At 64.2% G+C, this 57,671-nt stretch carries 50 protein-coding genes, 1 tRNA gene and 1 pseudogene (1 of these 52 running past the window's edge); 33 read left to right on the top strand and 19 right to left on the bottom strand.

The features are described 5' to 3' along the window. On the top strand, positions 1–358 hold the end of the coding sequence (locus tag QAZ47_RS08790; RefSeq protein ID WP_278232964.1) for a flavin monoamine oxidase family protein. Its footprint begins 941 nt before the window's first position; only the last 358 of its 1,299 coding nucleotides appear in the window; its start codon lies beyond the left edge, outside the window; its stop codon occupies positions 356–358. Here QAZ47_RS08790 and QAZ47_RS08795 read toward each other — a convergent pair. From QAZ47_RS08795 to QAZ47_RS08805, 3 genes are read right to left on the bottom strand one after another with little or no spacing between them, the layout of a single operon-like run. Further along, on the bottom strand, positions 322–1,398 hold the full coding sequence (locus tag QAZ47_RS08795) for an ABC transporter ATP-binding protein (protein WP_278233782.1): 1,077 nt from the start codon (positions 1,396–1,398) through the stop codon (positions 322–324). The genes QAZ47_RS08790 and QAZ47_RS08795 overlap by 37 nt on opposite strands. A 37-nt stretch (positions 1,399–1,435) precedes the next feature. After that, entirely contained in the window at positions 1,436–2,257 is an 822-nt protein-coding gene (locus QAZ47_RS08800) for an ABC transporter permease (protein WP_278232965.1), read from the bottom strand. Next, positions 2,254–3,171: an ABC transporter permease gene (locus QAZ47_RS08805; RefSeq protein WP_278232966.1), complete on the bottom strand. Its 918-nt coding sequence runs from the start codon at positions 3,169–3,171 to the stop codon at positions 2,254–2,256. Before QAZ47_RS08805 ends, QAZ47_RS08800 begins: the two co-directional genes overlap by 4 nt. Positions 3,172–3,462: 291 nt before the next feature. On the opposite strand from QAZ47_RS08805, the gene QAZ47_RS08810 reads away from it, so the two are divergent. After that, on the top strand, positions 3,463–4,881 hold the full coding sequence (locus QAZ47_RS08810; RefSeq protein ID WP_278232967.1) for an aminotransferase: 1,419 nt from the start codon (positions 3,463–3,465) through the stop codon (positions 4,879–4,881). 233 nt (positions 4,882–5,114) lie between these two features. Here the strand turns inward: QAZ47_RS08810 and QAZ47_RS08815 are convergent, their stop codons facing one another. Beyond that, entirely contained in the window at positions 5,115–6,317 is a 1,203-nt protein-coding gene (locus QAZ47_RS08815) for an aromatic ring-hydroxylating dioxygenase subunit alpha (protein WP_278232968.1), read from the bottom strand. Positions 6,318–6,790: 473 nt separating this feature from the next. On the opposite strand from QAZ47_RS08815, the gene QAZ47_RS08820 reads away from it, so the two are divergent. Then, positions 6,791–7,201: a hypothetical protein gene (locus tag QAZ47_RS08820; protein WP_278206335.1), complete on the top strand. Its 411-nt coding sequence runs from the start codon at positions 6,791–6,793 to the stop codon at positions 7,199–7,201. 236 nt (positions 7,202–7,437) lie between these two features. Here the strand turns inward: QAZ47_RS08820 and QAZ47_RS08825 are convergent, their stop codons facing one another. Further along, positions 7,438–9,537 (bottom strand): hybrid sensor histidine kinase/response regulator, encoded by a 2,100-nt coding sequence (locus QAZ47_RS08825; protein ID WP_278232969.1) that lies wholly within the window; start codon positions 9,535–9,537, stop codon positions 7,438–7,440. A 146-nt stretch (positions 9,538–9,683) separates the two neighbouring features. Then, entirely contained in the window at positions 9,684–10,412 is a 729-nt protein-coding gene (locus QAZ47_RS08830; protein WP_278232970.1) for a response regulator transcription factor, read from the bottom strand. A gap of 94 nt (positions 10,413–10,506) precedes the next feature. Between QAZ47_RS08830 and QAZ47_RS08835 the strand changes: the two genes are divergently transcribed. After that, positions 10,507–11,193, top strand: coding sequence for a response regulator transcription factor (locus tag QAZ47_RS08835; protein ID WP_278206338.1), 687 nt, complete (start codon positions 10,507–10,509; stop codon positions 11,191–11,193). Between the two features lie 86 nt (positions 11,194–11,279). Here QAZ47_RS08835 and QAZ47_RS08840 read toward each other — a convergent pair whose 3' ends face one another. Then, the gene (locus QAZ47_RS08840; protein ID WP_278206339.1) at positions 11,280–11,444 is read right to left on the bottom strand and encodes a hypothetical protein; all 165 of its coding nucleotides are present in this window, start codon (positions 11,442–11,444) and stop codon (positions 11,280–11,282) included. Between the two features lie 34 nt (positions 11,445–11,478). Then, positions 11,479–11,811: a hypothetical protein gene (locus tag QAZ47_RS08845; protein ID WP_278206340.1), complete on the bottom strand. Its 333-nt coding sequence runs from the start codon at positions 11,809–11,811 to the stop codon at positions 11,479–11,481. A 337-nt stretch (positions 11,812–12,148) separates the two neighbouring features. Here QAZ47_RS08845 and QAZ47_RS08850 point away from each other — a divergent pair, with 337 nt between their 5' ends. Then, positions 12,149–12,601, top strand: coding sequence for a L,D-transpeptidase (locus QAZ47_RS08850; protein WP_278073572.1), 453 nt, complete (start codon positions 12,149–12,151; stop codon positions 12,599–12,601). A gap of 162 nt (positions 12,602–12,763) precedes the next feature. On the opposite strand, the gene QAZ47_RS08855 is transcribed toward QAZ47_RS08850, so the two are convergent. Then, positions 12,764–15,847 carry an efflux RND transporter permease subunit gene (locus QAZ47_RS08855; RefSeq protein ID WP_278232971.1) on the bottom strand — a complete coding sequence of 1,028 codons (3,084 nt, stop codon included), beginning with the start codon at positions 15,845–15,847 and terminating at the stop codon, positions 12,764–12,766. Then, positions 15,844–17,145, bottom strand: a complete 1,302-nt coding sequence (locus QAZ47_RS08860) for an efflux RND transporter periplasmic adaptor subunit (protein WP_278232972.1) — start codon at positions 17,143–17,145, stop codon at positions 15,844–15,846. Before QAZ47_RS08860 ends, QAZ47_RS08855 begins: the two co-directional genes overlap by 4 nt. 148 nt (positions 17,146–17,293) lie before the next feature. On the opposite strand from QAZ47_RS08860, the gene QAZ47_RS08865 reads away from it, so the two are divergent. The 3 genes from QAZ47_RS08865 to QAZ47_RS08875 all read left to right on the top strand — a co-directional run bounded on the left by QAZ47_RS08865 (position 17,294) and on the right by QAZ47_RS08875 (position 20,624). Beyond that, complete coding sequence (locus QAZ47_RS08865) at positions 17,294–17,827, top strand: TetR family transcriptional regulator (RefSeq protein ID WP_278206344.1); 534 nt, start codon at positions 17,294–17,296, stop codon at positions 17,825–17,827. Positions 17,828–17,918: 91 nt separating this feature from the next. Continuing rightward, a complete protein-coding gene (locus QAZ47_RS08870; RefSeq protein ID WP_278232973.1) occupies positions 17,919–19,520 on the top strand; it encodes an inorganic phosphate transporter in 1,602 nt (533 codons plus the stop codon). A 75-nt stretch (positions 19,521–19,595) separates the two neighbouring features. Then, positions 19,596–20,624 carry a CorA family divalent cation transporter gene (locus QAZ47_RS08875; protein ID WP_278232974.1) on the top strand — a complete coding sequence of 343 codons (1,029 nt, stop codon included), beginning with the start codon at positions 19,596–19,598 and terminating at the stop codon, positions 20,622–20,624. A gap of 143 nt (positions 20,625–20,767) precedes the next feature. Here QAZ47_RS08875 and QAZ47_RS08880 read toward each other — a convergent pair whose 3' ends face one another. Both QAZ47_RS08880 and QAZ47_RS08885 read right to left on the bottom strand, forming a co-directional pair. Further along, a complete protein-coding gene (locus tag QAZ47_RS08880; protein WP_278232975.1) occupies positions 20,768–21,928 on the bottom strand; it encodes a patatin-like phospholipase family protein in 1,161 nt (386 codons plus the stop codon). After that, the gene (locus QAZ47_RS08885; protein WP_278233783.1) at positions 21,921–22,709 is read right to left on the bottom strand and encodes an acetoacetate decarboxylase; all 789 of its coding nucleotides are present in this window, start codon (positions 22,707–22,709) and stop codon (positions 21,921–21,923) included. Before QAZ47_RS08885 ends, QAZ47_RS08880 begins: the two co-directional genes overlap by 8 nt. Positions 22,710–22,932: 223 nt before the next feature. Here QAZ47_RS08885 and QAZ47_RS08890 point away from each other — a divergent pair, with 223 nt between their 5' ends. Continuing rightward, on the top strand, positions 22,933–23,721 hold the full coding sequence (locus tag QAZ47_RS08890; RefSeq protein WP_278232976.1) for a 3-hydroxybutyrate dehydrogenase: 789 nt from the start codon (positions 22,933–22,935) through the stop codon (positions 23,719–23,721). Between the two features lie 108 nt (positions 23,722–23,829). Here QAZ47_RS08890 and QAZ47_RS08895 read toward each other — a convergent pair whose 3' ends face one another. Next, positions 23,830–25,068: an ROK family transcriptional regulator gene (locus QAZ47_RS08895; RefSeq protein WP_278232977.1), complete on the bottom strand. Its 1,239-nt coding sequence runs from the start codon at positions 25,066–25,068 to the stop codon at positions 23,830–23,832. Between the two features lie 92 nt (positions 25,069–25,160). Here QAZ47_RS08895 and QAZ47_RS08900 point away from each other — a divergent pair, with 92 nt between their 5' ends. The 19 genes from QAZ47_RS08900 (at position 25,161) to QAZ47_RS08990 (ending at position 44,138) form a co-directional block, all read left to right on the top strand. Then, entirely contained in the window at positions 25,161–26,426 is a 1,266-nt protein-coding gene (locus QAZ47_RS08900; protein WP_278232978.1) for an ABC transporter substrate-binding protein, read from the top strand. 55 nt (positions 26,427–26,481) lie between these two features. Continuing rightward, positions 26,482–27,417 carry a sugar ABC transporter permease gene (locus QAZ47_RS08905; RefSeq protein WP_278232979.1) on the top strand — a complete coding sequence of 312 codons (936 nt, stop codon included), beginning with the start codon at positions 26,482–26,484 and terminating at the stop codon, positions 27,415–27,417. Next, the gene (locus tag QAZ47_RS08910) at positions 27,410–28,306 is read left to right on the top strand and encodes a carbohydrate ABC transporter permease (RefSeq protein WP_278232980.1); all 897 of its coding nucleotides are present in this window, start codon (positions 27,410–27,412) and stop codon (positions 28,304–28,306) included. Before QAZ47_RS08905 ends, QAZ47_RS08910 begins: the two co-directional genes overlap by 8 nt. Next, positions 28,303–29,424, top strand: coding sequence for an ABC transporter ATP-binding protein (locus QAZ47_RS08915; RefSeq protein WP_278232981.1), 1,122 nt, complete (start codon positions 28,303–28,305; stop codon positions 29,422–29,424). The genes QAZ47_RS08910 and QAZ47_RS08915 overlap by 4 nt, the downstream gene beginning before the upstream one ends. A gap of 11 nt (positions 29,425–29,435) precedes the next feature. Continuing rightward, positions 29,436–30,203 carry an SDR family NAD(P)-dependent oxidoreductase gene (locus tag QAZ47_RS08920; RefSeq protein ID WP_278232982.1) on the top strand — a complete coding sequence of 256 codons (768 nt, stop codon included), beginning with the start codon at positions 29,436–29,438 and terminating at the stop codon, positions 30,201–30,203. A gap of 40 nt (positions 30,204–30,243) precedes the next feature. Continuing rightward, a complete protein-coding gene (locus QAZ47_RS08925; protein WP_278232983.1) occupies positions 30,244–31,245 on the top strand; it encodes a sugar phosphate isomerase/epimerase family protein in 1,002 nt (333 codons plus the stop codon). Beyond that, positions 31,242–32,054 (top strand): SDR family oxidoreductase, encoded by an 813-nt coding sequence (locus tag QAZ47_RS08930; protein WP_278232984.1) that lies wholly within the window; start codon positions 31,242–31,244, stop codon positions 32,052–32,054. The genes QAZ47_RS08925 and QAZ47_RS08930 overlap by 4 nt, the downstream gene beginning before the upstream one ends. Before the next feature lie 11 nt (positions 32,055–32,065). Continuing rightward, a complete protein-coding gene (locus QAZ47_RS08935) occupies positions 32,066–32,842 on the top strand; it encodes an SDR family oxidoreductase (RefSeq protein ID WP_278233784.1) in 777 nt (258 codons plus the stop codon). A gap of 139 nt (positions 32,843–32,981) precedes the next feature. Beyond that, entirely contained in the window at positions 32,982–33,800 is an 819-nt protein-coding gene (locus QAZ47_RS08940) for a chromate resistance protein ChrB domain-containing protein (protein WP_278206356.1), read from the top strand. Beyond that, positions 33,797–35,185: a chromate efflux transporter gene (chrA, locus tag QAZ47_RS08945; RefSeq protein WP_278232985.1), complete on the top strand. Its 1,389-nt coding sequence runs from the start codon at positions 33,797–33,799 to the stop codon at positions 35,183–35,185. The genes QAZ47_RS08940 and chrA overlap by 4 nt, the downstream gene beginning before the upstream one ends. A gap of 103 nt (positions 35,186–35,288) precedes the next feature. Beyond that, entirely contained in the window at positions 35,289–36,173 is an 885-nt protein-coding gene (locus QAZ47_RS08950; protein ID WP_278232986.1) for a dihydrodipicolinate synthase family protein, read from the top strand. A 22-nt stretch (positions 36,174–36,195) separates the two neighbouring features. Then, positions 36,196–36,855 (top strand): GntR family transcriptional regulator, encoded by a 660-nt coding sequence (locus tag QAZ47_RS08955; protein WP_278232987.1) that lies wholly within the window; start codon positions 36,196–36,198, stop codon positions 36,853–36,855. A gap of 58 nt (positions 36,856–36,913) precedes the next feature. Then, complete coding sequence (locus tag QAZ47_RS08960) at positions 36,914–38,251, top strand: sugar ABC transporter substrate-binding protein (RefSeq protein ID WP_278232988.1); 1,338 nt, start codon at positions 36,914–36,916, stop codon at positions 38,249–38,251. Then, entirely contained in the window at positions 38,251–39,189 is a 939-nt protein-coding gene (locus QAZ47_RS08965; RefSeq protein WP_278232989.1) for a sugar ABC transporter permease, read from the top strand. The genes QAZ47_RS08960 and QAZ47_RS08965 overlap by 1 nt, the downstream gene beginning before the upstream one ends. Continuing rightward, on the top strand, positions 39,190–40,011 hold the full coding sequence (locus QAZ47_RS08970) for a carbohydrate ABC transporter permease (protein WP_278232990.1): 822 nt from the start codon (positions 39,190–39,192) through the stop codon (positions 40,009–40,011). It abuts the gene before it with no gap. Between the two features lie 37 nt (positions 40,012–40,048). Next, on the top strand, positions 40,049–41,107 hold the full coding sequence (gene ugpC / locus QAZ47_RS08975) for a sn-glycerol-3-phosphate ABC transporter ATP-binding protein UgpC (protein WP_278206364.1): 1,059 nt from the start codon (positions 40,049–40,051) through the stop codon (positions 41,105–41,107). Between the two features lie 502 nt (positions 41,108–41,609). Continuing rightward, positions 41,610–42,134, top strand: a complete 525-nt coding sequence (locus QAZ47_RS08980) for a sigma-70 family RNA polymerase sigma factor (RefSeq protein ID WP_278232991.1) — start codon at positions 41,610–41,612, stop codon at positions 42,132–42,134. Beyond that, positions 42,121–43,047, top strand: coding sequence for an anti-sigma factor (locus QAZ47_RS08985; protein ID WP_278232992.1), 927 nt, complete (start codon positions 42,121–42,123; stop codon positions 43,045–43,047). Before QAZ47_RS08980 ends, QAZ47_RS08985 begins: the two co-directional genes overlap by 14 nt. A 200-nt stretch (positions 43,048–43,247) precedes the next feature. Then, on the top strand, positions 43,248–44,138 hold the full coding sequence (locus tag QAZ47_RS08990) for an adenylate/guanylate cyclase domain-containing protein (RefSeq protein WP_278206369.1): 891 nt from the start codon (positions 43,248–43,250) through the stop codon (positions 44,136–44,138). A gap of 314 nt (positions 44,139–44,452) precedes the next feature. On the opposite strand, the gene QAZ47_RS08995 is transcribed toward QAZ47_RS08990, so the two are convergent. Both QAZ47_RS08995 and QAZ47_RS09000 read right to left on the bottom strand, forming a co-directional pair. Then, positions 44,453–45,556 (bottom strand): ROK family transcriptional regulator, encoded by a 1,104-nt coding sequence (locus QAZ47_RS08995; protein WP_278206371.1) that lies wholly within the window; start codon positions 45,554–45,556, stop codon positions 44,453–44,455. Positions 45,557–45,603: 47 nt separating this feature from the next. Then, entirely contained in the window at positions 45,604–46,254 is a 651-nt protein-coding gene (locus QAZ47_RS09000; protein WP_278206372.1) for an SGNH/GDSL hydrolase family protein, read from the bottom strand. Positions 46,255–46,821: 567 nt separating this feature from the next. Here QAZ47_RS09000 and QAZ47_RS09005 point away from each other — a divergent pair. The 5 genes and pseudogenes from QAZ47_RS09005 (at position 46,822) to QAZ47_RS09025 (ending at position 51,996) form a co-directional block, all read left to right on the top strand. Then, positions 46,822–47,722, top strand: a pseudogene (locus QAZ47_RS09005) (substrate-binding domain-containing protein). Between the two features lie 81 nt (positions 47,723–47,803). Continuing rightward, positions 47,804–49,333 (top strand): sugar ABC transporter ATP-binding protein, encoded by a 1,530-nt coding sequence (locus tag QAZ47_RS09010; protein ID WP_278232993.1) that lies wholly within the window; start codon positions 47,804–47,806, stop codon positions 49,331–49,333. Continuing rightward, the gene (locus QAZ47_RS09015) at positions 49,330–50,292 is read left to right on the top strand and encodes an ABC transporter permease (protein WP_278206376.1); all 963 of its coding nucleotides are present in this window, start codon (positions 49,330–49,332) and stop codon (positions 50,290–50,292) included. Before QAZ47_RS09010 ends, QAZ47_RS09015 begins: the two co-directional genes overlap by 4 nt. After that, the gene (locus QAZ47_RS09020; protein WP_278232994.1) at positions 50,293–51,246 is read left to right on the top strand and encodes an ABC transporter permease; all 954 of its coding nucleotides are present in this window, start codon (positions 50,293–50,295) and stop codon (positions 51,244–51,246) included. A 69-nt stretch (positions 51,247–51,315) separates the two neighbouring features. Continuing rightward, complete coding sequence (locus QAZ47_RS09025; protein WP_278206380.1) at positions 51,316–51,996, top strand: SGNH/GDSL hydrolase family protein; 681 nt, start codon at positions 51,316–51,318, stop codon at positions 51,994–51,996. A gap of 670 nt (positions 51,997–52,666) precedes the next feature. Here the strand turns inward: QAZ47_RS09025 and QAZ47_RS09030 are convergent. The 4 genes from QAZ47_RS09030 to QAZ47_RS09045 form a co-directional block, all read right to left on the bottom strand. After that, on the bottom strand, positions 52,667–53,839 hold the full coding sequence (locus QAZ47_RS09030; protein ID WP_278232995.1) for a cytochrome D1 domain-containing protein: 1,173 nt from the start codon (positions 53,837–53,839) through the stop codon (positions 52,667–52,669). Positions 53,840–53,859: 20 nt separating this feature from the next. After that, positions 53,860–55,320, bottom strand: coding sequence for a multicopper oxidase family protein (locus tag QAZ47_RS09035; RefSeq protein ID WP_278232996.1), 1,461 nt, complete (start codon positions 55,318–55,320; stop codon positions 53,860–53,862). Between the two features lie 830 nt (positions 55,321–56,150). Continuing rightward, a tRNA-Arg gene (locus QAZ47_RS09040) sits at positions 56,151–56,227 on the bottom strand. Between the two features lie 130 nt (positions 56,228–56,357). Then, positions 56,358–57,521: a M20 aminoacylase family protein gene (locus QAZ47_RS09045; protein ID WP_278232997.1), complete on the bottom strand. Its 1,164-nt coding sequence runs from the start codon at positions 57,519–57,521 to the stop codon at positions 56,358–56,360. Positions 57,522–57,671 lie beyond the last annotated feature (150 nt).

The following is a 57,671-nucleotide window of genomic DNA, read 5'->3' on the forward strand; positions in this document are numbered from 1 at the left end:
CTTCATCGGCGGGCCTCTCGCGCTGCGCTGGCACCGGCTCGGCGATGCGGCGTTGCGCGCGGAATTGACGGCAAGGCTCGAGCAAGCACTCGGCCCGGAAGCTGCCGACATTGTCGATTTCAGCTCACGCGACTGGACGCATGATCGCTGGAGCGGCGGCGCCTACAGCGATCTGATCGTCGACGTGACGGCGAGGAACGCCGAGCGCGCCATCCTTGCCGGCGCGCCGCCGGTCTATTTCTCGGCTTCGGAACTCTCGCCGTCTTTTCCAGGCTATGTCGAAGGCGCGATCGTGGCAGGGCGTATCGCCGCCAGGAAAATTCAGTCGGCCATCGCCACCAGCGCTTCGGGATCGTAGGCGAGGCGGATCGGCGCGCCGACCGGGATGTCGTCGGCGCCAAAATCATTGGTCTCGGTCACCGACAGCGGCTTTTCCAATCCCGGTATCTCGACGATCAGATGCGTGATCTCGCCGAAATAATGGCGCTCGACGACCTTGCCGGCGACCTCGAACTTCGCCGTCGCATCGTCCCACAAAACGCGCAGGCGCTCCGGCCGGATGCCGAGCGTCGCCGCGCCGCCGCCATTGCGGACGAAAGCCTTCGGCTTGTCGGTCTTGACTCGGCCGAAACCCAGCGTGTCGAGCACCAGTGAAGCGCCGTTCTCCTCAATGATCTGAGCTTTCACGAAATTCATGCCGCCGAGGAAGTCGGCGACCTGCCGATTGACCGGGCGCTGGTAGATTTCCTTCGGCGAGGCGACCTGCGCGATGCGGCCGCCGAACATCACGGCGATACGGTCCGACATGGCAAGCGCCTCATACTGATCGTGGGTGACCAGCACGAAGGTGATGCCGACCGCCTGCTGCAGCCGGCGCAGCTCGACCTGCATCTGCTCGCGCAGCTTCTTGTCGAGCGCCGAGAGCGGCTCGTCGAGGAGCAGCACCTTGGGCCGCATAACCAGCGCGCGGGCAAGCGCCACGCGCTGGCGCTGGCCGCCGGAAAGCTCGGTGGCGCGACGCTTGCCGAGCCCGGTCAGCGAGACCTGCGCCAGCGCCTCCTCGACGCGGCGTTTTTCCTCACCCACTTCGAGCCTCAGCCGCTTCAGGCCATAGGCGACGTTCTGCTCGACATTGAGGTGCGGGAAGATCGCGTAGCTCTGGAAGACCATGTTGGTCGGACGCCGATTGGCGGGGATGCCGTCCATCGGCTGGCCGTCGACGGCGATCGAGCCGCTGGTCGGCGTATCGAATCCTGCGATCATGCGCAAAAGCGTGGTCTTGCCGCAGCCGGAAGGGCCGAGCAGCGAGAAGAATTCGCCTTCCCTGATCGCCAGCGATGCATTGTCCAGCGCCTTGAACGATCCATAGCTGCGCGTGACGTCGCGGATCTCGATCATGGTGCGATCCGGCATCGTGCGTTCGGATTGGACCCGCTCAAGCATAGAGGCCTCCCTCGTTCTGGGTGCGCCTGGCGGCGCGGCGGCGCAGGATTTCGGCGATCGTCATCAGCACGAAGGACGCCAAGAGCAGCAAGGTGCCGAGCGCCAGCACGCCGGGCAACTTGGCCGCGAAACGCAGCTGACCCCAGATGTAGATCGGCAGCGTCGCCTCGGTGCCGGTGAGGAAGAAGGCGATGATGAACTCGTCGAGCGAGATGGTGAAGCAGACGAGCAGGCTGGAGATGATCGCCGGCGCGACCATCGGCAGCGTCACCCGCCGGAAGGTACCGAAGGCGCTCTCGCCGAGATCGGCGGAGGCCTCCTCGAGACTGCGGTCGAAGCCTTCGAAGCCTGAGGTCAGCACCGTCATCGAATAAGGAATACAGACCAGCACATGGCCGAGCACGACGGTGAACAGCGACAGGCTGAGGCCGAGCTGCAGCATGACCAAAAGCATCGAGATGGCGACGATCACCTCGGGCAGCACCAGCGGCGCCATGATCAGCCCGTTGATGGTGCGGCGGCCGGGATAGCGGTAGCGGGTGATCGAGCGGGCGGCGAGGATGCCGAGCACCGTCGACAAGATCGAGGCCGAGACGCCGACAGCCAGGCTGTTCCAGGTGGCATCGATCAGCGCCGGCGTGCGCGGCAGGTCCTCGTACCAATGAAGCGTGACGCCCGAGAGCGGGAATTTCGGCGTCGCCGCGGTGTTGATCGAGAAGATCGGCAGGAAGATCACCGGCAGGTAGAGGAAGAGGATGTAGAGGGCGGCGTAGCTCGACAGCCAGCCCGGCAGGAAACGTTTGATCGCCGTCATCGCGCCAGCCTCTGCAGGGCGCGGATGACCAGCACCGTGGCGCCGGCCATCAGCGAGACGATGACCATGGTGGTGACGGAGAGGGCAGCACCCAGCGGCCAGTTCGACGCCTTGCCGAACTGCGCCTGGATGGCGTTGGCGATCATCACGCCGTCCTTGCCGCCGACCAGCTTCGGCGTGACGTAGTCGCCGACGGTCGGGATCATGACGATAAGCGCGGCCGAGATGACGCCGGGCGCCGACAGCGGCAGCGTCACGCGCAGGAAGGAGCGCAGCGGCCCGTCGCCGAGGTCGGTCGCCGCTTCGACCAGCGTACGGTCGACCTTTTCCAGCGACACGAAGATCGGCAGGATGGCGAAGGTCGCCCAGGCGTGGGTGAGCGTGATGATGACGGCGCTGGAATTGTAGAGCAGCGCCGTCGACGGCTCGTCGATGATGCCGAGGCCCATCAGGCCGGAATTGAGCACGCCGTTATAGCCGAGGATCACCTTCCACGACATGACGCGCAAAAGGTAGCTCGTCCAGAACGGGATGGTGATGAGGAAGAGCCAGAGGCTCTTGTGGCGGCCGCCGTGGAAGGAAATGAAATAGGCGATCGGATAGGCCAGGGCCACGGTGAGCAGGCTGACCGTCAGCGAGATGTAGAGCGAGCGCCAAAGCAGGTCGCGGTAGATCGGCTCGGTCAGCGCGATCCGGTAGTTCTCCAGCGTGAAGGTGTGGTCGATGGTGAGGTAGTCCTGCGTCCAGAAGGAATGGGCGATCACGACCAGGATCGGCAGGACGAGGAGGATGAGCGCATAGAGGAAAGTCGGGCTGATCAGCGCGAAGCCTTGAGCGGCTTCCGATTGCAGAAGGGGATTTCGTCTGGCGCCCGCTTCGCGCAGCGGGGGCGACCCTTCCGCGGCCACCGTCATTGCAGCGCTCCGGGCGTGATTTCAGTTGCTGGCTCGGACTGTCCCTCCATGCGGCCTTCCCATTGATCGGCGCCGACGCCTGTTCCCGATTTTTATGCCCCGAGCAATCGCTCGCTGGCTTGCCGGCTTTCTTTCATCATGAGCGCATCCGCCGATTGAAATCAAGCGCTATTTCTGCAATATTGATTGAACGGACATTCAAAATGAAGTGAAAAAAAGCCGAAGTTCCATGGTTTCCCGCTTCGTTCCGTGTCCAAGAAGCATTCCGCAACCCGACGACGCGAGGCTAACATGGCGGCTCAAAGCAAGACCAAGGCAAGCGAGCTCATCGAGCCCGGCGATGACGACGCGGTCGAACTCGCCAAACGCCATCTCGTCCAGCCCTGGCCATATGCCGGCTCGGTAGGCGCCGAGGCGCGGGCGCTGATCGGCGAGGGCGACGGCATCTACATCACCGACGCCTCCGGCAAGCGGCTGATCGACGGTCCGGCCGGCATGTGGTGCATCAATGTCGGCCATCGCCGGGAGGAGCTGGCAAGGGTGATGTACGACCAGGCGATGACGCTCTCCTACAACACGCCCTGGTACACGATGAATGCGCCCTCGGCCGAGCTTGCCCGGCGCATCGCGGATGCCGCTCCGGGCGATCTCAGCCATATCTTCTTCACCACCGGCGGCTCGTCGGCGGTGGAGACGGCGTTGCGCTTCATGCAGTTCTACAACAATGTGCGCGGCCGACCGGAAAAGAAGCTCATCCTCAGCCGCGGCGGCGCCTATCACGGCTCGACCTATCTGTCGGCCTCCCTCAACGGCCGCCCGCGCGACCGCGATTGGATGGACGGCGCCGACGAGCTGGTGATCAAGCTTTCGTCGCCCGATCCGTTCCGGCGGCCAAAGGAGATGAGCATCGCCGCCTTCACCGACTTCCTGGTCGACCAGTTCCGCGACACCGTCGCGCGCGTCGGCGCCGATCGCATCGGCGCCTTTGTCGGCGAGCCGGTACAGGCCTCGGGCGGCGTCATCGTGCCGCCGGACGGCTATCTCAAGCGTATCCGCGAGATCTGCCGCGCAAACGACATCCTTTATGTCTCGGATGAGGTGGTGACAGGTTTCGGCCGGCTCGGCCATGTCTTTGCCTCGGGCGACGTCTTCGGCATCGACCCGGACATGATTACCTTCGCCAAGGGCGTGACATCAGGCTATTTCCCGCTCGGCGGCGTCATCATCTCCGAGCGGCTCTTGGAACAGCTGCGCCGCTCCAATCATCCCGACGCGCTGTTCGGCCATGGCCTGACCTACACCAGCCATCCGATCGGCTGCGCCGTGGCGCTGAAGAACCTCGACCTGCTGGAAGAGGGCGTGCTTCAGCATGCGCGCGAGATCGCGCCCTACTTCCAGGCGCGCCTGAAGACGCTGGAGGAGCTGGCGCTGGTCGGCGAGGTGCGCGGCGTCGGCCTGATGGCCTGCGTCGAATGCGTCGCCGATCGCGAGAGCAAGGACCCGCTGCAGCTCGACAAGAATGTCGGCAAACGCATCGACGCGCATTGCCACGAGCTCGGCCTCTTGGTGCGGCCGCTCATCAACATGTGCGTGATGTCGCCGCCGCTGATCATCAGCCGTGAGCAGGTTGACGACATGGTCGCGATCCTGCGCGAGGGGATTTCGCGCACGATGGATGATCTCAGGAAGGAAGGGGTGTGGCGGGGGTGATAGCTCCCTTCTCCCCGTCACTATACGGGGAGAAGGTGCCGGCAGGCGGATGAGGGGCGGCGCTAACGTTTAGCGATTGGCAGTACCCGCCCGCCGCACTCATCTGTCTGAAACGATAACCTCGCAAGCCTGGCGCTGCCCCTCACCTGCCTGCCGGCATCCTCTCCCCGTATAGTGACGGGGAGAGGGGCGCTCTCATCGATGGTTTCGCCAATCGCCAGCGTCGAAAATCCTCATCCCCTCGACCGCAGCGCGTCATTCAGTCCCCACATGTCCTTTTCCTCGGGCGCCGTCTCCAGGTTCAGCACCGGAACTTGCCTGCGCAGATGGTCGTGGTGGGTGCGCACGCCATATTCGAGGTCTGAGAGATAAAAACCCTCGAAGGCTTCCGACAGCATGGATTCGTTCGACCACACCGAAAGCTGCACGTCCTCGTTCATCGTGTCGCGGTCGATGCGATAAGCAAGGTAGCGCGCCGCCGCCTGCTCTCGCGTCTCGTCCGGATAGCGATAGACCGCGCCGCGCAGCAGCGTTTCTCCGGTTGAGAGCGGGAACTCCTGATAGAACTGCACCGATTCCGGCATGATCGACAGCGCATTGTTGGGGAAGATGCCGTAATAGATCCAGGCCTTGCGCAGGTGCTCCGGCAGATGCGTCGGCTCGGGCGCTATTTTGACGTATTGGCCGACGCTCCAGCGCCGCCCGGCATGCGGGTTGTAAGTGGCGAAGGAACGCGACACGCCATTGACGAAAGGCTCGTCGAAATAGGTCGCGCCATAGAGGTCCTGCAGCGCCGGATGCGCCATGGCGACGTGGTAGCCCTCATTGTCGACGTCGCGCACCGACTTCCAGTTGACCGGCGATTTCTGCGTCCAGATTCCCCAGGACGGCACCATGTCGGCAACGCGGTAGTTGGCGATCTCGGCCTCGATCGGCTTCAAGAGCTCGGCCACCGAAGGCTGCGGGCCGCCCTTGCGGAAGCGGATAAAGATGAAGCCCATCCAGATTTCGAGGTCGAGCGGCATCAGGCCGAACTCGGTCTTGTCGAGCTCGGGGAAAGAGCGCGGCCGTGCCGCGCCCCGTAAGGTGCCGTCGAGATTGTAGACCCAGCCGTGGAACGGGCAGACCAGCGCGTTCTTGCAAGTGCCCTGGCTGTCGGCGACGACGCGGCTGCCGCGGTGGCGGCACATATTGTTGAAGGCGCGCACGACGCCATCCTTGCCGCGCACGATCAGCGCGCGCTCGCCGATGACGTCCATGGTCAGATAATCGCCGGGGTTCGGCACGTCGGAAACGTGGCCGGCGATCTGCCAATGATTGCGGAAGACGTATTCCTTCTCGAGCTCGAGAAGGGCATTGGAGTGATAACTCCACCCCGGTAACCCCCGCCGGTCCCAATCGTTGGGGATCGCCACGTCACGGAGATGCGGGTTCATAAAAATGCTCTTCTTTTTGTTGAATACTCATTCAATAAAAGCATATTTTTCATTGAAATGCAATGGTTTGTGAGAATATGGAAATTCCGTGGCGGCGGGGTTGGCGCCGCTTGAGCCAGAAAAATCCCGGAAAATCCGAGCCTTAACCAGGGATGTAGAGCAGCGGTTCCGGCCGCGGATTCGGGCGTTGCAAGAGCTTCGTTCCGGCACGTCTGGCGCATCCGATAGTCACAACGATCATGCCAATTCGGCGGCTGTGTGAGGTTGCTTACAGTTTCCGGCGTCCGACAGGCGCATTTGTCCGCAAACCAGTGCGGTGGCCTCAGCCGGCGGCAAGCAGGGAAACAGGAGTGGCGATCCAAATCCCTGTTTCAATCCTGTTACACAGGCAATCGCGGTCGACCATTCGCCTGTTACGTGGCGCGTTTAAGTTCGTTTCATAAGGAAAAGAAAGATAACGAAGGGAGCAACCGATGTTTGCGAAAGTCCAGACCGCTGACACCAATCGACGCGCGCACGGCCCGGAGCGCAATGATCGCCGGCCGAAGCTGGCGTTGCGCCAGCGTGCCAGCGATCATCCGATGGCGATGTTCATGCTGATCGGCGCCTGCGCTTTCATCAGCATGGTGGCCGCTCCGGCAGCCGGTCCGGCCTTCGCTTCGCTCAACCCGCCGGCCAATGTCGTGGAGGGCGCGCCGACGACGCTCAAGACCGCGCGCCTGCCGGAGCCGGCGATCGATTTTGCCTGCAAGGGCCAGAACTGGGGCGCCGAGAACGCCGAATGCCTGCGCGCCATCGCCGAGCAGTCGGGCCAGCACAAGGCCCGCGCGGTGCGCATGATCGCCAACGCCCAGCCGCTCACCAACACGCCGAACGTCTTTTAGAGCGGTTCAGCGTTTCACGGAATCGCCGAACCGCTCTAAGTATTTGTTTTTACGCAATTCCGGACGGAAAACCGTTACACACTTTTCCTGGAATTGCTCTAGAGCTCCCCTGAGCGCTCCCTCCAGCGCTCCAGTCAGGCTCCCGCCGCGAAGTCGGTCGGGAGCCTCTTTTTTTCGGCCCTATCGATATTCGAGTGAGGCCGACCTGAAGGCCACGCCTCTTTTGCGCTATTGGTTCAGATATGGGCGCCGTCATCGACAGCTGTCTCCTCGGCAACGGTCGATAGGATGCCGCGGACGTCGAGTGTCGAGAACGGTTTCTCCAGGATATGCGGACGCTGCTGCGGCGGCTGGGACTCGATTTCCGCCTTGGCGCCGATCATGTCGCCGGTGACGAGCACGAAGCGCTTGGCCAGCACGGGCCGCTCGGCGAGCAATTCACGGTAGATCGATATGCCGCTGGTGCCCGGCATGCGCAGGTCCGAAAAGACGATGTCGGGCGACACGTGCCCGCCCAGCACCTCGCCGGCGGACCTCCAGCTTGCGACGATCCGCGACTTCACCCCCATCAGCTCCAGTATGTCGGAGAGCGAAGCGGCGACGTCGGGCTCGTCGTCGATGATCAGCGCATGGCGCAGCCCGCTGGAGCGCGCCGGGCCTTCGCCGGCTTTCGCGGCATCGCCGGTGATCGCCGGCAGCTGCACGACGAAGCGCGCGCCGTGCGGCTCAACCTCCTCGAACCAGATGTTGCCGTTGTGGCGCTCGACGATCGACTTGGAGATCGACAGACCGATGCCGGTGCCGACGCCGACCGGCTTGGTGGTGAAATAGGATTCGAAGATGCGCGAGCGGATCGCCTCGGGAATGCCTGGACCGTTGTCCTCGACCGAAAAGCCGGGGTTCCCGCGGTCGCTGCGGAAAGTCCGCACCTTGATGCGCCGTTCGCCGGTGACGCCGGCCAGCGCGTGCTGGCTGTTGATGAGGAAATTGGCCGCGACCTGTGTGACATGGTCGGCGTCGGCCATGGCGAGCAGCGGACCATTGGCAAAATCGGTATCGATGATGATGCCGCTGGAGCGCGCGCCGTAGGCGGTGACCTCAAGCGCCGCACGCATCACCTGGTTGAGGTCGGTTTCGGCCTGCTCGGTCGGATGCAGGCGCACCATCGACAGGAAGCTCTTGACGATGCGGCCGCAGCGCTCGGCGGCGGCGCGCACCTTCTCGGCGCGCACCTTGGTCTGCGGATCGGCAGCGAATTCATGCAGCAGCGTCGATTGCGCCACCACCACGGCGAGCGGATTGTTGAGCTCGTGCGAGACGCCGGCGAGCAGCGAGCCCATCGCCGCCATCTTCTCGTTCTGATGCAGCTTCTCGCGCTGGCGGTTGATCTCTTCCTCGGCGCGCAGCTTTTCGCGCAGGTCGCGGATCGAGCCGAAGATCAGCCGGCGGTCGGCGACCCGCATCTCCGTCGCGGTCAGCTCGATCGGAAAGATCTCGCCGGCCGCGTTCTGGGTCACGGTCTCCAGCCGCTGGTTGACCATCGGCGCGCCGCGGCCGGCCATGTAGTCGGCACCCGAGGCATAGCCCTTGCGGTAGTAGATCGGCACGATGGTGTCGAGCAGGTCCTTGCCGAGGATGTCGCTGCGTCGGAAGCCGAACATCTTCTCGGCGGCGGGATTGAACTCGATGATCGAGCCCGCCTCGTCGATGACGATGATGGCGTCGAGCGAGGCTTGCAGCATGGTGCGGCGGATGACCTCGCTGGCGTGGGCCTCCGAAGGCGAGTGCTCGATGGCATCACCGATGGCGAGCGCGATGATGTGCAGCGTCGCCTCTTCCTCGTCGGTCCATTCGCGCTCGGCGACGCAGTCGTTGACGGCGAGCGTGCCCCAAAGATGGCCGTGGGCGAAGACGGATACGGAAATGAAGGATTTTATGCTCTGCTTCTCGAAATCGGCCCGCAGGAAACCCTCGAGGTTGCGCGTGTGGCCGGCAAAGACCTTGCCCTGGCGCTCGTCTTCCTGCAGCCGCTCCAGCAGCGGATCCGAGTTGATGATCGACTGCATGATCACCGTGGGCGATGCGAGCTCGCCGCCGAAGGCGGGGTCGATCCAGTAGGCTGAAACGGACTGCGCAAAGCCCTGGCCCGGGAGCTCGCGCAGACGAAAAAGAATGCCGCGTTGGCAATCCATCGAGCGGCACAGCGTCTCCAGTATGCCGTCCATCTCGCGCTGCCAGTCGCCCGCCTCGCGCAAGCGGCGAACGACATGGACGGCCGCCATCGCGGCGCCCTGACGGGAGCCGTGCATGTCCATCCGTGCGGCCTCAACTGTCATCGTCGAACGTCATCCCCGGGCGATATCGGTAAACCATGAAATCCAGCACACAAGCCACGAAAATCGGTCACGGTTTCCGAGGAACATGCGCTGGATGGAATGCTACAGCGTCTATCGCGTATCCGAAAGGATGCGCGGCGCCGGAGTCAGTTGCTGTCGCTGGTCGGCAGCGAGAAGATATAGCCTTCGCCGCGCACCGTGCGCAGGAATTTCGGATTGGCGGGGTCCGCCTCGATCTTTTTCCTGAGACGCATGATGCGGATGTCGACCGCGCGCGACGATTCGGGGTCTTCCACGAAGCCGATCGCTTCCGAGATCGCCGCCCGCGTCAAAAGGCGGTTGGCGCGGGTGAGGAAAACCTCCAGCACATCGAATTCGCTCTTGGCCATCTCGATGACCACGCCGTTGGCGCCGGTGACGAGCCGGCCGTCGAAATCGGCCTGGAAGCCACCGAAATTCATGAAGCGGCGTGTGCCGGTCTCGGCCTTCGCGGCCTGAGGTGCCGCCGGCTGCGGCACGCGGCGAAGCACGCTGCGGACCCTCGCCAGCACCTCGCGCAACTCATAGGGCTTGACGATGTAGTCGTCGGCGCCGAGCTCCAGCCCGACGATGCGGTCGAGCGCGGTGCCGGCCGCGGTGGCATAGATGATGCCGATCTGGGTCTTGGAGCGCAGCCAGCGGCCGAGCGACAGTCCGTCCTCGCCGGGCATGGCGATGTCGAGTATGGCGAGATGGAAGGACTGCGCCTCGATCAGGCTGCGCGCCTCGGCGGCATTCTCGGCCGTGTCGACGTCATAGCCGCTGGCGCCGAGATACTCGGCAACCGCCTCCCTCAGGTCCGGCTCGTCCTCGACGACGATGATGCGCGCCTTCACAATGGTCTCGCTCCCGCTTTCAGCGGAAAGTAGATTGGGTATAAACATGATGTCCAGCGCTCATCTCGAGTTGTCTGTGGCGAGGTGGAGAAAAATGGCAGCACGGTCCGTCGTCGCGCTCGTATCCGTTGCGGAGGTGGTGGCCGGCGACCTTGCCGACCATCTCGACCGGCGCGGGCACGATGTGCGCCAAGCGCGCCAGCCCTGGGAGGCGGAGTCGCTGCTTTCGGCAGGGGGCATCGACGTCGTGGTCGTCGGAGACGATGTGAGCCAGGCGGAGGGGCGCGAGCTGCTCAAGCGCTATGGCGGCGAAGGCGGCTCCGACTTCATCCTGATCTGCCGGCCGGCCGATCTCGTCGACAAGGTGCTGGCGCTGGAGCTCGGCGCCGCAGACGTGGTGGAAAGCCCCCTCAACGTGCGCGAGCTCGCAGCGCGCATCGGCGGCCTGCTGACGCGGCGCGGCCGCAACACCCAGGAACTGATCGTGCTGGAGAACGCCACCGTCGATCTGAGGTCGGCGATGGTGATGCATCGCTCCGGCGCCGAGGATCAGCTGTCGCCGGGGCAGGTGGCGCTGCTGAGACTGTTTCTGGCGAGCCCGCGCAAGGTGCTGACGCGCGACGACATCATCGCCGCCGCGCCCGCCGAGAATGCCGATGCTTTCGACCGCTCGATCGATTCGCGCATCGTGAGGCTGCGCCGCAAGCTCGATACCGAGACCATCACCACGATCAGGGGCGCCGGCTATCGGTTCGATCCGCCGACGCCGCGCACCGACTGAGGCGATAGCCAGCAGGTCTTTTCCTCGCTCTTGCATCGGATTTCCCAAAACCGATCTTCACTTTCGGGCCCGACGATGCTCGATGCTTAACGGACCACGAGGACCGAGGGGCCTGACGGCGCGTCGGCGGCGACGGTGATCTGGGCATGGGCGCGCTCCTTGAGCAGCACCGTTGCAAGCGCAGCAAAGCCAAGCAGCCCTTGTGCATAAAGCAGCGCGGACAGCACCGAGGCGGCAAATTTCGTCTTCATCGCTCAATCCCCAATTCGCTAAGTCGTCGATACTTCAGGAAACTCCCGAAGCGCCCGCGCCGCTGACGGAGCCCCCCGCTGCGGCGCGGGCCTTCGGTCCTCTCGGCAGCAAGTAGCCGGAGGGGCCGCGCATCCTCATCAGCCGAAGGCCGACCCGCCAGAGGGCCCTCAGCCGGTTGATGCGCAGGCTGGAAACAATCCAGACCGTGGCGATGAACAGTGCAGTGTGCAGCGTCGAAATCTCGCCTGAATTCATGGCGCCGAGCGTTGCCACAGGGTTGCCGGCGACCGAGCCGGCGCCACCGAGGATGACGGCCGCGACGCTAATCCTGAGAAGCCAGGGGCGTAGTTTCGATTTCCTGCCCATTTTCGTTTGCTGATGTCTGTTCCCGTTGCGTCAAACTTGCCGCCCTCCTGTATCCGCATCATGCCGCGCGAGCCGCGTTTTGTTGCAGATTGGTTTCGAAACCGGGGAAATGGCTTTCGTATCAAGGTCATATGCGCTTTCGCTTGCCTGTTTTCCCTGTCTTGCCGTTAACCATCCCGCACGCCAGGGGCAGGTTCCTTCGGTCGGAGCCGTTAACTTGCAGAAACAGATTCGAAACAGAAACGAGCGTCAAGCGAAATAGGTTTGAAACAGGTGCCCTCGATAAGACGGCGATCGAAATTGAAGCCGGCCAGACCGGACAGAGAGAGGGATCGTCATGCATACCGCCATTTCAGCCAAGCTCATCAACATCACCGCCGCCGCGCTCACTGGCGCGGCACTGCTTTTCGGCGGCAACGTCGCTCATGCCAACCAGATCGTCGCCCGGGTTTCGCTGTCGCAGCAGACCATGGAAGTGATGGTCGACGGCCGCCCGACCTTCGCCTGGAAAGTCTCGACCGGCGACAGAGCGCATGTCACGCCGACGGGGTCATTCAAGCCGACCCGCCTGCACGAGATGTGGTACTCGAAAAAGTACGACAACGCGCCGATGCCGCATTCGGTGTTCTTCAGCGGCGGCTATGCCGTGCATGCGACCTACGCCATCAACCGCCTCGGCCGGCCTGCCTCGCATGGTTGCGTGCGCCTGCATCCCGATGCCGCGGCCGATTTCTATCAGCTCGTCGAGGCCTTCGGCCCCGCCAACACCAGCATCGTCATCGTCAAGTGACGGGCTGGATCAAGTAGCAGGCGGGTTGCCGCCTTCGGGCTGGTTTGGCGCAATTCCCGGAAGGCTGTTCCACACTTTTTCCGGAATTGCTCTGGCGCCGAAGCCGTGAGGCAACCGCCAAAAAAGAGGCCGGAATTTTTCCGGCCTCTTTCCATATTGGAGTTAAGTTGGGAGCGCCGGCATCAGCTTCGGATCCGGCTTCTCGGCGAGATGCGGCAGATCCTTGCTGGCGATGAAGGTGTAGAACATCGGCACGACGAACAGCGTGAACATGGTGCCGACCAGGATGCCGGTGAAGATGACGAGACCCATCGAGTAGCGGGCCGCGGCGCCGGCGCCGCTGGAGATGATCAGCGGCACGACACCGAGCGCCATCGCCGCCGTCGTCATCAGGATCGGTCGCAGGCGCACCTTGGCCGAGGCGATGATGGCATCGCGCCGCCGCATGCCGTGGATCTCGCGCTGCTGGTTGGCGAATTCCACAAGAAGGATGCCGTGCTTGGTGATGAGGCCGATCAGCGTGATCAGCCCGACCTGCGTGTATATGTTGAGTGTACCCAGCCCGATGTTGAGCGGAACGATCGCGCCGAAGATCGAGAGTGGCACAGCCATCATGATGATCAGTGGATCGCGGAAGCTCTCGAATTGCGCGGCCAGCACCAGATAGATGACGATCACGGCGGCCGCGAAGGCGATCAGGATGGTGTTACCCTGTTCCTTTTCCTGCCGCGACTGCCCGGAATAGTCGACGAAGAAGGTGTCGGGCAGCGTTTCCCTGGCAAGGTCCTCCAGCACCTTCAGCCCGTCGCCGGTGGTCACACCGGGCAGCGGCAGGGCCGTGATCGTCGCTGAATTCAACTGGTTGAATTGCTCGATCGCCGCCGGCGAGGCGTTGGTCGAGATCCTCACCACCGCAGACAGCGGCACCATCTTGCCGTCGACACTGCGCACGAAATATTCGCCTAGCTTGTCCGGATTGTCGCGGAACTCCTGCGGCACCTGCGGGATGATGTCGTAGCTGTTGGAGTCGCGGTCGAACTGCGCCACCTCGGCGCCGCCGACCAAAAGGGTCAGCGTGCTGCCGATATCGGCGATCGGCAGGTTCAACGCCGCCGCGCGCTCACGGTCGATGGTCACGGTCACCTGCGGCGCGTCATAGGCCATCGAGTTCTGCACGACGATGAAGCGACCGGAAGCCTGCGCCTTGTTCTTGATCTTCTCGGCCTCGTCGAAGACCTCGGAGGGATCGCCGGTCGAGCGCACCACCATGGAGATAGGCAAGCCACCGCCGGAGCCCGGCAGCGTCGGCGGCGCGAAAACGAAGGCCTGGACGCCTGCCACCTTGGCGAGCCGGCCGGTAATGTCGGCCTGCAGCTCTTTCGAACTGCGCTTGCGGTCGGCCCAATCCTTGAAGGCGAAGCCGACGAAGGCGCTGTTGGTCTGGCCCCCGAAGGCGACGGCCGAGAACTGCGCCCTGGTCTCCGGAATGTCCTTCACGAGGCCGAGTATCTGGTTGACGTAGGTCTCGGTGTAGTCCGAGGTCGCATAGCGCGGCGCCGTCACCAACGAGAGCAGGAAGCCCTGGTCTTCTTCCGGCGCCAACTCGGTGGAGGTCTTGGTGAACATGAAGCCGGTGAGCGCGACCAGCGCCACGACGATGATCAGCGTCACTGGCCGGTTTCTGAGCGAGGCGGAGACCGCGCGCTCATAGACGCGCTCGACCCGGCCGAATGTGCCGTCGACGATGCGCTGGAAGCGGCCGTGCGCGCCCGCCTTCAGGAGCCGCGCCGACATCATCGGCGTGATGGTCACCGCAATCAGGCCGGACAGCACCACCGAGCCGGCAAGCGTGACCGCGAATTCGCGAAACAGTGCGCCGGTCAGGCCGCCGGTGAAGGCAAGCGGCGCGAACACGGCGGCCAGCGTGATGGTCATGGCGATGATTGCCGAGAAGATTTCGCGCATGCCGTTGAAGGCCGCCTGCATGGGCGACATGTGTTCCTCTTCCATGTGGCGATGGATGTTTTCCACCACCACGATGGCGTCGTCGACGACGAGGCCGATCGCCAGCACCATGGCGAGCAGCGACAAGAGGTTGATCGAGTAGCCGACCGAAAAAAGGATGAAGCAAACGCCGATCAGCGACAGCGGGATGGTGACGATCGGCATCATCACCGAGCGGAACGAGCCAAGGAACAGGAGGATGACCACGATGACGATGGCGACCGCCTCGCCGATGGTCTTGAACACCTCTTCGATCGAGGCGCTGATCTGCTCGGTGGCGTCGTAGACGACCTCGATCGTCATACCTTTCGGCAGCGTCTCCTGGATCTGCGGCACGAGCTTGGTGACCGCCGCCGCGGTCGTCAACGGGTTGGCCGCCGGCGTCGGGAAGATGGCCAGGAAGGTGCCGGGCTTGCCGTTGAAGCTCACCCTGGTGTCGGTGCTTGCGGCGCCGAGTTCGACGCGCGCCACGTCGCGCAGGCGCACGACCTGACCGTCGGTCGAGCGGATCGGGAGCTGCGAGAACGCCTCCGGCGTCTGCAAGGTCGAATGCACGGTGATCGAGGAGACCACATACTCGTTCTGGGTGTTGCCGGGCGCGGACAGGAAGTTGGAGTTGTTGATCGCGGTCAGCACGTCGGCGGCGGTGGCGCTGCGGGCGGCAAGCCTGATCGGATCGATCCAGACGCGCATGGAATATTCCTCGGCGCCGAAGATCTGCACGTCGGCGACGCCTTCCACCGTCGAAATGCGAGGCCGAATGACGCGCTCGATATACTCGGTGAGCTGCTCCTTGGTCATGTTCGGATTCTGCATCGAGATATACATCATCGCGAACTGCTGGCCGGTGCCCTTGACGATCACGGGGTCCTTGGCGGCATCCGGCAGGGTGCCGCGCACGCCCTGAACCTTGGAAAGCACCTCGGTCAGCGCGACGTCGGGATTGGAGCCGAGCTTCATCTGCACGGTCACGGTGCTGGAAGACGGCCGGCTCGACGAGGTCACGTAGTCGATGTTCTCGGTCGAGGCGACGGCACGCGCGATCGGCGCGGAGATGAAGCCCTGGATCAGGTCGGCGCTCGCCCCCGGGTAGGCCGTGGTGATGGTGATCGCCGTCTCGTCCACCTTCGGATATTGGCGGATCGACAGGTTGAAGATGGCCTGGAAACCCAGGAGCAGGATCATGCAGGCCAGCACCGTCGAGAGGACGGGGCGGCGAATGAAGATATCGGAGAAGCTCATTGCTGAACCTCTTTGTTCGCCGATTTGCTGGGATCGATGGTGTTGTCGACGGCAACGGGCATGCCGTTGAAGAGCCGGTTCTGGCCGGCGGTGACGACCTGGTCGCCGGCCTTCAGGCCCTCGACGATCTCGACCATGCCGTTGTTGCGGCGGCCGAGCTTGACGAACACCTGCGACAGAACGAGCGCCGGCTGCTGCCCGGCTTCGGCCGGCTTCTGGGCGTTGTCAGCCGGTTTTGCGGCGTTGTCGGCGGGCTTTGCCGCATCGGAGGCCGGCTTGGAGGCATCGGCTTGCGGCTTGGCGGCATCGCCGGCAGGCTTCTGCGCGCCGGCTTTCTGCTGTTCCGGTTTCGCCGGCGCGCCAGCGCCGCCGTCAGCAGGCTTCGCCGGCACGACGACGAAAACAAAGTCGCCGTACAGGCTTGACGTCACTGCCGTCTGCGGCACCGAGATGACGTTGCTTTCCTCCGGCAGCTCGACGCGGATCTGCACGAACTGGCCAGGCGTCAGCTTGCCCTCCGGATTGGCAACCTCGCCGCGGATCGACACCAGCCGGCTCGCCGGGTCGATCTTGGGATCGATGCCGCGAATGGAGCCGGCAAAGGGCATGTCGGCCACGCTGCCGCCGATCCGCACCGTCTGGCCGATCTTCAGCAATGGGAGCTGCTGCTCGGGCACGGTGAAGTCGACCCGCATCGTGTCCAGATCCTGGAGGGTCACCACCGAGTTGCCTGGGGCCAGATATTGGCCGATGTCGATCCTCGGAATGCCGACCGTTCCGTTGAAGGGGGCGGCCAATTGCTTCTGGTCGAGCACGGCCTGCAGCTTGTTCACCTGCGCGGCCGAAGCGTCCGCCGCCGCGCGCGCGGCATCGAGCGTCGCGTCGGTGCCGACGCCGCGCCGCTGCAATTCGAGCGCGCGGGTCAACGCCGCCTGGTCGGAGGCGGCCTGCGCCTTCTGCGCCACCAGATCGGCCTTCTCGACGGCGTCGTCGAGCTGCAGCAGCACGGCGTCGGCCGCGACCTTCTGGTTGGCGTGGAAGAGGATGTCCTTGACGATGCCGGCCGTCTCGACGGTCAGGTCGACGCCGCGCACGGCGTTGACGGTGCCGATCGCCTCGACGCCGGGCGTCCAGTCCGACGGCTTCACCACGACGGTCGAGACGGTCGCGGCCGGCGGCTTCATGGTGGCGAAAAACTGCTTGATCGCATTGTCGCGAAACAGGTTGAAACCGACGATTCCCACGCACGCCACGACAAGCAGCAGCAGGATTCCGGTGATGATGAAGAAGCGCTTCACGGACAGTCCCCCTCAAGCCGGCAACCGGCAAAACAATCGATGCCGGGACACATATCGATGACGCATCCCGATTTCAAATGGCGGCGCCTTACTGTACCGTCTGGACGGTCTTGTCAATTCTGCACAAGCTAATGTAAGGGAAGGCGTGATGAAGGCTCGCAGGGCAAACTCGCGCGACAGAATATTGGCCGCCGCCGCCGACGTGGCGCGCGAGGCGGGTCCCGGAAGCCTGTCGCTCGACGCCGTTGCCAGCCGCGCCGGTGTCTCCAAGGGCGGCCTGCTCTACAATTTCCCGACCAAGGCCAAGCTGATGCAGGGGCTGGTCGAGAACTACCTCAATGCTTTCGAACAAGCGCTCGAAGAACGCGTGGCCGAGGCCAGCGACGAGAGCGTGCTCGCGGCCTACATACGGCTCTCGGCCGATGATTGCGAGAAGCCAAAGCCTTCGGCTTCCTGGATGTTTTCCGCGATCGCGGAGGATCCGGATTTCCTGACGCCGATAAAGGCGTTCAAGCGGCAGCTTTTCGAAAGGCTGAAAGGCGAAACGGACGACCTCGGCTCGCTGCTGGTCTGTTTCCTCGCCATCGAAGGACTGCGCAGCATGAATCTCTTCGATTCCGATGTGCTTACCGAGGATGAGCACAAGCTTCTGGTGGCGGCGCTCCTGAACATAGCCGGATAGTCACCAGACGGTTAAGAGCGTCACACCAGCTTCATCCTGGGGACATAGCGTTCTTCCCGGTTCTTTGCTGCAATGCAAATGGAGTGGGACAATGGTGGACGTGGTTTCCAGTGAGGCGGGGATTCCGAGACCGGATCATCCGCTGGAGCAATCGAGCAGCGCGAAGTGGTTCCTGCCGGCATTCGGCGTGCTGGTCCTGGTCGGGCTGATCTATGTCGGCTATGCGCTGAGCCAGGATCTGGCGATCGCCAAGACGGTGCCGTGGATCCTGCTCGGCATCGCGCTCCTGATTGCGCTGGGCTTCGAGTTCGTCAACGGCTTCCACGACACCGCCAATGCGGTGGCGACCGTTATCTACACGCGCTCGCTGCCGGCGGAATTCGCCGTCATGTGGTCGGGCGTGTTCAACTTCCTGGGCGTCTTGACCTCGAGCGGCGCCGTGGCCTTCGGCATCCTGTCGCTGTTGCCGGTCGAGTTGATCCTGCAGGTCGGCTCGTCTTCCGGCTTCGCCATGGTGTTCGCGTTGCTGGTCGCGGCCATCCTGTGGAATCTGGGCACCTGGTTCCTCGGTCTGCCGGCGTCCAGCTCGCATACCATGGTCGGCTCGATCATCGGCGTCGGCCTCGCCAACCAGTTCATGGCGCCGGCCGGAAGCGCCACCAGCGGCGTCGAGTGGGGGCAGGCGACCAATGTCGGCATGTCGCTGCTGGTTTCGCCGCTCGTCGGCTTCTTCGCTGCCGCGGCCCTGCTTTATGTGATGAAGTTTCTCGTGCGCAATCCGGCGCTCTATGAGGCGCCGAAAGGCAAGACGCCGCCGCCGTGGTGGATCCGCGCGCTGCTGATCTTCACCTGCACCGGCGTCAGCTTCGCGCATGGCTCGAATGACGGCCAGAAGGGCATGGGCCTGATCATGCTGATCCTGATCGGCGTGGTGCCGACCGCCTATGCGCTCAACCGCACGCCGGACATCAACTATCTCGAGGCGTACAAGTCGGCTTCGGCCTCCGTCGAGCAGGCGCTGGGCAAGTATGCAAAGCCGGGCGTCACCGTCGCCGATGCCAAGGCCGCGGTTCAGGAGGCCGTGCGCTCGAAGACCTGGAACGACCAGACGACTGTCGCGCTGCAGAGCTACATCCACAACACGACGGCCGGGCTGCAGCCTTACGCCACGGTAGACAAGGTGCCGACGGACCTGGTCAGCAACGCCCGCAACGACATCTATCTGATCGGCGAAGCGCTGAAGCTGATCGACAAGAAGAAGCTGCTGCCGATGCAGGATGCCGACCTGAAGGCGGTGACGGACTATCACAAGGCGGTCGACAACGCGACGAAGTTCATCCCGCTCTGGGTCAAGATCGCCGTGGCTCTGGCGCTCGGCCTCGGCACCATGGTCGGCTGGAAGCGCATCGTCGTCACCGTCGGCGAGAAGATCGGCAAGAGCCACCTGACCTACGGCCAGGGCGCCGCCGCCGAACTGGTCGCGATGATCACGATCGGCGCGGCCGACCGTCTCGGCCTGCCGGTGTCGACCACCCACGTCCTGTCGTCCGGCGTTGCCGGCACGATGGCGGCGAACGGCTCCGGCCTGCAGTGGGCGACCGTGCGCAACCTTTTGCTTGCCTGGGTGCTGACGCTGCCCTGCTCGATCGCGCTGTCTTTCGTGCTCTTCGTGCTCTTCCGCCAGGTGTTCTAGCGTTCGAGCGGAAAATCAGAGGCGGCGCCGTTTGCGGCGCCGCCGAAGTTTCGGGCATGTCCACGAGTGGCGGCCATGAATGATGCATCGCATCTGACACTGCTTGCCTGGGACGATAGCCGGCATCACGCGCCCGGGCTGGTCTGGGCCTATCGCGGCGCCGCTGACGAAGCGCCGCAGCCGGTCGCTCCCAAGGACATAGAGGCTGCACTTGCCAAGCCGGACGGCTGGGTGTGGCTGCATGTCGACCTCATCGACCAGCGGACGCATTCCTGGATCAGCCATGCCTGCGCGCTGCCGCAATCGGCGCACGCAATTCTCGAAGGTCATGAGGACAGCATGGCACTGGCGCATGAGAAGGGTGTCGTGCATGGTATCGCCGCCGACCTGCATGGCGAGATCGCACGCCGGTCGACCACCATCGGCAGGCTGCATTTTGCCGTGACGGACCGGCTACTCGTGACCGGCCGCCGCCATTCGCTGGCCGCCGTCGAAGAGGTGCACAAGACGCTGCGGGACGGTTTCAAGCCGGCAACGGCATTCGAGCTGTTCAGCGCGATCGTGCTCGCCTTTTGCAGGAGCGCAACCGAGCGACTGGCCGCGGCGACCAAACAACTGGACGAGGTCGAAGATCATCTCGTCACCGAGCGGCTTGCCGACGAGCGGCGGCGGATCAAGGACGTGCGTCGGCTCACCGTCTCGCTGCACCGGCCGATTTCGGCGCAGGCGGCGCTGTTCCAGGACGAGAACCGTGCCGGCTGGGAGTTGTCGGCGGGCGCGCATGAAATACTGGGTCGCCTGTCCGCCCGCCTCAAAAGGCTCGATCGTGAAGTCGTCATGGTCAACGACCGCGCGAGGCTGCTGCAGGAAGAGGTCGCGGCCGAACTCGCGGACGAATCGAACCGCAGCCTGAAAGCATTGGCGGTGATGAGCGCGCTGCTTCTGCCTGGCACGTTGATCGTCGGTATCTTCGGCATGAACACCGCTGAGCTGCCGCTTACGCATACGCATGGCGGCTTCTTGCTGGCGCTGCTGCTCGCGGCTGGGGCGACGGGCCTGTTCTACTGGCTGCTGTTGCGGGCCGGCGCCGATCTCAAATTCTAGATCTAGGGGCGCGCAGCGGCTTTCCGTCTGGAATTGCGTAAAACAAAACGTTGGAACGGTTCTGTGTTCCTCTCAGAAATTGAACCGCTCCAGGACCTTCGACCTTGAGGGCTTCCGGCCGCGACACGGCCCGATCGCCGCCTTCAGGTCGGGTCTTCGCGGTGCAGGTCGTGGATGGCGACGCCTTCGACATTGGTCGGCGGCATCAGCCACTGCTTGTGGCGCAGCGTGCGCTCCGTGTCCTCAAGGCCCATCTCCCAGTGCTCGCGCATCGAGGTGCCCGAGAACTCATAGTCCTTGGCGTGGCCTTCATAGCCTTTGTGCTGGTAGATCAAGTGGACGATGTTGACCACGCCGGCATCGGAATAATCGGCGATCAGTTCCTTCTCGCCATCCTTCAGTTGCTCCGGCGGAACGCGCTTGAGCGCATCGAGCAGCTTCATCTTGAGCGCATGGATGCGCTGAAAATTGTCGGTGTTCTGGCGCGTGCGGCTCGAATACATGATGTCCTTGTGGCGCGACAGCACGTCGGCCATGCCGCGCGGCAGCGCGCCGCGGGCGCTGAACAGATCGACCTGGAAGACCAGCGAGGAGCGGTCCTCCTCCTGGTCGAGCAGGTATTGCAGCGGCGTGTTGGAGACGATGCCGCCGTCCCAATAATACTCGCCCTCGATGCGGATCGACGGGAAGGCCGGCGGCAGCGCGCCGCTCGCCATGATGTGCTCCGGCCCGATGCGCACCTTGTCGGTGTCGAAATAGACGAAGTTGCCGGTCCTGACATTGACCGCGCCGACGCTCAAGCGCTTCTTGCCGTCGTTGAGCACGTCGAAGTCGATCAGGCTTTCCAACGTCTCCTTCAGCTCGGCCGTGTCGTAGAAGCTGGTGGCGCCCTCGGCGCCTGGCGGCTCGAACCATGGATTGGGATTGCGCGGCTTGAAGAAGCCGGGCTGGCCCATCATCATCGTCATCCACGACGAGGTGCGGTTGCGGATGTCGCGATAGACGTCGCCTTCCGGCGTGTAGGCCCAGATCTTGCGGCCTGAAACCGTCTGCCAGAACTGCTCAAGCCGCTGCAGGCGCCGGCTCGGCTCGTTGCCGGCGATGATCGAGGCGTTGATGGCGCCGATCGAAACGCCGGAGAGCCAGGTCGGCTCGCAGCCGGCATCGGAAAGCGCCTGATAGACGCCGGCCTGGTAGGCGCCCAGCGCGCCGCCGCCCTGGAAGACCAGGGCGACGCGATCATATTGCTGCGAGATTTCCTGGATGGTGGCGGCGGTAGCCTTGTTTCGGGCGCGTTCAAGCACGAGCCTTCTCCGGCTGGATTGCGCTGGTCGCGGTCGAGTTGCGATCGGCGAGATAGTCGTGGACGACCTCGCCCAACCCGAGCGTCAGGTCGGCGGTGAAGTGGACGGCCGAGACGACCTCGAGCACCGGCAGCTTGGCCACGTCGGCCATGACATGGGGCCGAAGGTCGAGCGCGGCCGGCGCCGTCCAGGCTTCCTTCAGCGTCACGTCGGTCAGGTAGTAGCGCACCAGCTCGCAAATGCGCGGGCTGCCGTCGACATGCGGGATGATCTTGATCAGGAAGTTGGGCGCGGCGAGCGAGGCGAGCACGGAATCGTGGTCGGCCTCGCGATGCTTGTAGCCCATGGTGCCGGTGGCGCACAGCACGCTGCCATAGTGAAGCGTGCCCACCACCACTTCGCCCTCATGCACGATCTTGGGGCTGGCGAGCTTCTTCGGAAAACCCCAGAGCTCGCGGCCGCCGGCGATCGGCGCGTCGTCGTCGAGATACATGGAATGGACATAGCCGCCATGCTGACCGCCGAAGCGCACGGGGATGACCTGGCCGGTCTCGGTATAGTCGCCGAAGCCGGTCGAATCCGGCATGCGGATGAACTCGTATTTCACCAGCGGTTCGTCGATCTCGAGCGGCTTCGGCACCACGGCTTCCAACGCCTCGCGCGTCGTGCGGTAGGTGATGATGATGTATTCGCGGTCGAAGAAACGGTAGGGGCCGGGCGGGAAGGAAGGGTTGGTGAGCGGCATCGCATAGGCGCGCTTCACGACATCGTCGATTTCCAAGCTGTTCACCTATCGGTTCAGGAATGACATGCGCGAGATGCGCAGGTGAGTATGTTGCACGGCACCATGACAGTGCCATGTCATCGTCCCCGAGCGCCAGCTTCATCGTCCTCACACAGGATCACAACATTGTAATGGCAACGACATATGGCCATGGCATTGTCATGCTGCGGCGCACAAACTATGTGCCTTAGATCCCCTCCTACCTCTTGCGAGATCTCCCATGGGTTCCCTGTCTTCGAAGAATGCGCTCGTCACCGGCTCGACCAGCGGTATCGGCCTGGCAATCGCCCGCGCCTTTGCCGCCGAGGGCGCCAACGTCACCATCAACGGCCTGGGCGACGCCGCGGCGATCGAGCAGGAGCGCGCCGGCATCGAGAAGGATTTCGGCGTGAAATGCCGCTATTCGAGCGCCAATATGACGGACGGCGCCGCGGTCACCGCCATGGTGCACGAGGCCGAGGAGGCATTCGGCAGCCTCGACATCCTGGTCAACAATGCCGGCATCCAGCATGTCGCGCCGATCGACGAGTTTCCCGACGACAAGTGGGAAGCGATCATCCGCATCAACCTGCTCGCCGCCTTCTACGCCATCAAGGCGGTGCTGCCCGGCATGAAGTGCCGCAAATGGGGCCGCATCATCAACACGGCCTCGGCACACGCGCTGGTCGCCTCGCCGTTCAAATCGGCCTATGTCTCGGCCAAGCACGGCATTGCCGGCCTGACCAAGACGGTGGCGCTGGAAGTGGCGCAGGACGGCATCACCGTCAATGCGATCGCCCCCGGCTATGTCTGGACGCCGCTGGTCGAGAAGCAGATCCCCGATACGATGAAGGCGCGCGGCATGACCGAGGAGCAGGTCAAGCACGATGTGCTTTTAGCCGCACAGCCGACCAAGGAATTCGTCACCGTCGAGGAACTCGCGGCGCTGACGCTCTTCCTGTGCTCGGACGCCGCCAAGCAGATGACCGGCACGACCCTGCCGATGGATGGCGGCTGGACGGCGCAGTAAGCGCGCTTCCCTAAAGGGGCCCAAAACGGGGCGCTGTCGCTGCGTAAGGCTTAACTCGCGCTGCTTCGTGCTATCCTTCCCTGGCGCAGTCATTGCCGGTCCCCATGGCTATTGAAGTCGCCCGTAATGGCTCAGGACGAGGCCGACGGCTCCAAGCAGCACATCGTTTTCGGTGTGCTTGCCGATGATTATTCGCGTGCGCCTGTCGGGGGCGACGTCCCGCGCCTTGATTAGGGTGTGCCGTTCATAGGCCGCAATGAGCGGCGTAAGCAGGATGTCGCCGGCGAGCGCCATGCGTCCTCCGATGATGATGAGGGGCGGGTTCAGAACGGATCCAATCATGCCCAGGCCGCGGCCCGCCATTTCGGCCGTATCCTCGATCATGCGCAATGCTCCGACATCGCCCTGCTCGGCCATGCGGATCACGTCGTCCATCGTGACGCGCCGGCCCGTCACGCGCGCGATCTGCTCCAATGGCCGGTTGAAGCTGGCGTAGAGTTCCAGGCAGCCTCGATTGCCGCAGCGGCAAAGATCGCCCGATGGATCGATGCTCATGTGACCGAACTCGCCCGCGCCGCCGGCAATTCCGGTCACGACGCGTCCGTGCTGGACGATCGCGCCGCCCACCCCGAGGTCGATCTTGAACAGCACAAAGTCCTCGTAACCGACGGCGGCGCCCCACATCATCTCGGCAATGGCGGCGCAGTTGCTTTCATTGGCGGCGAAGATCGGCTGCTCCAGCACCGGCCCAAAGACATGTCGGATGTTGACGCCAGCCCAAGTGGGAACGATGCTGGCCCGCTGGACGAAGCCTTCGGGGCTGACCGGTCCCGACACAGAAACCCCGACACCCAGGAGGCCGGACGCAGACAGGCTGTTCTCCTCGTAGCATTGCGCGATCGCCGCCTTGGTGAGCTTTGCCGCCCGGTCCGGAGGATAATCCAGGCCGAGGGGGATAATTTTTTCAGAAATGAATGAATGTGAGACGTCGGCCACAGCGACCCGAATCTCGTCGAGACTAAGATGAACGCCGACGCAGGTGCCGGCTTCAGGATTGAGCGTCAGCGTCGCCGGCGGCCGGCCGACGCCTTTGGCCGTTTCGTCAGCCGCCGCCAGTTCCACCACGATTCCTGACTTCCTCAGACCAGTCAAAGCCGTCGAGACGGTCGATCGGGCCAAGCCGGTGAGCCGGGCGATCTGCGCGGCGGAAATGGCGCCGCGCTGGCTGAGACAGCGGACAATCAGACTTTCAGGCGTGCCCGGAGGTTGACCGTCCAGCAGCGATCTGAGCAGGCTTTTTGTCATTTTTGTCTTAAAACTCCTTGACTGCCGATCGTATTTGATCATTCTAGAAAAAACTAGAGACCTTCTGCGATCCGTGGGTGGTCTCGACGAAACGGTCGTGATGAACCGTGCTGAAATCAAATGGGAGTGAGACGATGAGATATCTGAGGGCGACCCTTGTCGCTACGGCGGCATTTGCCTTTCTTGCAAACACGGCACTCGCCGAGCCGAAGACCAATCTGCTCCACCAATGGGCGACCGGATCGGACGCGCAGGCCATCGCCAAGCTTGGCGAGATGTTCGAGGCGAAGGGTGGAAAGTGGCAACAGACCTCGATCGCCGGCCATACCGCCAACACGCTTGCCAAGCTGCGCGCCGACGTGATCGCAGGCAATGCTCCCCCGGCGGTTCAGCTCAAGGGTCCCGAGATCGCCGAATGGAACAAGACCGGCATGACCGCCGATCTGGATGATCTCGCGAAGGCTGAGAATTGGGAGAAGGTGGTGGCGCCGGAATTGCTGCCGGTGATGAAGCCGAGCGGCAAGTGGGTGGCGGCACCCATGAACATCCACCGCATCAACTGGATATGGGCATCGCCAAAAGTCATGCAGGCCGCCGGCGTGACGGAAGTTCCGAAGACCTGGGCGGAATTCAACGCAGCCTGCGACAAGATCGTGGCCACCGGCAAGATCTGCATCTCGCACTCGACCGCCGATTGGACCGATTCCACCGTCTTCGAAGTCGTCGTCTACGGCCAGGACCTCGACCTCTATCGCAAGGCCTTCGTCGAAGGCAGCGTCGACGCCATGCGCAGCGACGGCATGGTCAAGGCCTTCGAGCAATTCCGCATCATGACGTCCAAGTACATGGACCCCGGCATGAACGGCCGCGACTGGGATTCGATGTCGGCTCTCGTCGGGCGCGGCGAGGCGGCGTTCCACATCATGGGCGACTGGACGATCGGCTTGCTCACCGCCGCCGGCTTCAAGGAGGGCACGGATTATGTCTGCGCCCAGGCGCCGACCGACTGGGGCAAGCCCGGCTTCATCCTGAACTCCGATTCCGTCGTGTTCTTCCAGCAGAAGGATCCCGACTATGTGGAGGGCCAGAAGCTGCTCGCCAGCACCATCCTGTCGCCGGAGTTCCAGACCGTCTTCAACCAGGCCAAGGGCTCGATCCCGGCGCGCCTCGACGTCGATCTGTCGAAGGGCTTCAATCCCTGCCAGCAGAAGTCCCAGAAGGACCTGCAGGCCTCGATCGAGGCGGGCACGCTGGTCCGCTCGATGGCCCACAACATGACCATCCCGCAAAAGGTCCGCGGCGCCATCATGGACACGATCACCGAATTCGTCGCGACGCCGGACATGTCCGCCAAGGATGCGGCCAACGCCATGGCCGACGCCGCCGAAGCGCAGGAATGAGGCGCGAAGGGCGCCGGCGCGACATCGCGCCGGCGCCCGGCCGGCAGGAAGCCCAATGTCCATCCACGACCTTTCCGTTCCGATAGCCGTGCCCGCCCGCTCGTGGCGTGATCGTCTGGGATCGATCGTGCCGATCCTCGTGCTCGCCCCTTCGCTCGCGGCGAGCTTCGTCTATGTCTTCGTGTTCACGGGCTGGACGCTCTATCTGTCGCTGTCCGACTCGACACTTTTGCCGAGCTACGGCCTTACGGGCCTCGACAACTACGCGTCGCTCTGGTCCAACCGGCGCTGGAACATCGCCTACACCAACCTTTTCCTCTTCAGCGGCTTCTATATCGTGGGCTCCATGGCGGTCGGGCTGCTGCTGGCCATCCTGATCGACCAGCGCGTGCGCGGCGAGGCGGTGTGGCGGACGATCTTCCTCTACCCGCTGGCGGTTTCCTTCATCGTCACCGGCACCGTCTGGAGCTGGCTCTACAATCCGGTCGACGGCATCCAGGCGCTGGTGCGCGGGCTGGGCTGGAGCGACTTCAGCTTCGCGCTCACCAGCGATCGCAACCACGCGATCTATGCGGTGATCATCACCGGCGTCTGGCAGTCTTCCGGTTTCGCCATGGCACTCTTTCTGGCCGGCCTACGCTCGGTCGATCCGGATCTGGTGAAGGCGGCGCAGATCGACGGCGCATCGGTCGTGCGCACCTACAGGAAGGTCATTCTGCCAACCATCGCGCCGATCTTCCTTGCGGTCGCCGTCATCCAGATCCAGTTCGCCATCAAGACGTTCGACCTCGTCGCCGCCCTGACCCGCGGCGGGCCGGGCATCTCGACCACGTTCCCCGCCATCTACGTCTACGATCTGATGTTCCAGCGTGGCGAGATCGGCGAGGGCGCGGCGGCCGCGGTCATGATGCTGGCGGCGCTTGCCGTGGTGCTGGTGCCCTATTCGCTGTGGGTGGTGTGGCGCCGCCGGGCGGAGGCAGGAAATGGCTGAACTGGCCGCCGCCATCGACCTGGAAGCGGCTGCAGCGAGCCGCAGGCACTTCTGGAGCCGGTTCGCAATCTATGGCCTGCTGACGGTCTTCGCCGCAATCTATCTGATCCCGCTGCTCGTGGTCGTCTTCAATTCCTTCCGCGAGCAGGCGGAGATCGCGCGCGACGGGCTCATCTCGCTGCCAAAGACCTTCCGGCTGGAGGCATGGGCGCAGGCCTGGAGCACTTATTGCATCGCCGGCACCTGCCAGGGGATGCAACGGAATTTCCTGAACTCACTGTGGATGACCATTCCGGCGACGATCATTTCCACGCTGCTCGGCGCCGTGAACGGCTACGTGCTGTCCAAATGGCGCTTCAAGGGCTCGGAGGTCCTGTTCACCCTGATGCTGCTCGGTGTCTTCATGCCGGGGCAGATCGCGCTGATGCCCTGGGCATTCGTTCTTGGAAAGCTCGGTCTGACCAACTCGACCTACGGCCTGATCCTGGTGCATGTCGTCCAGGGAATTTCCTTCACCACCCTGTTCTGCCGCAACTACTATGTCGGCATCCCCGACGACCTGATCAAGGCGGCGCGCATCGACGGCGCCGGCTTCTGGCGGATTTTCTGGAAGATCATAATACCGCTGTCGCCGCCCATTCTGATCGTGACCGTCATCTGGCAGTTCACCGGCATCTGGAACGAGTATCTGTTCGGCGTGGTCTTCACGTCCGGCCAGGCGCAGCCGATCACAGCCGCGCTCGTCGCGCTGACGGCGAGCGGAACGACCGCCCGCAGCTACGACGTGATGAGCGCCGCCGTGCTGATCGGCGCGCTGCCGCCGCTCATGATCTATCTCTTTGGCGGCAAGTACTTCGTTCGCGGTCTGACACAGGGCGCCATCAAATGACGAGCCAATCCCTATCCGCCCTGACCATTCGCAATCTCTACAAGAGCTACGGCGCCGTGGACGTCTTGAAGGGCATCAACCTCGAAGCGCAGCCGGGAGAGTTCATCGCTCTCGTCGGACCTTCCGGTTGCGGCAAGTCCACCCTGCTTGCCTTGGTCGCCGGACTTGAAAGCGTGACGTCGGGTGAAATCCGCATCGGCAACCGGCTGGTCAATTCCGTGCCGCCAAAGGACCGCGACATCGCCATGGTGTTCCAGTCCTATGCGCTCTACCCGACCATGACCGTGCGCCAGAACATAACCTTCGGCATGGAGAGCCGCGGCGTGCCGAAGGCCGATCAGGCCGACGCCGTCAAGCACGTCGCGGCGCTGCTGCAGATCGAGGCGCTGCTTGGCCGCAAGCCCGGGCAACTCTCCGGCGGTCAACGCCAGCGGGTCGCCATGGGCCGGGCGCTGGTGCGGGACCCGAAGCTTTTCCTGTTCGACGAGCCGCTTTCCAACCTCGATGCCAAGCTGCGCGTCGACATGCGCACCGAGATCAAGAAGCTGCACAACCGTGTCGGCAAGACCACGGTCTATGTCACCCACGACCAGGTGGAGGCGATGACGCTCGCTTCGCGCATTGCCGTCATGCATCAGGGGTCGGTGCAGCAGTTCGACGCCGCGCAGATGATCTACAGCCGCCCCGCCAACATGTTCGTCGCGGGCTTCATGGGCTCGCCGGCGATGAATTTCATTCCCGCCGAGCTCGGCGACGCGGCGGGCCGGCCCTGCGTCACGGTTCGGACCGCGGATGGCGGCACCGCAGCGTTGGAACTTGCCCAGCCGGTGCCGGCCGGCGCGCCGAGGAACGTCGTGCTTGGCGTGCGGCCGGAACATATTTACCGCTTTTCGGACGACTTGAAGCACCGCAAGCGCGCCATCGCGGCGGTGAAGGCCCCGGTCGAGCTGGTCGAGCCCACGGGTGCCGAGACCCTGGCGGTACTTCGCTTCGGCGATCTCGAAGTCACCGGCCGTTTCGACCCGGACGGCGCCCCCCGGATGGGCGAGACAATGACGCTCGGCATCGACATGGCGCGGGCTTGCCTCTTCGATCCGACGACCCAATCCCTTCTTTGAAAGCTCAGCCTTTGACATTCGCCACCTATCCAAGCCTCGCAGACCGTGTCGTGCTGATCACCGGAGGAGCCTCTGGGATCGGCGCCGAAATGGTTCGCACCTTCGCGGCCAACGCGGCGCGAGTGGCCTTTCTCGACATTCAGGAAGCGGCCGGCCGGGAACTGAAGGCGGAGCTTGCGGGCGCCGCGCGCCACGCGCCCCTGTTCCTGCCATGCGATGTGACCGACATCGCGGCCCTGCGCGCAGCGATCGAGAATGTGCGGGAAAAGGCCGGGCCGGTTGCTGTCCTGGTGAACAACGCCGCCAATGATGACCGCCACGCAGTCGCTGAAGTGACGCCGGACTACTGGGATCATGCCCAAAACGTCAATCTGAAGCATCAGTTCTTCGCCGCCCAGGCCGTCCATCCGCAGATGAAGTCGCTGGGCTTTGGCTCCATCATCAACCTTTCCTCGACCTCCTGGCGCTTCGGCGCCGACCAGATGACCGCCTATGCCACGGCCAAGGCCGCGATCATCGGCATGACGCGGTCGCTGGCCCGCGCCTTCGGTCCCGACAATATCCGCGTCAACGCCATCGAGCCGGGCGCCGTGATCACCGAGCGGCAGCGCCGTCTTTGGTACACGACGCCGGAGTCCGTCGATCAGATGGTCGGGCGCCAGTTGATCAGGCGGGTTCTGCTGGCCGACGAGATCGCCCGCACGGCGCTTTTTCTCGCCGCCGACGACAGCCGCATGATCACCAAGCAATCCATCACCGTCGATGCGGGCCTGCGCTGATGCAGGTTCTCCGTCTCCCCTCGTTGGATCGGCTGGCCTGATGCTCCGCGTTGGTTTGAACCCCTATGGGCTTACCTATCATCTTGGGCTGCAGGGCCGCGGCACGCCGCGCGCCAACCCCAAGGGCGCGGGGCTCGAAGGCTTCATCGCCCTGGCCGAGGAGCTCGGCGCACGCACGCTCGAGATCTACGATCCATGGCTGGCGGAAATGTCCGATTCCGGCCTGACCGCCCTGAAGGAGCGGCTCGACGGGCTTGGGATGACACCCGTCGTCAGCGCCGGGCTCAATATGATGGGGCCGCTGGAGAGCGCGTTCCGTTCCGCCCGCGCGCTCGGCGCGAGGACCATCCGGCTCGGCCTGACACCGGTTCTGTGCGGTGACCGCAATGCCTGGGGCGACAAATGGGGCGAGCTCAACGCCTCGATCAGGTCGGCGCTTCAGCAATGGGGGCCGCGGGCCGAAGCCGAAGGCCGCGTGCTCGCGATCGAGAACCATCAGGATTTCGGCAGCGCCGAGCTGGTGGCGTTCTGCGAGACGGGCGGGCGAGGGGTCGGCATCACGTTCGACACCGGCAATACGTTTCCCGTCGCCGAGGCGCCGCTCGACTTCACCCGCCGCATCGCGCCCTATGTGCGACATGTCCACCTGAAGGACTACCGCGTTCAGTTCACGGGCGAAGGATATCGGCTCGTGCGCTGCGCCATCGGCGACGGCGCCGTGCCCTTCAGCGACCTCGCGGCCCTGCTCGGCGACATGCACGACGAACTCACCGCCGTGCTCGAGCCGGGTGCGCTCGAGGCGCGCCATGTGCGCTTTCTTCTCGACGACTGGTGGAACGGCTATCCGCCGAAAACCGCGCGCGAATTCGCCGCCTGCCTTGCCGCCGCGCAAAAGAATCGCCTGCCCGACGATGCCGATTTCCGCACCCCCTGGGAGCGCGGGGACGACGGCGCCCTGGTTTCCTACGAGCTCGACATGATCCGGCGTAGCGCCGCCAACATGAAGGAGCTCGGCCTCATGACTCTGGAGAACCCCTCATGACAACTCGCGAACTCAGCGGCGTCACCGCCTTCGTCACCGGTTCCGGACGCGGCCTCGGCCACGTCATGGCGGACCGGCTGGCGGAACTCGGGGCGGACGTTGCAATCCACGACCTGGACTGGACCCAACCGGCGAAGTATGGCGAGTTCGCCGACCTCGGTGAATCGGCAAGGCACCTGGGACGACACGGCACCCGGGTGACCGCGGTCACCGGCAATATCGGCGACCGTGCCGCCGTTGCCGAGATGAAGCGCAAGATCGAGGCGGAGCTCGGCGATGTGCACGTGCTCGTCAACTGCGCGGGCGGCGACATCGGCGCCAAGGGAACCAAGCCCAGCCCCAACAATGCCCTCGACATCGATTACGAGGACATAAAGGTGCTCACCGAAAACAACCTGATCGGTACCATGCTGGTTTGCCAGGCCTTCGTGCCGCCGATGGTGAAGCGCGGATCAGGGTCGGTGATCAATATCGCCTCGGCGGCCGCTCACCTCGGCTGCTCGCCGGAGGTCGTCTATTCGACCCTCAAGGCTGCCGTCGTCCACTATACCCGTTGCCTCGCCAAGGAACTGATCGACGAGGGCGTGCGGGTCAATGCAGTCAGCCCAGGGGCGACGAAAACCGCCCGGTTCCAGGCGACACGCGTCGTCGATCCGGCAAGGATGGATTCGTCCAAGCGTTCCCTGAACCGCTATGCCGAGCCTGAAGAGATTGCCGAGGCTGTCGCCTTTCTTGCTGGATCGCGCGCCCGCTTCATCAACGGCCAGGTGATCCGTGTGGACGGCGGCTTCACGATCTTTCCGGGGTGATGCACGTGACGATGAGGGAAACTGCCATCAAGCGCTTCGACCTTTCCGGCCGGCTCGCGCTGGTAACCGGATCCTCGAAGGGGATAGGCTTCGCGATCGCCCGCGGCTTGGCCGAAGCAGGCGCGGAGCTGGTGCTCAACGCGCGCAACGAAAGCGTGCTGGAGGAGGCGCGGACACGGCTCGCCGCCGAAGGCCATAAGGTTCACGCTCGCGCCTTCGACGTGACGGACGCGGCCGCCGTGACGGCAGCGGTCGATGCCATCGAGAGCGAAATCGGTCCGATCGAGATCCTGTTCAACAATGCCGGCACGCAGTTTCGCGCGCCGCTCGAGGAATTTCCGCTGGATGCCTGGGAAAGGCTCAAGGCGACCAATATCGACAGCGTATTCCATGTCGGCCAGGCTGTGGCACGCCGCATGATCCCGCGCGGACACGGCAAAATCGTCAACATCGCCTCCGTGCAGAGCGAGCTGGCACGCACGAGCATCGCGCCCTACACGGCGACCAAGGGTGCCGTGAAGATGCTGACCAAGGGCATGGCGACCGACTGGGCGCGATATGGCCTGCAGGTCAATGCGATCGGTCCAGGCTATTTCAACACCGAACTCAATGCCGCCTTGGTCGCCGACGCCAGCTTCACCGCCTGGCTGGAGAAACGCACGCCTGCCGGCCGCTGGGCAGAGGTCGAGGAACTGATCGGGGCGGCGGTCTTCCTGGCTTCCGATGCATCAAGCTTTGTCAACGGCCACGTCCTCTATGTCGACGGCGGCATCACGGCATCGCTCTGACGGGACGAACGTAGAAGCTCTTTCTTGACAATCGGCGGGGATCATTCCAGCATCATTGCAAGGGGTTCTCCGCGACGACCCCGTGAGGCGTCAGCCCAACGATCGCGTCCAGGCTCTCTTTGTACAGGAGGTGGACGCCATGCCGTCAACGACCGCAATCACCATTCCGCAACTTTCCCGTCTCGTCGGCTTGCCGGATGCGCCGGTTCTTATCGATGTGCGCGTCGATGAGGATTACGAAGCCGATCCGCGGCTGCTGCCGGCTTCCCGCCGGCGCGATTTCAGAACCGTCTCGACCTGGGCGGCCGAGTTCTCCGGATCCAAGGTCGTCGTCATCTGCCAGAAGGGACAGAAGCTCTCGCAAGGCGTCGCCGCGTGGCTGCGTCATGAGGGTATTCCGGCGGAGTCGCTGGAAGGCGGCTTCGAGGCCTGGACCGCCGCCAAGGCGCCGTTGATCGCGGCCGGCGCGGTCCCGCCCCGCGACGAGAAGGGCCGCACCGTGTGGGTCACCCGTTCGCGGCCGAAGGTCGACCGCATCGCCTGCCCCTGGCTGATCCGCCGCTTCGTCGATCCCGATGCGGTGTTCCTGTTCGTCGACCCGGCCGAGGTGCCGCTGGTGGCGGACCGCTTCGCGGCGATTCCCTTCGATATCGAGGGCGTGTTCTGGAGCCATCGCGGCGATCGCTGCACTTTCGATACGATGATCGAGGAGTTCGGCCTGCGCGTCGATGCGCTCGACCGCTTGGCGCTGATCGTGCGCGGAGCCGATACGGCGCGGCTCGACCTCGTTCCGCAGGCGGCCGGGTTCCTCGCCGCCTCGCTCGGCCTGTCGCGCATGTTCCGCGACGATCTCGAGCAACTCGAAGCCGGCATGCTCCTCTATGACGCGTTCTTCCGCTGGTGCCGCGACGCCACGGACGAGACGCATAACTGGCCGGTCGGAGGCAAGGCACAATGACCGCGCTTGCCAAGGACGGCGCGGCGCGGCCGGCCGAGGTTCCGGCCGTGCCGACTTTTCGCGAGGCGACGCGGCTCTGGGCAAAGATCGGCTTGCTCTCCTTCGGCGGGCCGGCCGGACAGATCGCGCTGATGCATAAGGAACTGGTCGAGGAGCGCCGCTGGATCGGCGAGGAGCGTTTTCTCCACGCGCTGAACTACTGCATGCTCCTGCCGGGTCCCGAGGCGCAGCAGCTTGCCATCTATGTCGGCTGGCTGCTGCACCGGACCGCCGGCGGGTTGGTCGCCGGCACCCTGTTCGTACTGCCGGGCGCGCTGGTCATGCTCGGCCTGAGCAGCTTCTACATGCTCTACAACGACGCGCCGGTCATCGAGGCGCTGTTCTTCGGCGTCAAGGCGGCGGTGCTGGCCGTCGTCGTCGAGGCTGTCATTCGCATCGGCAGGCGGGCGCTGAAGAACCGGGCCATGGTGGCGATAGCCGTGGCGGCCTTCCTCGCCATCTACGTCGCCAGGTTGCCGTTCCCGCTGATCGTGCTTGCCGCAGGCCTGATCGGTTGGATCGGCAATCGTTTTGCACCAGGGCTGTTTTCCGGCTCGGCGCACAGCAAGGGCAAAACCGCTGCCGACAGCCGGGGCGTGGTCGACCTGATGTTCGAACGCGGCGAGCTCGGCCACACCGTGCCGACCAGGTGGCATGCGGCCCGCACCATTGCGATCTGGCTGCCGCTCTGGCTCGGACCGGTGGCACTGATCGCCGCGCTGGCGGGACCGGGAAGCGTGTGGGCGCAGATGGGCGGCTTCTTCAGCCTGATGGCCGTCGTCACCTTCGGCGGCGCCTATGCGGTTCTGGCCTATGTCGCGCAAGCGGCGGTGACCTCGTTCGGCTGGCTGGCACCCGGCGAAATGGTCGACGGGCTCGGGCTTGCCGAGACGACGCCCGGCCCACTGATCCTGGTGCTGCAGTTCGTCGGCTTCGCCGCCGCCTATCGCCATGCCGGCACGCTCAGCCCGTTGCTTGCGGGATCGCTGGGGGCGGCGCTGACGCTCTGGGCCACCTTCGCGCCCTGCTTCTTCTGGATATTCCTCGGCGCGCCTTACATCGAGCAGTTGCGGCAGAACAAGGCGCTGTCGGCGGCGCTCGGCGCGATCACGGCCGCGGTCGTCGGCGTGGTGATGAACCTTGCGCTGTGGTTCGCGTTGCACGTCGTGTTCGGCAAGGTCGCGAGTATCGGCTGGGGCGTGGAGGTCCCGGTCTTCTCCTCGCTCGACTGGCGCGCGGCGTTGCTGTCGGCGGCGGCGATGGTCGCCATGCTGAAGCTGAAAGTCGGCATGCTGCCGACGCTCGCGGCATCGGCGCTGGCGGGACTGGCCTTGCTGGCATCGTGAACTGTTTCAGGCCGCAGCCAAGCGTGATCGAGGGGCTCTGTTTACAACTAACATGTTAGCATGATACTGCTGCCTGCAGATTGATGAATTGGAGACTTTGCAGGTGGCTTCGCGCTTTGGTCTGTCGGTTGCGCTCACAACGCCCTTTGATGCATTCGGGCGGATCGCCGTCCCGCTGATGACCGCGCATGCCCGGGCTTGTCTCGATGCCGGCTGCAGCAGCGTGACGCTGTTCGGCACCACCGGCGAAGGCGCTTCCGTCGGCACGGCGGAACGGCAGGCGGTCATCGATGCCATGCTTGCGGCGGGTATTGCGGCCGACCAGCTTGTCGCCGGCGTGCTGGTCGATGCGGCGGAGGATGCCGCGGAGCAGTGCCGTCAGGCCTTGCAGCGCGGCGCCCGCAACATCCTGCTCGCGCCGCCGAGCTACTTCAAGAATGTCGGCGACGATGGGCTGTTCGGCTGGTTCGGGGCCGTGTTCGCCGCGCTCGGTCCGCTCGCCCGCGGCATGCTGCTCTACAACATCCCCTCGGTCACGACGGTGCAGCTGTCGCTCGACCTGATCGGTCGGCTGCGCAAGGCGTATCCGGGCGTGATCGCCGGGGTCAAGGATTCCGGCGGAGACTGGACGTACAGCGAAGCGCTGCTCAAGGCGCATGGCGACCTGATAATCCTGATCGGCGACGAACGGCATCTGGCGCCGGCGGTGCGGATCGGCGGCCAGGGCGCGATTTCCGGCATGGCCAATTTCGCCGCCGGCGAGCTTCGCGCGATGATCGACAGCGGGCGCGACGATTCCCGCGTGGAGGGCTTCGTCCTCGAATTGCTCAGGCATCCGGTCATCCCGGCGGTGAAGGCGATGGTAGCGCGCCAGACCGGCGACGAACGCTGGCTGACGGTCCGGCCGCCGCTCGAGCCGGTCGCGCCACCGGAGCGGCAGCAGCTCGGTGCCGCTTACGACCGGCTGTTCTCGACGCAAGCGGCATGAGCGGCGGAGGGCGCTGATCGGCATGGACGACACGAGCGAGCCGGCAACCCTGAGGGAAAAGGCCTATGCCAGCTTCACGCGGCATCTGCTGGCCCGCGACCTCAAGCCGGGTCAATTCGTGTCGCAGCGCGAACTGGTCGCCTTCACCGGCCTGCCGCTCGGAGCCATCCGCGAGATCGTGCCGCGGCTCGAGGCGGAAGGGCTGCTGACCACGATCCCGCAGCGCGGCATGCAGATCGCGCACATCGACATCAGCCTGATCCGCGAGGCGTTCCAGTTCCGCCTGTTCATGGAACGCGAGGCGGTCGCGCTGTTTGCCGTCAACGCTTCCGACACCGAGATTGCCCGGCTGCGGCGCGAACACGAGGACATGCTCGCGCAGGCGCTGGCGCAGACCCCGACGCCGGAAATGGAAGCCAGGGCGCAGAGCATCGACTGGGCCATGCATGACACATTCATCAGCGCGCTGGGCAACGAGATCATCGCCAAGGCCTATCTGGTCAATTCGGTGAAGATCAGGCTGATCCACCAGGAGCGGTTTCGCATCGACGGTCGCGTCGTGCCGGTCATGCGCGAGCATCTGGCGGTGATCGACGCGCTGGAGAAACGCGATCCGCAGAAGGCGGTCGAGGCGATCAGCCAGCACATCGACAATGCGCGCCGGCTGGCGCTCCAGATTTGAGGAAGACCCGCGCCGCAATCGTCGCGGCGCTATCGACAACGACAACCGGGAGGAAGAAATGTCGTCCAATCCATTCAGCCCAACCAGGAGGCAGCTGCTCCAGGGAACAGCCGCACTCGCCGCCGCCGGCCTTGCAGGTCTTCGTCCGGGCCTCGCCGCAGGCGTCGACTGGAAGCGCTTTGCCGGCACGACGCTCGACGTCAATCTGGTCAAGAGCCCGCGCAGCGACACCATCCTGAAGAACCTCGCCGAGTTCGAGGAGCTGACCGGCATCAAGGTCAATGCCGAGGCCACGCCCGAACAGCAGCAGCGCCAGAAGACGGTGATCGAGCTCAGCTCCGGCAAGCCCAGCTTCGATGTCGTGCATCTGAGCTACCATGTGCAGAAGCGGCAGTTCGAGAAGGGCGGCTGGCTGGCCGACATTTCCGGCTATCTTGCCGATCCGGGCCTCACCGATCCGGGGCTGGCCGCAAGCGACTTCGCCGAGGCCGGCATGCAGTTCGCCAAGGACAGCCAGGGCGTGCTGCGCTCGCTGCCGTTCTCCGTCGACTACTGGATCCTTTACTGGAACAAGGAGCTGTTCGACGCCAAGGGGCAGAAATATCCCGAGAGCTTCGAGCAGCTGGTGGCCGCCGCCGAAGCGCTGACGGACCCGTCGAGCAACACGTTCGGCTTCGTCGCCCGCGGTCTCAAAAACGCCAACACGCCGGTCTGGACGTCGCTGATGCTCGGCTATGACATGACGCCGCTCGGCAGCGACGGCAAGCTGCGCACGACATCGCCGGAAGCGGTCGAAGCCGCCAGCCTCTACCAGCGGCTGATGACCAAGGCCGCGCCTCCCGGCGTCACCGGCTTCAACTGGGCCGAGGCGCAATCCGCCTTCCTGCAGGGCAAGATCGGTATGTGGTTCGACGGCGTCGGGTTCGCGCCGCCCATGGAAAATCCGGAGAAATCGCGGGTGGTCGGCAAGGTCGGCTACGGCGTCATGCCAAAGGGGCCGAAAGCGCATGCCTCGGGTACGTTCGGCGACGGCATCGGCGTGACGTCCGCCAGCTCGAAGAAGGAAGCGGCTTATCTGTTCTGCCAGTGGGCGGTGTCGCCGGCCATGGGCGCGCGCCTGCTGCAGGCCGGCGCCGGCGTGCCGTTCCGCAAATCCGTGCTCGAAGACCCCAAGGTGCGTGAGGGCGTCACGATGCCGTCGAGCTGGCTGGACGCCGTGATCGGCTCCGGCAACATCAGCCGGCTGGCGCTGCCGGTCATCATCCCCGTCACCGAGTTCCGCGATATCTATGGCGTGGCGCTGACCAACATGATTGCCGGCGCCGATCCCGCCGCGGAGCTGAAGAAGGCCACCGAGCAGTTCCAGCCGGTTCTCGACAGGAGCGAGCAGGGCTGATGTCCGCCATCGCCCCAGAACGCGCGGGGGTGACGACGCAAGCCATCGAGGAGAGCCAGCCGGTCCGGCTGGCTGCCAACTACTGGCCTTTCGTCGTCCCTGCGCTCGTCGTCGTCGGCGCGGTGATCGTCTTTCCGTGGGCCTTCACGCTGTGGATGAGCGTCAACAGCTGGACGCTCGGCCAGTCGCGAAGCTTCGCCGGGATGGAAAACTATCTGCGCCTGGCGAGCGATCCGCGCTTCTGGGAATCGCTCTGGCATACCTTGACCTATACCTTCCTGTCGGTGGTCGCGCCGATGTTCCTCGGCACCGTCGCCGCCCTGATCTTCGACGCCAGGTTTGCCTTGCGCGGCCTGCTGCGCGGCATCTTCGTGATGCCGATGATGGCCACGCCCGTTGCCGTGGCATTGGTCTGGACCATGATGTTCCATCCGCAGCTCGGCGTGCTCAACTACCTCTTGTCGCTGGTCGGCATTCCGGCGCAGGAGTGGATATTCAACGCCAACACCGTCATTCCTTCGCTGGTTGCGGTCGAGACCTGGCAGTGGACGCCGCTGGTGATGCTGATCGTGCTGGGCGGCCTGGCATCCGTGCCGCGCGAGCCGTTCGAGAGCGCCGAGATCGACGGTGCCAATGCCTGGCAGCAGTTCCGCTACCTCACCTTGCCGATGATCGCGCCGTTCCTGATGATCGCGGTCATCATCCGCACGATCGATGCGCTGAAGAGCTTCGACATCATCTACGCGATGACCCAGGGCGGGCCGGGCACGGCGTCGGAAACGATCAACATCTATCTCTATAACACCGCCTTCTCCTATTACGACATGGGCTATGGCTCGGCCATGGCCGTGGTCTTCTTCATCGTCATCGTGGCGCTGTCCTTCATGCTCTTGATGCTGCGCCAGCGCTCGCAATGGATCGACGCGGAGGGCAAATAGATGAGCTCGCGGCTGCTCAACAAGCTGGGCCTGTTCTTCGCGGCGCTGGTGCTCGTCTCGCCGGCGATCCTGTTCTTCCTCTGGATGATCTCGCTGTCGCTCAAATTCGAGATCGACAACGGTGCCTACCCGCCGATCCTGATCCCCGAGCGCCTCGCCTGGTCGAACTACGCGAAAGTGTTCGAGGAGAACAATTTCCTGCTCTATCTCTGGAACTCGGTGCTGGTGACCGGCACGGCGACGCTGCTGGCGCTGCTGATCGGCGTGCCGGCCGGCTACGGCATCGCCAGGCTCAAGGCGGAGCGTTCGGCGGTCGTCATCATGATCGCCCGCATGACGCCGGGGCTCTCCTATCTCATCCCGCTCTTCCTCCTGTTCCAGTGGCTGGGCATCCTCGGCACGCTCTGGCCGCAGATCATCATCCATCTGGTGGTGACGGTGCCGATCGTGGTCTGGGTCATGATCGGCTATTTCGAGACGACGCCGATGGAGCTGGAGGAGGCGGCCAACATCGACGGCGCCACCTCCTGGCAGGTGTTCCGGCTGGTGGCACTGCCGATCGCCAAGCCGGGCATCGTCGTCGCCTTCATCCTGTCGGTCATCTTCTCATGGAACAACTTCGTCTTCGGCGTGGTGCTCGCCAGCCGCGAGACGCGCACCTTGCCGGTCGCCGTCTACAACATGCTGTCCTACGAGCAGGTGAGCTGGGGACCGCTTGCCGCGGCGGCACTCGTGGTGACGCTGCCGGTGCTGGTCCTGACCATGTTCGCGCAACGGCAGATCGTCGCCGGGCTGACCGCCGGCGCGGTCAAGGGCGGCTGAGCGCCCCGTCCGCCCTCATTCTTTTTGGAGAGACGCAATGGCATCGGTAACCATCGACAATGTGCAGAAGGCCTTCGGAGCGACCCGGATCATTCACGACGTCAGCGTCGACATCACCGACGGCGAGTTCGTCATCCTCGTCGGACCGTCGGGCTGCGGGAAGTCGACGCTGCTGCGCATGATCGCGGGGCTCGAAACGATCTCGGCCGGCAAGATCGCGATCGGCGAGCGCGTCGTCAACAATCTGAGGGCGCGAGACCGCAACATCGCGATGGTGTTCCAGAACTATGCGCTCTACCCGCATATGACGGTGGCCGACAATATGGGCTTCGCGCTCAAGATCAAGAAAGCCGACCCGACCGACACCGCGAGCCGGGTCAAGCGGGCAGCAAGTATTCTCGGCCTCGAGAAGCTGCTTGACCGCTATCCGCGCCAGCTTTCGGGCGGCCAGCGCCAGCGCGTCGCCATGGGCCGCGCCATCGTGCGCGATCCGCAGGTGTTCCTGTTCGACGAGCCGCTCTCCAATCTCGACGCGAAATTGCGCGTCCAGATGCGCGGCGAGATCAAGGCGCTGCATCAGCGGCTCGGCACCACAACCATCTATGTCACGCATGACCAGATCGAGGCCATGACCATGGCCGACAAGATCGTCGTGCTGCATGACGGCCTTGTCGAGCAGATCGGCGCGCCGCTCGATCTTTACGACCGTCCGGCCAATCTGTTCGTCGCCGGCTTCATCGGCTCGCCCGCCATGAACTTCATCCACGGCCGCATCGAGGAGGGCATCTTTCGCAGTGCCGGCGGGCTGACGCTGCCGCTGCCGGAAGGCATCCGGCCGACCGAGGCCGCGGGGAGGGAACTGGTCTACGGCATTCGCCCCGAACATATCCGAGCGACCGGCCAAGGCCTTGCCGGCACCGTCACGCTTCTGGAGGCGACCGGCTCGGAGATATTCGCCGCCGTCGACTGCGGCGGGGAGATGATCTCCTGCCTTTTCCGCGAGCGGCTTGCATTGAAGCAGGGCGAGGCCGTGCGGATCGAAATCGACCGCGCCTCGGCGCATCTGTTCGACGCCAAGACCGGTCAACGCATCTGATCGCGGCCGGCCTCGCAGACCGAGTTGGACGGTCGGCGCCGGCCGTCCGGGATTGTCCACTTGGCAAGGCCAGGCGACATCGATCACGTCAGCGTGATCGAAACTGGCGAGCGTTCGGGAATAAACCGACGGTTCCACCGGTCTTCCGGGCAGATGCCGCTCACGGCGTCGCAGGAGACCGAGATGACCTATCGTGACGATGCGAACGCCGGGAGGCAGGGAGAAGGCATAAGCCGCCGCTGGCCCCTGGAGCGGCTGAGCTGGACCGAAATGCTTTTGGCCTCGCCGTCATGCCTCCGGGCCTGACGCGGCGATGCGCCGTTCCGTTGCCAGACGCTTGACTCCGGTGACGCCAATGCCTTCACCTCCACCAAAGCAGGCGCCTTCGCCCGCGATCGCGATCTTCTCCCGCGCAAGCAGGGACGGATCATCGTCTCCCGTTGAGGGTGGTCGCAAAGCCCTGGCGGGAGCGCCTGACGGTGGGACGGTGTTGAGCGAAAGAATGCTGGCCGCGCGTTTTGCCGAGGTGGTGCTGCCGCATCTCAGCGATGCGCTGTCGCTCGCTCGCTGGCTGACCGGCAATGCCGCCGACGCCGAGGATGTGGTGCAGGAGGCTTGCCTCAAGGCGCATGCCGGTATTGCCGGTTTCGCCGGGGGCAATCCGCGCGCCTGGCTGCTCGCCATCGTGCGCAACGCCTCCTACACGTGGATGGCGCGCAACCGCCCGCGCGCCGTGGTCGCCGTCGGCGATCTCGCCGATCTCGATGACGTGTCGCCGCCGGACAGCTCAGACAGCCCGGAGGCGGCGCTGATCGCCAAGGCGAACTCGGCCGCGATAGAGGCGGCGATTGCCAGGCTGCCGGAGGCGTTTCGCGAAACGCTGGTGCTGCGCGACATAAACGGCCTCAGCTACCGCGAGATCGCGGCCATGCTCGGCGTGCCGCAAGGCACGGTGATGTCGCGGCTGGCGCGGGCGCGCAGCCTGCTGATGACGGACATTGGAGGGCGCCACCATGAGCCCGCATGAAAATCGCCCGCGTGAGGACGGATTGCCCGAAAACCCGCAGGATATGAAGCTGATGATCCACGCCCTTGTCGACGGCGAGCTCGATGCCGCGGCGGCACTTGCTGTCGAGCGGCGTATCGCCGCCGATCCCGAGCTTGCTGCCGAACATGCGCGTCTTGTGGCGCTGCGCAACGCTGTCGCCAGCATGCCGCGTCCGGCGGTCAGCAACGACTTCCTGGCGCGCATCGCGGCCATCGCCGAGGTGAAGGATCCCGAGGTCGCGGAGGCGGCGCAGGTTCAATCAGCGGCGAAGGAAGCGCAGCCGTCCGCGCGGCAACAGCAGCAAGGCAATGTCGTAGAGATGCCGCCGCGCGCGTCACGCTGGTTCAACTCCTTCGACTGGCGCCAGATGGCGGCCTCGATCGTTCTGACGGCGTTTCTCGCCAGCGGCGCGACGCAATGGCTGATGGTGGAGAATGCGACCGACAGTTTCGCGGTCGACGTCGCCAACGGCCATCGCCGCAGCCTGCTTGCAGCGACGCCTGTCGATATCGTCTCATCCGACCGGCATACGGTGAAGCCGTGGCTCGACGGCCGCCTCGGCGTGTCGCCGCCGGCGCCCGACATGGCCAAGGACGGCTATGCGCTGCTCGGCGGACGGGTCGAGGTCATCGGCGACAGACCGATGCCGGCTCTGGTCTACCGCCATCACGAGCACCTGATCACCCTGGTGGCGGCGCCGCGGCAGAACGAAGCCAAATCCGTGCCGGTGGCGGACAACCTGTCGGCCGGCGGCTTCCTCTTGGTTCACTGGACCGACGATGCCTTCTCCTACTGGGCGATATCGGATGCCGAGCGCCCGGCGCTCGACGATTTCGTCGCCCGCTTCCGGGCGGCCATCATTACCAATCCGGCGGCGGGCAGCCCGGGTTAGGGAAACGAAACTCTTTGTCGCTGCTATTTTTGAGGCCGATCACCGTTTGGTGGAATGAGTGACGGCAGATGCCTGTCCGTCCGACATGATCGCGCCAAAGCACTTTGCCGGTCGCGCCAGCGCCCTGGCGCGCAAGTAGATAAGTCAAAGTTGACCTTGGTATGTTATACACGCTGCGTTCTCGGGGCGGATACGAGGCGATGGATCAGGAAAGGCTTCTAGCCGCAGTCCTCTTGGCGGATGTCGTGGGCAGCACGCCGCTCTATGAGCGCATCGGCGACGATGCCGCTCTGCGGCAGGTCTCGGATTGCCTCGACGCGATACGCGAGATCGTCGCCCAGCACGGCGGTGACTTCATTTACTCGAAGGGCGATGACGTGCTCAGCCTGTTCGAGAGACCGGAGGCGGCGCTGAGGGCCGTCTGCCAAATCAACAGCCAAATGACGAGAGCGCCGTTGAACGCCCGGATCGGATTGCATTTCGGGGCGGTCATTCGCGCGCGGGGCGCGGTATTCGGCGATGTTGTCAATGTCACCGCAAGGCTGTCCACCACCGCCAACCCCGGGGAGGTGCTGATCAGCCAGAGCTTCTTCGAAGCGCTTTCCGCGGGCAGCCGCGGTGCCTTGCGGCTTCTCGACAAAATGGCCTTCAAGGGGAAGCAGGAACTCTTCGATGTCTATACCCTGGGGAGCGACGATGGAGCCCTCAGCACGCATATCGCCAGCCGGGGCACCATTATCGAAAGGCGCTCCGCGCCGCCGCGGCAGATCAATCTGGTCATCCGCTATGGAGATCAGTTGGGATCCTGCCGAAACAACGAATTCGTGACGATCGGCCGATCTCCGGAATGCAACATCGTCGTCCAGCGGCCATGGGTCTCAAGGCACCACGCGACCTTCACCATTTCGAATGGCAAGGCCCGGCTTATCGAGCGAAGCTCGTCGGGCACATTTGTGTCGATGGGACCCGGCCATGAAGTATTCGTGCGCCGCGAAGATATTCTCCTCTTCGGCTCCGGCGTCATCTCGCCTGGACGCAGATCGTCTCTCGGCGACGCCCAGATACTTCACTACGAAATTATCTCAGGCTGACCCGGCCGGCTCGTTAGAGCGTTTCATCGTTTCACGGAAACGCTGAACCGCTCCAACTATTTGTTTTAGGCAATTCCGGACGAAAACCGCTACACACTTTTCCTGGAATTGCTCTAGCCGCGACCGACTTCAAGCGGCCGGTTTCTGCACGCTTTCGGACATTTCCGAGATCGACGAGGTGATTACCGACGAGGGCGTGTCGCAGGACGCGCTATCTTCGCTATACGTCGCCGATCGAAAGGTGACGGTGGTGCGCGTCGGCGGCCTGACAGGGACGCGTCGCCCGGTCGCCAGCCTTCGGCCACTGTAAACGTCTATTCCACCATGAACCGTGAGCTGAAGGGAAGGCTCGCCGCTCCTACCGCCTTGGGCGAACGCTCGATGTTGCCGGCAATGGCGGTTATGCCGGGCATGGCCTGCTCCAGCTCGCGGCAGATCGCCTTGCAGACCGCCTGCGGCGCGTAGGAGGACAGGACGACCGAGGTTACGGGAACGAACTGCTTCAGCGCCCCTATCGACAACTTCATCTGCTCCACAAGGTCGCGTTGCCATGCGGTCTCGGCATCGCCAAACGACGGCCAGTCGGCGCCTCGTTCCCAGAGCTCGGAGGGCGAGCTGCCTGTCTTCCGGATCTCCTGCTCCAGCCGCAGGATGCCGACGTCGAAGCTCACCGCGGCGGCGGTGTTGTAGATTTGATGATTGAGGACCAGGCGGCTGTGCAGGCGCGCGCCGAGATAGAAGAAAAGGTAGTCCGAAAGGTGTTTCGCGACGCCGAACATGCTTTCGCCGCCGGCCGCCGCGGTGATGTCGTTCTGGACATAGACAGGGTAGCCGATTTCCCTTTCGACCTCCTCCTGCAGGGCGTCGAACCGCTCGCGGGCCGCCTTCGGCGTCAGCTCGAGCTCGGCCTGATCGCCGGGCAAGGCAAGGCCGATGCCGGCGATGCGCGGGTGAAGGTGCTGCGGCAGATTGGCGATGGCCGTGGCGATGGCGCTCATGAATTGCGGATGGTTGGTGTCCTGCGCGGTCGCCGAGAACGGCAGCACCGTGCGCGAGCGGATCGAGCCGACGAAGTCGACGAGCACGACCTCCACCTGCCGATGGCCGACGCTGATGCCGACGGAGTAGGCGCCTTCCGGGTTGAGAGAGATCGGCACTGTCGGCGGCCCGACACGACCACGCTGGGCCTCGCCCTTGGCGATCAGCCCTTCCTGCTCGAGCGATCGGACGATGACGGACACCGTCTGCGCCGACAGGCCGGTCCGCTCGCCGATCTCGAGACGGGTGATGCCTTTGCTCTGGAGTAGCAGCGACAGCACGAGACGCTCGTTGTAGCCGCGCACGCTGACGGCATTGAGGCCGCTGGCGCGGTCCGCGATGCGAAGCGGGTTGGGCGGCGCAAAGCGCATGTCAGGCATGGTGCGTCCTCTCGCAATCGGTCGTGGGGGACACCCCTATGCCGCGGTCACTTCTCATCCGGCCACCCGATTGCCTCGACCTCGCGGGCCAGCGCGCTGCCCAGCAGCGCATGCGCCTGCCTGTTGATGTGGAACCCGTCGAGCGGGTCGCAGGTGACGACCGAACCCGCGTCGAAGAAATGCACTTCAAGCGAATCGGCGATGATCTCGAACTCCAGCGCCAGCTGCCGCGACTTCTCCGGCGCGCCGGAGAAGATCGACCGCCATTCCTTGATGTCGTCCAGCATCGGCGGCGGAGAGACGATCATGATCTCCGGCACGCTGCCGCCCGGGCCGGGCTTCAGCTCCTTGATGTCGTAGACAAGGCAGCCCATGGCCATCGCGACTTCCGAGGCCGGCTGGTTGAAGCGCGCCTTGAGGTCGTTGGTGCCCAGCATGATGATGACCAGATCGAGAACGGCGTGGCTCTGCAGGCAGGGTTTGAGGTAGGTGCGCCCATTCTTGTGGGCACCCTCGATCGGATCGTCGCGCACGGTCGTGCGGCCGCTCAGGCCTTCCTCGATGACATGCCAGCCGGCTCCCAATTCCTTTGCCATGACGCCGGGCCAACGTTCCGAAAGACCATAACGGTCCAGCGGCGTGCCGCCGGGTACCTGCCCATGCGTGTTGGAGTCGCCGTAGCACAAGACCGATCGCATGCTCCTCCTCCGATGCTGCCAAGGTTCTGATTTGCAGAGGTTAATCGGACGAGAGTCCGTCGTCCGTCATTCAGCGACCCTGCCACTTGGCGGAAAGGTAGCGCAAGCCGCAAAGATAATCCATCACTCTGAATAATTATTGACAGCCGTTCGGATCGATGGTTGAAGTGAGCCTGGGAGGAATGCCCCGAACCTTTTGCGCCGACGGGCCGCCATGACGCATGGCGGCAACGCTGGAGCCATGTCTCCAGCCGCCTTGGCGCGCAGGTTGAGCAATGAACTGCAGCAGTGCCGGAGTCTCCGGCAGATGCGGCGTTCGGCCATGGCCGGACGTCGCAGGGGAAGTTGCGACCCTGACATCCAGGGTCGGTGGAGCTTGAGAAGGAGGATGGCTCAGTGAGACGGATTATCCAATCAATCGCAGCGGCGGTGATCGCGACAACGATGTTGTGCGCTCCCTCGTTCGCCGACGACGTGTCCCTGCTGGATGGGGTTACCGCCCGCGCGGGCGACAATCCGACGGTCGAGGCCGGCAAGTTCAAGAAGGATGCGCCCTGGGTCATCGGCATGAGCCATTTCGGCGTCAACGCGAACACCTGGACGGTGCAGGTCGCGCATGAAGCAGAGGCTGCCGCCGCCAAGGACAAGCGCATCGCCAAGTTCATCCTGCTCGATGCCGGCTTCGACCAGAAGAAGCAGGTCGCCGACATCGAGGACCTGATCGCGCAGAAGGTCGACGCCATAATCGTCCAGCCGGTCACGTCCACTTCGGCGGACGCCAGCATCGCCAAGGCCGTCGCGGCGGGCATCCCTGTCATCGTACACACCGGCCGTATCGAATCCGACGCGTTCACGACCGAGATCCAGGGCGGCGCCGAGCATTTCGGCAAGGTGATGGGCGATTTCCTGGTCAAGGACCTCGGCGGCAAGGGCAACATCTGGGTGCTGCGGGCTCGCCGGCCATCCGGAGGACACCAACCGCTACAACGGCCTGCTGCAGGCGCTGAAGGGAACCGACGTCAAGATCATCGCCGAGGAGCATGGCGACTGGCAGTACGACAAGGCCAAGAAGCTTTGCGAGACACTCTACCTGAACAACCCCGAGGTGGACGGCATCTGGTCCTCCGGCGCCGACATGACGCGCGCCTGCGTCGACGTCTTCAAGCAGTTCGGCGCCAAGATCCCGCCGATCACCGGCGAGGGCAACAACGGCTTCTTCGGCCAATGGATCGCTGACGGCTTCAAGTCGATCTCGGCGGAATACAGCCCGGCCCAGGGCGCCGCAGGCATCCGCGCCGCCGTGGCCCTGCTCGAAGGCAAGGAACTGAAGAAGCATTACGACTACAACCCGCCCGGCTGGGATCTCGAGAAGGTCAAGAAATACTATCGCGACGATCTCTCGGCCAATGTCTGGTGGCCGTCGGAGTTGCCCGAAGACAAGCTCAAGGAGTTCTACGCCAAGAAGTAAAGGGTGGCGCCATCGCGGCGCGGGCGGCGGCGACGTCGCCCGCGCCGCGGAAACTCTCCTGGATGCAGTGGTGCTTGTTTCGTGAAAACCCTCGTCGAAATGTCCGATATCCGCAAGGCGTTCGCCGGCACGGCGGCGCTGAAGGGTGTCTCGATCACGCTCCAATCCGGCTCCGTGCACGCGCTTATGGGCGAGAACGGCGCCGGCAAATCGACGCTGATGAAAATCCTCGCCGGCGTCCATCACCCGGACAGTGGCGCCATCGTTCGCGACGGGCGCCAGGTCGTCTTCCACAAGCCGAAGGATGCGCTGGAAGCCGGCATCTCGACCGTATTCCAGGAACTGTCGCTGCTGCCCAACCTGACGATCGCCGAGAACATGTTTCTCGGTCGTGAACCGACCACTGCCTTCGGCGGTATCGACCGCCGGCGCATGCGGCGCGAGGCGGGCAGGGCGCTTGCCGAGCTCGGCCTCGCGCTCGATCCGGGCACGCTGGTCTCGAGGCTCAGCATCGCCGAACGGCAATTCGTCGAAATCGCGCACGGCATCATGACAGATGCCAGCGTGTTCATCCTCGACGAGCCGACGGCGGCGCTGAACGCCGCCGACGTCGAAGTTTTGAACCGCCACATCCGCAGGCTGAGGGATGAGGGCAAGGCGGTGGTCTACATTTCGCACCGCATGGACGAGATCTTCGCCATTTGCGACACCGTCACCGTCCTCAAGGACGGCGAACTCGTCGGGACCAGGCCGGTCGCCGAGATGACTCCGGCTTCGCTGATCGCGATGATGGTCGGTCGCGAGCTCGCCGACCTCTTCCCGCAGCGCGGCAATGCCCCCGAACCCGTTGTGCTCTCGGTCGAGGATTTTCGCATCACCGAGCGTTCCAGGCCGTTCTCGCTGTCGCTCAGCCGCGGCGAGATCGTCGCGCTGGCCGGCCTGGAGGGGCAGGGCCAGCAGCGCCTGCTGCGCTCGCTGGTCGGCCAATACCATCCTTTCGCCGGCCGTGTGACGATCAAGGGCAAGTCGCTGCCGTTGCCGGTGCCGCCTGGCGGCGGGGTGCGCCGGCTGCAGGCGATGGGCGTCGGCTTCGTGCCGGAGGACCGAAAGGAGGACGGGCTGTTCTTCGGCCTCTCCGTCGCGCACAACATCGTTTCCGCGCTCCATTCGAAACGGTCGGAATTGGCGCTCGCCGCCGGCTATCAGCGTCTGATCGCCGACACGATGTCGAGCCTTGCGGTGAAGGCGAGCGGCCCGACCGCCGCCGTCGGCACGCTGTCGGGCGGCAACCAGCAGAAGGTGCTGCTCGGCCGCTACCTCGCCGCCGACATCGACATCCTGCTCGTCGAGGAGCCGACGCGCGGCGTCGACATCGGCGCAAAATCCGAGATCTACCGGCTGCTGCGCGACTTTGCGCAGAAGGGCGGCGCGGTGCTGGTGCTGTCGCGCGAGACGGTCGAGCTGATCGGGCTCTGCGACCGCATCTGCGTCGTCCACAACGACACGATCGTGAGGGAAATGCCTGCAGCCGAAGCCACGGAGCACAACATCCTCGACGCGGCGCTCAGCGCCAATGGGGAGGCCAATAGTAAACGAGGTGAGCGCCGATGACAGCCATCAGCAAACGCCTGACGGGCGCAAGGGGATCGCGCCAGGGCATGTGGATGCTGCCCTTGCTGATCGCGCTGGCGATCGCGCTCTGGCTGAGCCTCGAGACCGCGCAGTTCCTCAATGGGGAGAACCTGCTCAATCTGGTGCCGCAGGCGATGCCGCTCGTCATTACCGCGGTCGGCCAGATGTTCGTCATCCTGCTCGGCGGGCTCGATCTTTCGGTCGGCTCGATGATCAGCTTCACGACGGCGGTGCTTGCGCTTGGCGGACCCGCCTGGCTGCTGATCCCGGCCGTGTTCGTGCTGGCCGCGCTGGTCGGCTTCACCAACGGCTTCATCATCACGCGCTTCAACGTGCATCCGATCATCGCGACGCTGTCGATGCAGTACATTTTGCTTGGCATCACGCGGGTGCTGCGGCCAGTGTCCGGCGGCACCGTGCCGGATATCGTCATCAGCGCCGTCGCCGGCTCGTTCCTCGGAGTGCCGATGCCGGTATTCTGGGGGATCTTCACCCTCGCGGTTGCCTGGAAGCTCGTCTACGGCTCGCGCTTCGGGCTGCACCTTTTCGCGATCGGCGGCGGCGTGTCGTCGGGCGTCGAGGATGCGGCGCATAATTTCGGCATTGCCGACAGGCGCAACGTCATCCTCGCCTATGTGATCTGCGCATGTTTCGCGGCCCTTGCCGGCGTCTTCCTCGCCGGGCGCATCGTCTCGGGCGACCCTAATGTCGGGCTGCTCTTCGAGCTCGACGCGATCACGGCGGTCGCCATCGGCGGCACCCAGCTTTCCGGCGGCATCGGCAGCCTGCACGGCACGGTCATCGGCGCGCTCGTCATGGCGCTGCTAGCCAACGGCATGAACCTGACGAATGTGTCGCCCTTCATCCAGACCACAATAAAGGGGGCGATCCTGCTTCTGGTGGTCGCCCTGCAATCGCGCAAGAAAATGGGGTTGTAAGTGGCTGCCGCTCTCACCAACCCCGTCATGCGCCGCCTGCTTCGCATCCCGCCGGCCTACTACGTCTTTGCCGGGCTGCTTTTGGTTTTGTGGATCGCGCGGCCGAACATGCTCAACCTCAATGTCATGGGCATATTCGTGCGCCAGATCGTGCCCCTCGGCATATTGGTGCTCGGCCAGCTCCTGGTGATGCGGGTGAGAAGCATCGACCTGTCGGGCGGCGGCGTCATCCTGCTCATCAACTACACCATCTCGTCCGGCGTCTTTCCGGGCGCCTCCATGACCTTCTTGATTGTCCTGGCGTTGGCCATCGGCCTCGCCGTCGGGTTCTTCAACGGCCTGATGGTCGGAGTCAGGCGGGTCTCGGCCGTCATCGTCACGCTTGCGATCGGCATCGTTCTCGTCGGGATCGTGCAGTATCTGTCCAGCGGCAAGCCGCCCGGCGATGTGCCCGGCATGTTCGGCGACATCTACAACACCAAGCTCGGCCCGGTGCCGACGCCCGTGATCTTCTGGGTAGCGGTTTCGGCCGCGCTGTCGCTGTTCCTGTCACGCACGGTCTTCGGCCGCTATGTGACCTCGGTCGGCGAGAGCGTGCAGGCGGCACATTTCTCCGGCGTCCCGGTGGCTCGCACGGTGGTGCTTGCGCATACGCTCGCCGGCCTGTTCGCGGGGGTTGCGGCGCTGGTCCAGACGGCGTCGATCGCGGTCGGCAGCGTCAGGGTCGGCCTCGACCTGCCGATCCTGGCGGTCGCCGCAACCATCCTTGGCGGCGTCGTCTTCGGCCGCGGGGAAGGTGGCGTCTGGGGTCCCTTCTTCGGCGTGCTGTCGTTCGCGCTGCTGTTCGTCGTGATGACCACCTTCGGCGTCGACGAGCCCGGCAAGCTGATCGCGCAGGGCCTCATCATCCTGCTTGCGGCGATCCTCTACGGGATCAGGAGCAGGTCGACGTGACGGCATTTTTGAGGGGACGAGGCCGGAATGGCCAATGATCAATCGCATACGGAAAAATGGATTGGAGACATGACCAAGAGATCGATTTTGTGCTTTGGAGATTCGCTGACCTGGGGATGGATCCCGGTCATGGAGGGATCGCCGACGCATCGCTACGCCTATCAGGACCGCTGGACGGGTGCGATGGCCTCGCATCTTGGCGACGGATACCATGTGATCGAGGAAGGCTTGAGCGCCCGCACCACCAGCCTCGACGATCCCAACGATCCGCGCCTCAACGGCAGTGCCTATCTGCCCTCGGCCATCGCCAGCCACCTGCCGCTCGATCTCGTCATCGTCATGCTCGGCACCAACGACACCAAGTCGTTCTTCCGCCGCACGCCTTACGAGGTCGCCAACGGCATGGCCAAGCTCGTCGGCCAGATCCTCACCAGCGCCGGCGGCGTCGGCACGCCTTATCCGGCGCCGCAAGCGCTGGTGGTCGCGCCGCCGCCGCTGACCCCAATGCCTCATCCCTTCTTCCAGGGCATGTTCGCGGGCGGCCATGAGAAGACCGCCGCGCTCGCGGCCGAGTATCGCGCCATGGCCGATTTCATGAAGGTCGATTTCCTCAACGCCGGAGATTTCATCACCACCGACGGCTGCGACGGCATCCACTTCACTGCTGAGAACAACCACGACCTCGGCAAGGCGATAGCCGCCAAGGTCCAGGAGATATTCGCGCGCCGGTCCGATCGCAAGGTTGCTTGAGGGCGGAGTGTTTTTTGCCGCGTATCGGCCCCTCCAGACCGATGCGCCGATTGCGGGACCGGCGCGGCACCGCCGGCCCGCATTTTTACAAGGCAGTACCGTCGGATGATGGTTCCTTCGGAACGTTGACGGGCCCCTAACTCGTTTGGGTTAGCTGTCGCTAAATTATCGCATTGACGAAAGTGTCCAGTCGAAGCGCGATGCCAGCCATGCCGTATGCTTCCTTGGCACGCGGCAGAGGCCCTGGTGGACCCACCCAACAGTACAGCACCGGGTCGGGCTGGCTCGCGTCTTGTGGAAGCAGGCGCGAGCCAGTTTGGCAACAAAAAAGCCCACCAGCAAAGCTGGGGGCAGCTTTTGGGGTAAATAGTTGGCCAGCCTGCGCAAAGGGGAGGAGCGCAGGCTGGCGCTAGAGAATAGCTTGACGAGGAAGAATGTTCCCTACCCCTTTCGAGTGAGCCCTCGCCTCATCCAAATGGCCGTGAACAAAAACATTGGCGGTCGCTCATGGCGGAACGTGGCGCGAACGAAAGAGAACCTTGCGGCGACGTGCCCATGGCGCGGCACGCTCGCGAGAACATTGTCCCGATCGCCAGGTCTTTACGAAGAGGTTCTCAGGCTGCTTCTCCTTGTTGGTCTTGCAACTTCATCGGCTTCATCGGCGCTTGCTTCAGCCTGCACCGCCCAAGGCCGGGCTGGCGGACCGGAAGGTGACGCCGTTCGGTCCCTTGCCGACTTGATAGGACTTCAGGACCGACTGGTCCTTGACCGAGATTCGCGACACAGTGCCGTCGACGATGTTGGTCACGAAGACGAAGGTGCCGTCATCGCTGACGGCAACGCCATGCGCTCCGGCGCCGGTGTGGATCGTCTTGACGGCCCTGCCGCTAGCGACGTCGATCACCGAGACTGTGTTGTCAGGTGCGACCTCGGTGCCCTGGTTGGCAACGTAGACGAAGCGACCGTCGGGTGTGGCGTGGACCTGGATGGGTGAATGCCCGACCTCGATCCGTCCAATCACCTTGCGGGTGGACGTGTCGATCACCGCCACCTTGTTCTCGTCCCGTAGCGAAACATAGACGCGGCTGCCCTCGGGCGTGAAGGCGACCTGCACGGGAGCTCGGCCGACTTTGATCCGCGCAACTTCCTCGAGCTCGGCTGCGTCTATGGCGGACACAGTGCCACTCTCGACATTGGCGACGTAGATGAATTTTCCGTCAGGGCTCATCCTCAATCCATGCGGATAGTCGCCGGTCGGGACCGTCGCGATAACCGCGCCGTTCTCGAGATCGATCACGGAAACGATATTGTGTTCGGAGTCCGTGACGAAGGCTCGCTTGCCGTCGGGGTCGGCGATGACATGGGCCGGATGTGCGCCGGCGGGAAAGGAAGCGATCGGTCCCAAAGCCAGATTGGCCGTGTCAAGGACGATGAGCTTGCCATCGGCACCCATGTCCATTTCGCCCATCCCGCCCATCTTGCCGTGCTCGGCGCCCTGGCCGTTTTCACCTCCACCGTGATCGTCGGCGGAGCGCGAGACCCCTACCACAAGCAGCTTTCCCGTGCTCGGGACGAACTGGACGTTGTGCGGCATGACGGCGACCGGAATGGAGTCGACCCTCCCGGTTGAAAGGTCGATCCGGCTGATGGAGCCGCCCTGCTCGTCGGCAGTGTAGACGAAGCCTGAAGCAGCGGGCTCTGTTGCTCCCACCGGCCTGACGAAGTGGGCAGCAGCGGCGACAGCAGCGGCGGCCATCAGGGCCAACAATGTCGTGCGTCGGCTGACGCCCGAGCGGTTTTCGACCGCCAGGGCGACTGCATTGTTTCTGTGATTGTTTCTCATAGTGCTATCCTCGAAATCGGTCACGCGGAGTAGTCGACGACGGTCATCATGCCGGTCGCCATGTGATAGAGGTGATGGCAGTGGAGCGCCCATGTCCCTGGGTTGACGGCGTCGAACGCCACCGTCACTTCGCGCATCGGCGGCACCCAGACAGTGTCGCGCACGGCTCCCGCGAGGCGGCGGCCGTCGACGGCGACCACCTGGAAATGGTGGCCGTGCAGATGCATGGGATGGCCCATCATGCTGGCGTTGCGCAGCGTGAGCTCGATGCGCTCACCCTTCTTGACCGAGATCGGTCGATGGTTGCCCCATGTCCTGCCATTGAGTGTCCAGGAGTAACCCTGCATCGTACCGCCGATCTCGACGGGCTGATTGCAATCCGCAGACGCCATCGCCAGGGGCTTGGCGGCGGCGAGGCAGGACTCGAATGCGATGTCGAGGGCCATTGTCGCCTGGCCGCCAACAGGCGCGATGCGCTTTACAGCGCCGCCCCGGGTAGCCAGCACGAAACCGGTGCGCTCGACACTGCCCTCACGCAGCGCCAGGATCGCCCAAGCTCCAACCTCATCTGGAATGCGCAGCCGGATGTCGATGCGCTGGCCCATAGCGAGCGGAAAGCGATGGCCGCGCACGGGAATGACAGGATTCCCGTCGACGGCGATTGCCTCGCCTTCGAGCGACCCGGTGTCGACCCAAAACGCCGTGGCGGTCGCTCCGTTGATGAGGCGGAGCCGGACCGTGCCGTTCCGCTCTACTGCGAATACTTGCGGATCGTCCAGCGTATGGTCGTTCGCCAGATAGGCGTCATACTCGATGTCGTTGACGTCTATCGGCATGGCCATGCCCTGTCCGACAGACATGCCTGGCATATCCATGCCTGACATGCTCGACATCGAGTGCCCGGCCATGCCACTGTTTCCCGATGCAGGCGCTGATCCGGTCAGCCCGACAAGCAACTCCTCGGGAGTCTTGAAGCTGAAGTCATGGAACAGCACCACGACAGGCTGCTCGTCCGCGCTATCTTCCGTGGGGTCTGTGATGATCAGCGGTGCGGCAAGGAGGTGCTGCTCCTGCAGCGTATGGGCGTGCATCCAATGAGTGCCGGGTGTCGAGATGGGGAAACCGTAGTCGTAGCTTTGGCCCGGCCGCAGCAACGGCTGCGGCAGGTCGGGCACGCCGTCCTGTCCGAATGGCGGCGTCAGCCCGTGCCAATGGATCAAGGTTGGCGCGTCCAGCGCATTTTCGAGCCGGACCCGGAAGCCGTCGGCCGCCGGCATGGCAAGCCCATGCGTGCCGTCGGGCCGGACGAGACCGAAGACCTTGGCGGCACGGCCGGCAACGTCGATGACGCGGGTATCGGCCCGGATGATATTGGGGGCGGCCGCTCGCGCGGCATGAGGAATGATTAGCGGCAGGACAGCGCTCGCAGCGCCGGCAGCCGCCGTGGACGCCAGGAACTGGCGACGGGATATAGGTTGCATTGCATAGCTCTCATGTTCGTGACTTCGGGCCATAACGGCCGATGACGAAGCGCACTGACGCGATGTCGCGTGCGCTCAGGCAGTCACGACAAGCTTGGGAGGACGCAGTCGGATCGGCAGGTCGCCGGGAGAGGATACGAAGGGCGGCGCGGTCGCGACGGGGTGGCTTCCCGAAACCGCGACGAAGAGATGGTCGTCGACCGGAGTGCAGAAGGAACAGCTTGAAGCCGAGATGCCGCATGTTCCTTGATGATGCATCTGGCCAACGTCCTTGCAGGGAGCTTGATGACCATCATGTCGCATCGCCGCAGAGCCATGGTTGTGCTCCGCGGCCCACTGGGCGCCACGCGGAGCCGCTGCCGCGTTGGCATGGCCGTAAAGGACTGTGGTGAACGCCATCAGCAGAGCGAGGCATACGGCGAGCCAACGCGGCCCGCCGAATCCCGACGAGCGCTTCATCGAACGGCCCAGCCTTGATCGGATGCCATTCCGATCCACAATCAAACCCTTCTGCTCGTGGCGGCGAACACCATCTTCAAGTTGATCATATCCCAGAGACCCGGGCAGGAATTTGCTCTAGGTCAAAGAGTTCAGGGCTCTGGAAAGAGGCCTTCCCCAAGTCCTCCTGCACAAAAGCGTGTGACGTCAGCGTGGAGAGCTGGCGAGATGCTTGTTGCCCCGGCATGCGTTCGGAATTGCTGCCGATCGGCTTCAAGCTTTCATGCCGGCTTTAACTCGCGGACGTTGTTGCCCGAACCGGGTGATCCGCGAATTTCGCCGTACCAGTCTTCAGAAAAAGTAGCGGCGGCCCGCTAAGCCATTTGAAAGAATGGTGATCCCGACAGGAATCGAACCTGTGACCTACAGATTAGGAATCTGCCGCTCTATCCTACTGAGCTACGGGACCACGCGGCCAGACACATAGCCGCTTCGGGCCGGTTCGCCAAGGGGTGATGCTGCCCGGTCGCGCGGCGCCTTGCTCCGCGACGTCAGCCAGGCGGGGCGGCGAGGCGAACGCTCGCCGCTGCAAAAGGCGGTCACGCCGCCAGCGCCGTCTCCGCCAGCCTCACCCAATAGCTCATGCCGTGCGGGATGACCTCGTCGTTGAAGTCGTAGGCGGGATGGTGGAGGCCGGCCGAGTCGCCGTTGCCGATGAAGATGAAGGCGCCGGGGCGCGCTTCCAGCATGTAGGAAAAGTCCTCGCCGCCCATCACCGGCTGGATGGCGCGGTGAACATGGGCGTCGCCGGCGACGTCGGCGGCGATATCGCTGGCGAAGACCGTCTCTTCCGGGTGGTTGAAGGTGACCGGATAGTTGGCGTCGTAGTCGACCTCGATCGTCGCGCCGAAGGCCGACGCAAGGCCCGCGCAGATGGCGCGGATACGCTCTTCCGCCTTCCTGGCCACTTCTTTCTTCAGCGTGCGCACGGTGCCGGCGATCTCGGCTTTCTCCGGAATGACGTTGTAGGCATCGCCGGCGTGGAATTTGGTCACCGACACCACGACGGCCTCGACCGGATCGGTACTGCGCGAGGCGATGGTCTGCAGCGCGCCCACCAGCTGGCTGGTGATGACGATCGGGTCGATGGTGCCGTGCGGCATGGCCGCGTGGCCGCCATGCCCCTTGACGGTGATGGTGAATTCGGCGGTCGCGGCCATGATCGGGCCGGGCTTGATGGCGAACTCGCCGACGGGCAGCCCGGGCATGTTGTGCATGCCGAACACCTTCGAGATGCCGAAGCGCTCCATCATGCCGTCCTTGACCATTTCGTTGCCGCCCCCGCCGCCTTCCTCGGCCGGCTGGAAGATCACCGCCACGGAGCCGGCGAAATTGCGCGTCTCGGCGAGATATTTGGCGGCGCCGAGCAGCATGGCCGTGTGGCCGTCGTGACCGCAGGCATGCATCTTGCCGGCAACGGTCGACGCATAGGGTTTGCCGGTGATCTCGTTGATGGGCAACGCGTCCATGTCGGCGCGCAGCCCGATGGTCGGACCTTCGCCCTTGCGGCCGTGAATGATGCCGACGACGCCAGTCTTGCCAAGCCCCGTCACAACCTCGTCGCAGCCGAAGGCCTTCAGCTTGTCGGTGACGAAAGCGGCGGTCTGGAAGACGTCGAAGTTCAGTTCCGGCGTCTGGTGCAGATGGCGTCGCCAGCCGGCGACTTCTTCCTGCATTTCCGCGGCACGGTTGAGAATTGGCATAGTCGGTCCATTTCTTGTTGGGGCAGGCGGTTCAGGTCCGCTTGCTCAGCGATTGTGATTGCCTGGCGTTTTGCCATTTTGGCGTCACATAGGGTAAATAGCACCGCATAGTGCGGTCCGGGGTCGAGGGTCGGTCCGCACCATGCTGGC

Origin of the sequence: Mesorhizobium sp. WSM4904, from assembly GCF_029674545.1 — a bacterium.
Lineage (GTDB): Bacteria > Pseudomonadota > Alphaproteobacteria > Rhizobiales > Rhizobiaceae > Mesorhizobium.

Bases quoted from the DNA above. Each gene is read 5' to 3' on its own strand.
- QAZ47_RS08795 (WP_278233782.1), bottom strand. From the start codon at position 1,398: ATGATCGAGATCCGCGACGTCACGCGCAGCTATGGATCGTTCAAGGCG.
- QAZ47_RS08800 (WP_278232965.1), bottom strand. From the start codon at position 2,257: ATGACGGCGATCAAACGTTTCCTGCCGGGCTGGCTGTCGAGCTACGCC.
- QAZ47_RS08805 (WP_278232966.1), bottom strand. From the start codon at position 3,171: ATGACGGTGGCCGCGGAAGGGTCGCCCCCGCTGCGCGAAGCGGGCGCC.
- QAZ47_RS08810 (WP_278232967.1), top strand. From the start codon at position 3,463: ATGGCGGCTCAAAGCAAGACCAAGGCAAGCGAGCTCATCGAGCCCGGC.
- QAZ47_RS08815 (WP_278232968.1), bottom strand. From the start codon at position 6,317: ATGAACCCGCATCTCCGTGACGTGGCGATCCCCAACGATTGGGACCGG.
- QAZ47_RS08820 (WP_278206335.1), top strand. From the start codon at position 6,791: ATGTTTGCGAAAGTCCAGACCGCTGACACCAATCGACGCGCGCACGGC.
- QAZ47_RS08825 (WP_278232969.1), bottom strand. From the start codon at position 9,537: ATGACAGTTGAGGCCGCACGGATGGACATGCACGGCTCCCGTCAGGGC.
- QAZ47_RS08835 (WP_278206338.1), top strand. From the start codon at position 10,507: ATGGCAGCACGGTCCGTCGTCGCGCTCGTATCCGTTGCGGAGGTGGTG.
- QAZ47_RS08840 (WP_278206339.1), bottom strand. From the start codon at position 11,444: ATGAAGACGAAATTTGCCGCCTCGGTGCTGTCCGCGCTGCTTTATGCA.
- QAZ47_RS08845 (WP_278206340.1), bottom strand. From the start codon at position 11,811: ATGGGCAGGAAATCGAAACTACGCCCCTGGCTTCTCAGGATTAGCGTC.
- QAZ47_RS08850 (WP_278073572.1), top strand. From the start codon at position 12,149: ATGCATACCGCCATTTCAGCCAAGCTCATCAACATCACCGCCGCCGCG.
- QAZ47_RS08855 (WP_278232971.1), bottom strand. From the start codon at position 15,847: ATGAGCTTCTCCGATATCTTCATTCGCCGCCCCGTCCTCTCGACGGTG.
- QAZ47_RS08865 (WP_278206344.1), top strand. From the start codon at position 17,294: ATGAAGGCTCGCAGGGCAAACTCGCGCGACAGAATATTGGCCGCCGCC.
- QAZ47_RS08870 (WP_278232973.1), top strand. From the start codon at position 17,919: ATGGTGGACGTGGTTTCCAGTGAGGCGGGGATTCCGAGACCGGATCAT.
- QAZ47_RS08875 (WP_278232974.1), top strand. From the start codon at position 19,596: ATGAATGATGCATCGCATCTGACACTGCTTGCCTGGGACGATAGCCGG.
- QAZ47_RS08890 (WP_278232976.1), top strand. From the start codon at position 22,933: ATGGGTTCCCTGTCTTCGAAGAATGCGCTCGTCACCGGCTCGACCAGC.
- QAZ47_RS08895 (WP_278232977.1), bottom strand. From the start codon at position 25,068: ATGATCAAATACGATCGGCAGTCAAGGAGTTTTAAGACAAAAATGACA.
- QAZ47_RS08900 (WP_278232978.1), top strand. From the start codon at position 25,161: ATGAGATATCTGAGGGCGACCCTTGTCGCTACGGCGGCATTTGCCTTT.
- QAZ47_RS08905 (WP_278232979.1), top strand. From the start codon at position 26,482: ATGTCCATCCACGACCTTTCCGTTCCGATAGCCGTGCCCGCCCGCTCG.
- QAZ47_RS08910 (WP_278232980.1), top strand. From the start codon at position 27,410: ATGGCTGAACTGGCCGCCGCCATCGACCTGGAAGCGGCTGCAGCGAGC.
- QAZ47_RS08915 (WP_278232981.1), top strand. From the start codon at position 28,303: ATGACGAGCCAATCCCTATCCGCCCTGACCATTCGCAATCTCTACAAG.
- QAZ47_RS08925 (WP_278232983.1), top strand. From the start codon at position 30,244: ATGCTCCGCGTTGGTTTGAACCCCTATGGGCTTACCTATCATCTTGGG.
- QAZ47_RS08930 (WP_278232984.1), top strand. From the start codon at position 31,242: ATGACAACTCGCGAACTCAGCGGCGTCACCGCCTTCGTCACCGGTTCC.
- QAZ47_RS08935 (WP_278233784.1), top strand. From the start codon at position 32,066: ATGAGGGAAACTGCCATCAAGCGCTTCGACCTTTCCGGCCGGCTCGCG.
- QAZ47_RS08940 (WP_278206356.1), top strand. From the start codon at position 32,982: ATGCCGTCAACGACCGCAATCACCATTCCGCAACTTTCCCGTCTCGTC.
- chrA (WP_278232985.1), top strand. From the start codon at position 33,797: ATGACCGCGCTTGCCAAGGACGGCGCGGCGCGGCCGGCCGAGGTTCCG.
- QAZ47_RS08955 (WP_278232987.1), top strand. From the start codon at position 36,196: ATGGACGACACGAGCGAGCCGGCAACCCTGAGGGAAAAGGCCTATGCC.
- QAZ47_RS08960 (WP_278232988.1), top strand. From the start codon at position 36,914: ATGTCGTCCAATCCATTCAGCCCAACCAGGAGGCAGCTGCTCCAGGGA.
- QAZ47_RS08965 (WP_278232989.1), top strand. From the start codon at position 38,251: ATGTCCGCCATCGCCCCAGAACGCGCGGGGGTGACGACGCAAGCCATC.
- QAZ47_RS08970 (WP_278232990.1), top strand. From the start codon at position 39,190: ATGAGCTCGCGGCTGCTCAACAAGCTGGGCCTGTTCTTCGCGGCGCTG.
- ugpC (WP_278206364.1), top strand. From the start codon at position 40,049: ATGGCATCGGTAACCATCGACAATGTGCAGAAGGCCTTCGGAGCGACC.
- QAZ47_RS08980 (WP_278232991.1), top strand. From the start codon at position 41,610: ATGCTGGCCGCGCGTTTTGCCGAGGTGGTGCTGCCGCATCTCAGCGAT.
- QAZ47_RS08985 (WP_278232992.1), top strand. From the start codon at position 42,121: ATGAGCCCGCATGAAAATCGCCCGCGTGAGGACGGATTGCCCGAAAAC.
- QAZ47_RS08990 (WP_278206369.1), top strand. From the start codon at position 43,248: ATGGATCAGGAAAGGCTTCTAGCCGCAGTCCTCTTGGCGGATGTCGTG.
- QAZ47_RS08995 (WP_278206371.1), bottom strand. From the start codon at position 45,556: ATGCCTGACATGCGCTTTGCGCCGCCCAACCCGCTTCGCATCGCGGAC.
- QAZ47_RS09000 (WP_278206372.1), bottom strand. From the start codon at position 46,254: ATGCGATCGGTCTTGTGCTACGGCGACTCCAACACGCATGGGCAGGTA.
- QAZ47_RS09015 (WP_278206376.1), top strand. From the start codon at position 49,330: ATGACAGCCATCAGCAAACGCCTGACGGGCGCAAGGGGATCGCGCCAG.
- QAZ47_RS09025 (WP_278206380.1), top strand. From the start codon at position 51,316: ATGACCAAGAGATCGATTTTGTGCTTTGGAGATTCGCTGACCTGGGGA.
- QAZ47_RS09030 (WP_278232995.1), bottom strand. From the start codon at position 53,839: ATGAGAAACAATCACAGAAACAATGCAGTCGCCCTGGCGGTCGAAAAC.
- QAZ47_RS09035 (WP_278232996.1), bottom strand. From the start codon at position 55,320: ATGCAACCTATATCCCGTCGCCAGTTCCTGGCGTCCACGGCGGCTGCC.
- QAZ47_RS09045 (WP_278232997.1), bottom strand. From the start codon at position 57,521: ATGCCAATTCTCAACCGTGCCGCGGAAATGCAGGAAGAAGTCGCCGGC.